The 42,906-nt window shown below is 51.5% G+C and carries 33 protein-coding genes (1 of these 33 running past the window's edge); 25 read left to right on the forward strand and 8 right to left on the reverse strand.

Annotation, left to right across the window (positions count from 1 at the left end; translation table 11 throughout):
* Window positions 1-883, forward strand: partial view of an FAD-dependent monooxygenase gene (locus KQX66_RS04785; protein ID WP_253956909.1) — the 3' portion only. Its footprint begins 290 nt before the window's first position; the window shows 883 of its 1,173 coding nt (coding positions 291-1,173); its start codon lies beyond the left edge, outside the window; its stop codon occupies window positions 881-883.
* A gap of 58 nt (window positions 884-941) precedes the next feature.
* Here KQX66_RS04785 and KQX66_RS04790 read toward each other — a convergent pair whose 3' ends face one another.
* Complete coding sequence (locus tag KQX66_RS04790) at window positions 942-2,534, reverse strand: sensor domain-containing diguanylate cyclase (protein WP_216790381.1); 1,593 nt, start codon at window positions 2,532-2,534, stop codon at window positions 942-944.
* Window positions 2,535-2,727: 193 nt separating this feature from the next.
* Here KQX66_RS04790 and KQX66_RS04795 point away from each other — a divergent pair, with 193 nt between their 5' ends.
* From KQX66_RS04795 to KQX66_RS04860, 14 genes are all read left to right on the forward strand, one after another.
* Complete coding sequence (locus KQX66_RS04795) at window positions 2,728-4,020, forward strand: sensor histidine kinase (RefSeq protein ID WP_216790384.1); 1,293 nt, start codon at window positions 2,728-2,730, stop codon at window positions 4,018-4,020.
* Between the two features lie 151 nt (window positions 4,021-4,171).
* A complete protein-coding gene (locus KQX66_RS04800) occupies window positions 4,172-5,143 on the forward strand; it encodes a glutaminase (protein WP_216790388.1) in 972 nt (323 codons plus the stop codon).
* Window positions 5,144-5,199: 56 nt separating this feature from the next.
* Window positions 5,200-6,129 carry a response regulator gene (locus tag KQX66_RS04805; protein ID WP_216790391.1) on the forward strand — a complete coding sequence of 310 codons (930 nt, stop codon included), beginning with the start codon at window positions 5,200-5,202 and terminating at the stop codon, window positions 6,127-6,129.
* Window positions 6,130-6,292: 163 nt separating this feature from the next.
* Window positions 6,293-7,771, forward strand: a complete 1,479-nt coding sequence (locus KQX66_RS04810) for a spore germination protein (RefSeq protein WP_216790393.1) — start codon at window positions 6,293-6,295, stop codon at window positions 7,769-7,771.
* 26 nt (window positions 7,772-7,797) lie between these two features.
* Window positions 7,798-8,892, forward strand: a complete 1,095-nt coding sequence (locus KQX66_RS04815) for a GerAB/ArcD/ProY family transporter (protein WP_216790395.1) — start codon at window positions 7,798-7,800, stop codon at window positions 8,890-8,892.
* A complete protein-coding gene (locus KQX66_RS04820) occupies window positions 8,879-10,078 on the forward strand; it encodes a Ger(x)C family spore germination protein (RefSeq protein ID WP_216790398.1) in 1,200 nt (399 codons plus the stop codon). The genes KQX66_RS04815 and KQX66_RS04820 overlap by 14 nt, the downstream gene beginning before the upstream one ends.
* A 182-nt stretch (window positions 10,079-10,260) precedes the next feature.
* Window positions 10,261-11,046 carry a DeoR/GlpR family DNA-binding transcription regulator gene (locus KQX66_RS04825; RefSeq protein WP_216790401.1) on the forward strand — a complete coding sequence of 262 codons (786 nt, stop codon included), beginning with the start codon at window positions 10,261-10,263 and terminating at the stop codon, window positions 11,044-11,046.
* On the forward strand, window positions 11,043-11,981 hold the full coding sequence (gene pfkB / locus KQX66_RS04830; protein ID WP_216790404.1) for a 1-phosphofructokinase: 939 nt from the start codon (window positions 11,043-11,045) through the stop codon (window positions 11,979-11,981). Before KQX66_RS04825 ends, pfkB begins: the two co-directional genes overlap by 4 nt.
* 36 nt (window positions 11,982-12,017) lie before the next feature.
* The gene (locus KQX66_RS04835) at window positions 12,018-13,391 is read left to right on the forward strand and encodes a PTS fructose transporter subunit IIC (RefSeq protein WP_216790407.1); all 1,374 of its coding nucleotides are present in this window, start codon (window positions 12,018-12,020) and stop codon (window positions 13,389-13,391) included.
* Window positions 13,392-13,403: 12 nt separating this feature from the next.
* Window positions 13,404-13,856 (forward strand): PTS sugar transporter subunit IIA, encoded by a 453-nt coding sequence (locus tag KQX66_RS04840; protein ID WP_216790409.1) that lies wholly within the window; start codon window positions 13,404-13,406, stop codon window positions 13,854-13,856.
* Between the two features lie 14 nt (window positions 13,857-13,870).
* Window positions 13,871-14,149 carry an HPr family phosphocarrier protein gene (locus tag KQX66_RS04845; protein ID WP_216790411.1) on the forward strand — a complete coding sequence of 93 codons (279 nt, stop codon included), beginning with the start codon at window positions 13,871-13,873 and terminating at the stop codon, window positions 14,147-14,149.
* Between the two features lie 39 nt (window positions 14,150-14,188).
* A complete protein-coding gene (gene ptsP / locus KQX66_RS04850) occupies window positions 14,189-15,928 on the forward strand; it encodes a phosphoenolpyruvate--protein phosphotransferase (protein ID WP_216790413.1) in 1,740 nt (579 codons plus the stop codon).
* Between the two features lie 172 nt (window positions 15,929-16,100).
* A complete protein-coding gene (locus KQX66_RS04855) occupies window positions 16,101-18,362 on the forward strand; it encodes a hypothetical protein (RefSeq protein WP_216790416.1) in 2,262 nt (753 codons plus the stop codon).
* Window positions 18,363-18,385: 23 nt separating this feature from the next.
* Entirely contained in the window at window positions 18,386-18,838 is a 453-nt protein-coding gene (locus KQX66_RS04860; RefSeq protein ID WP_216790418.1) for a hypothetical protein, read from the forward strand.
* A 150-nt stretch (window positions 18,839-18,988) separates the two neighbouring features.
* Here KQX66_RS04860 and KQX66_RS04865 read toward each other — a convergent pair whose 3' ends face one another.
* Window positions 18,989-20,077, reverse strand: coding sequence for a DUF418 domain-containing protein (locus KQX66_RS04865; RefSeq protein WP_216790420.1), 1,089 nt, complete (start codon window positions 20,075-20,077; stop codon window positions 18,989-18,991).
* Between the two features lie 73 nt (window positions 20,078-20,150).
* A complete protein-coding gene (locus KQX66_RS04870; RefSeq protein ID WP_216790422.1) occupies window positions 20,151-20,942 on the reverse strand; it encodes a MerR family transcriptional regulator in 792 nt (263 codons plus the stop codon).
* Window positions 20,943-21,108: 166 nt separating this feature from the next.
* On the opposite strand from KQX66_RS04870, the gene KQX66_RS04875 reads away from it, so the two are divergent.
* The gene (locus KQX66_RS04875) at window positions 21,109-22,284 is read left to right on the forward strand and encodes a DUF4272 domain-containing protein (protein ID WP_216790425.1); all 1,176 of its coding nucleotides are present in this window, start codon (window positions 21,109-21,111) and stop codon (window positions 22,282-22,284) included.
* A gap of 80 nt (window positions 22,285-22,364) precedes the next feature.
* Window positions 22,365-23,021 (forward strand): helix-turn-helix transcriptional regulator, encoded by a 657-nt coding sequence (locus KQX66_RS04880; protein WP_216790428.1) that lies wholly within the window; start codon window positions 22,365-22,367, stop codon window positions 23,019-23,021.
* Window positions 23,022-23,248: 227 nt separating this feature from the next.
* Here the strand turns inward: KQX66_RS04880 and KQX66_RS04885 are convergent, their stop codons facing one another.
* From KQX66_RS04885 to KQX66_RS04900, 4 genes are all read right to left on the reverse strand, one after another.
* Window positions 23,249-23,455, reverse strand: coding sequence for a hypothetical protein (locus KQX66_RS04885; RefSeq protein WP_216790430.1), 207 nt, complete (start codon window positions 23,453-23,455; stop codon window positions 23,249-23,251).
* A gap of 45 nt (window positions 23,456-23,500) precedes the next feature.
* Window positions 23,501-24,934, reverse strand: coding sequence for a DUF11 domain-containing protein (locus KQX66_RS04890; RefSeq protein WP_216790432.1), 1,434 nt, complete (start codon window positions 24,932-24,934; stop codon window positions 23,501-23,503).
* A complete protein-coding gene (locus KQX66_RS04895) occupies window positions 24,931-30,990 on the reverse strand; it encodes a CLIPPER-2 domain-containing protein (RefSeq protein WP_216790435.1) in 6,060 nt (2,019 codons plus the stop codon). Before KQX66_RS04895 ends, KQX66_RS04890 begins: the two co-directional genes overlap by 4 nt.
* 217 nt (window positions 30,991-31,207) lie before the next feature.
* Window positions 31,208-31,843 carry a methyltransferase domain-containing protein gene (locus KQX66_RS04900; protein ID WP_216790437.1) on the reverse strand — a complete coding sequence of 212 codons (636 nt, stop codon included), beginning with the start codon at window positions 31,841-31,843 and terminating at the stop codon, window positions 31,208-31,210.
* A 285-nt stretch (window positions 31,844-32,128) separates the two neighbouring features.
* On the opposite strand from KQX66_RS04900, the gene KQX66_RS04905 reads away from it, so the two are divergent.
* Complete coding sequence (locus KQX66_RS04905) at window positions 32,129-32,488, forward strand: MarR family winged helix-turn-helix transcriptional regulator (protein WP_253956910.1); 360 nt, start codon at window positions 32,129-32,131, stop codon at window positions 32,486-32,488.
* A 35-nt stretch (window positions 32,489-32,523) separates the two neighbouring features.
* Complete coding sequence (locus KQX66_RS04910; protein ID WP_308647115.1) at window positions 32,524-33,750, forward strand: epoxide hydrolase family protein; 1,227 nt, start codon at window positions 32,524-32,526, stop codon at window positions 33,748-33,750.
* Window positions 33,751-33,784: 34 nt separating this feature from the next.
* Here the strand turns inward: KQX66_RS04910 and KQX66_RS04915 are convergent, their stop codons facing one another.
* Window positions 33,785-34,693, reverse strand: coding sequence for a LysR family transcriptional regulator (locus KQX66_RS04915; protein WP_216790443.1), 909 nt, complete (start codon window positions 34,691-34,693; stop codon window positions 33,785-33,787).
* 208 nt (window positions 34,694-34,901) lie between these two features.
* On the opposite strand from KQX66_RS04915, the gene KQX66_RS04920 reads away from it, so the two are divergent.
* The 6 genes from KQX66_RS04920 (at window position 34,902) to KQX66_RS04945 (ending at window position 42,785) form a co-directional block, all read left to right on the forward strand.
* Window positions 34,902-38,084 carry a bifunctional cytochrome P450/NADPH--P450 reductase gene (locus KQX66_RS04920; RefSeq protein ID WP_216790445.1) on the forward strand — a complete coding sequence of 1,061 codons (3,183 nt, stop codon included), beginning with the start codon at window positions 34,902-34,904 and terminating at the stop codon, window positions 38,082-38,084.
* Window positions 38,085-38,214: 130 nt separating this feature from the next.
* Window positions 38,215-38,937, forward strand: a complete 723-nt coding sequence (locus tag KQX66_RS04925) for a YebC/PmpR family DNA-binding transcriptional regulator (protein ID WP_216790447.1) — start codon at window positions 38,215-38,217, stop codon at window positions 38,935-38,937.
* Between the two features lie 210 nt (window positions 38,938-39,147).
* Entirely contained in the window at window positions 39,148-39,921 is a 774-nt protein-coding gene (gene fabG, locus KQX66_RS04930; protein WP_216790449.1) for a 3-oxoacyl-ACP reductase FabG, read from the forward strand.
* A gap of 143 nt (window positions 39,922-40,064) precedes the next feature.
* Complete coding sequence (locus KQX66_RS04935) at window positions 40,065-40,889, forward strand: MerR family transcriptional regulator (protein ID WP_216790451.1); 825 nt, start codon at window positions 40,065-40,067, stop codon at window positions 40,887-40,889.
* A 13-nt stretch (window positions 40,890-40,902) separates the two neighbouring features.
* The gene (locus tag KQX66_RS04940) at window positions 40,903-41,925 is read left to right on the forward strand and encodes a serine hydrolase domain-containing protein (protein WP_216790453.1); all 1,023 of its coding nucleotides are present in this window, start codon (window positions 40,903-40,905) and stop codon (window positions 41,923-41,925) included.
* Window positions 41,926-42,020: 95 nt separating this feature from the next.
* The gene (locus tag KQX66_RS04945; RefSeq protein WP_216790456.1) at window positions 42,021-42,785 is read left to right on the forward strand and encodes an SDR family oxidoreductase; all 765 of its coding nucleotides are present in this window, start codon (window positions 42,021-42,023) and stop codon (window positions 42,783-42,785) included.
* Window positions 42,786-42,906 lie beyond the last annotated feature (121 nt).

Here is a 42,906-nt window from a genome sequence, read left to right on the forward strand (position 1 = left end):
GACTGACATGTTGTACAATCTCACCAAAGATACGGTGAACTATCTATGGAATGATTCGATCACCGCGATTCGCGAGACGGAAGAGGGGACGGAGGTGCAATTTACGAACGGCAAGCCGCAAACCTTCGATCTGGTGATCGGAGCGGACGGTCTGCATTCCAACGTTCGCAGGCTGATTTTTGGCGAGGAGGACCAGTTTAAACGTTCGCTGGGCTGCTATATTTCGATATATACGACCCGTAATTATCTTGGCCTCAACCATTGCCAACAATTCTATGCGGTTCCCGGCAAGACGGTAGGGATGTACAGCGCCCGCGACAACACCGAGGCTAAAGGCCTGTTCGTTTTTAAATCGGGACCCTTGCCATATGATCGGCACAATCCGGAAGCCCAGAAGCAGCTAGTGGCCGAGACTTTCGGCAGCGAAAACGGTTGGGAAACCCAGCGGCTGCTTCAGGCCATGCAGGCGGCGGAAGATTTTTATTTTGACGAGATATGCCAAATTCATATGCCTGCATGGTCGAGAGGCCGTATTGCGCTTGTCGGCGACGCAGCCTATGGCCCATCGCCGCTTTCCGGGCAGGGCAGCAGCCTGGCGCTTGTCGGCGCTTACGTGCTGGCCGGCGAGTTGAAACTCGCGCAAGGGGATCATGCACGGGCTTTTGCAGCGTACGAGCGAGAGATGAGAACGTTTGTGGAGAAAAACCAGAAAATCGGCCAGTCAGCGGCAGAGGGGATGGTCGCCAGCTCCAGCTTCAAAATCTTCCTGCAAAACTGGATGCTTCGCGTACCGTTCTTGATGAATGCCACGTTTCGAACGATTTCGAAGATGATCGCCAAAGCCGCGAACGGGATCGAGCTAAAACGATATGAGGAAACATAAACCGGCACAACGAACGGAGCGCCTCCACTATGCGAATCACGTGGAAACGCTCCGTTTTCTAGTCGGCCACGATGGTTCGGTTTTTCCCCGATTCCTTTGCCCGATATAAAGCGTGGTCGGCCCGTTGAAACAGCATGTCAGCCGACTCGGCGTGGGACGGATAGTGGGCGATGCCTGACGAGACCGTTATCGTGACTCCGAGAGGATTTTCCCACGTTGCAAAAGCGGTACGAATTCGCTCCGCCGTGGTCAGAGCATCTGGAACGCTCGCGAGCGGCAGAAGCACGACGAATTCCTCTCCGCCGTAGCGGCAGCATATGTCATGGGGACCTACGGACGAAGTGACGACGCGGGCCAGATGCTTCAATACTTCGTCGCCCGCCTGATGCCCGTAGGTATCGTTGATGGATTTGAACCGGTCGATATCCATGACAATCAGGGCGAAGGAGTACTGCTCTTCCGTCCATTGCGTCATGATGGATTCAAACGTCCTGCGGTTCGTTAACCCTGTTAAAGAATCGGTCATGGCGGCATGAGCCAACTGCTCGGTCTGCTTCTGCAAATCGCTTAACGCAAGCGTAATCGTCTGTGTCAACAAGTCGGCTTCCCGGTTCCAGTGATGCTTAACGTCCGGAAGAACGATTCTTTCGCCTTTACCCAATCGGCCGGCCAGATCGGCAAGAGACACGAACGGACGGGCCAAACGCCGGGCAAGCCAGATGGCGGCGATCATCAATATGACAAACGGTGCCAGAGCGTACAGCAGGATCGTGCGAATATTGCGGTTCAATTCGTCGTAAACGACATTGATGGGGGACTGGACGACGACTCCCCAGCCGTTTTCCAGAACGGGGGAATAGCCCGCAAGAAAGGTGATTCCTTGGGAATTGGTCACCTGTTCGTATCCGCTTTCGCCCCGAAGCGTCTTCTGAACGACTAGATTGGCATTGATATCGTCGCCGATCCGGGATTTGTCGGGATGAAACAATAAATGACCGTTGGAGCTGACGACGTAAAAGTACGAACCGTCGCTATTGAGATGATTATGCATCCCGAACATCATATTCAATATATTGTTTTCCTGCAAATAAAGACTGCCTCCGATAAAACCGCGATAGGTTCCGTCTTTGTCAAAAAGCGGCTCGCTCATAAAAACGATCAGCCGTCCGGTGGCCGAATAGTAGGGCTTGGATATATAGGATTTTTTTACTACGAGCGCTTCTTTGGCCGCTTCCGTTGCGATATGCAGTCCGGTCGTGCCGACGGAAGGCGGGTCCACACCGCGGACAAGACCCGTTTCGTCCACGACGGCAATGGAGTTGAAATAGTGGCTGCCTAAGCGCAGCGCTTCAAGCTGCCTCTGTATTTCTTGCGCATCCGATAGATCCCCGGCCGAAAGACGGGCGCCGGTATAGGCCAGACCGGCCCGCATCGATTGGAATAAGGAATCGATGGAATGGCTCATTTTGGTCGCTGCCGAATAGTTCAACGCAAAGGTCGTTTCGAATAGCGATTCCTTATTGGAATGATACGAGGCGAGAAGCAGAATCGTCAAAGTAAGCGCGACGGAAAGGGAAACCAGCCCGGTTAACAGGGTGGCAAGACTGATTTTATTTTTTTCGGCACAGCGAATCCCGAACGGTCCGGACATGGTATCCCCCTCCTTATTTTCCAAGTTAAGTTCCCCCTTCATTTTCGACATGATCCGCCATAATCCTTTATCGCTACCCGATTTTATTAAAAAAGCTCCCAAGCTACGTATAGACCTGGATTTGGAAGGTTGGCGGATGAATCTCCTTTCGTTTATACTCATTTTAAAAAATATCACCATAGGGGGAACACATGTGAGGAGGTTTCTCAAAAATGAAACGATGCAAATTCTGCTTATCGCCCTGACGACGGCTATTGGAGCGGAAATCAAAGTATATCCGTTTCATGGAGATTATTTTCGTATGGGGCTTGGCGCCAGCACGTTTTTGTTCTTCTTGCTGTTTATGCGCCACTTGCCTTATCTCAAGATCGGGATCATCACGGGAATATTCAGCGTATGCTTTCAGGGGACCGAATGGCTGACTCACTCGACCCCGCTTTCTTTCACCGCAAGCCTGCAGAATAATGTGGCCGCCGGTGTATATTATATCGTGTTTGCTCTCTGCATGGACAGACTTCGAACAACAATTCACGAATACAACCCTCTCAGGCTAGGCGGGCTTGTCTCGGGCATCGATCTGATCTCGAATGGGGCGGAGCTTTTCTTGCGGTGGCTGCTGCTCGGCGTGAATGTGATGGATTGGGACGACTGGCTTCTTTTATTGGTCCTTACCGTGGTGCGCAGTTATTTTGTCATCGGGCTGTACAGCAGCATCGTGATAGGTCAAATGCGCGTCCTTCATGCCGAGAAGGAAAAACGGATGGAGCAGATGCTGCATGTGGGTACGGGGCTGTACGGGGAAACGTTTTATTTGCAAAAATCGATGGGCACGATCGAAGCGATTACCGAGCAGAGCTACCTTCTTTATTCCAAATTGAAAGAAGAGAACCTGGAGCGTTACGGCCAAGAAGCCCTAAGCATCGCCCAGCAGATTCACGAAGTCAAGAAGGATTCCCAGCGCATTCTGGCCGGCCTGACCAAATTATACGACAGTGAAATCGTTGTCGATATGAGCTTGGCGGAAATGCTCGGCTTTGTCGTAAAAGCGAATCAAAAGTACAGTCGCATGTTCCAAAAGAAAATCAAGTTCACGACCGATCTGGATGCGGATTACCGGACCGCCGATTTCATTCCCCTGCTTACCATTGTGAATAACCTCGTCTCGAACGCGGTGGAAGCCATTCAAGAGCATGGGAGCATCGGTATACGCGTTTACGAAGATACGGCGGAGACGGTCTTCGTTGTTTCCGATACGGGCTGCGGCATTCGGGAATCGCACCGCGGCATTGTTTTTCAACCCGGATTTACGACGAAATATAACGAAAGCGGGGTAGCCGCAGCCGGGATCGGACTGTCGCATGTGCGCGATATCGTCCATTCGCTTGATGGGGAGATTGCCATCGGCTCTTCCGAAGAAGGCAGCGGCACAACATTTATCGTGCGTCTTCCGACCTTCAAAATAAGAAGTGCTTCAGCCGCCGTGTAGATTTTTATATTTTTTCGTAGTTGAGATGGTATGTTCAAAGTGTACTTGATCTATGAAAATAATGGATATTCGCCATTTCCGGCCGTGAGACTGAAAGCGTTGCCGAGGCAAACGAATGGTTGTGGCCGGAAGGGGACGGGGTTGGTTATCAATGGACATGACGAGCGTAAGCGATAGAACGATAGACTTGGGCGAATGGGTGGCCCGGTACCGGTCTTACTCCGCCCTTGGGAGCTGTGCCGATTACATTCCCGCGTTACGAAAGGCGGATCCGTCTCAATTGGGCATTTGCATGATTGGAACAGACGGAAAGATCGTAAAAGCCGGAGAGACCGAGTCGCCCTTTACCATCCAAAGTATTTCCAAAGTTATCGGATTTATGGCCGCTTGTTTAAGCTGCGGCATCGACACCGTGCTGGAATATGTAGATGTGGAGCCTACTGGAGACGCTTTCAATTCAATCGTTCGGTTGGAACTTCACAAGCCGGGCAGGCCCTTTAATCCCATGATTAATGCAGGAGCCATCACTATAGCTTCCATGCAGCCGGGAACGACCGCGGAATCCAAGCTTGAGGCTATCACGGCTTTATTGGAAGCCTTAACGGGAAAAAGCCCGACCTATAATCGAGAGGTGTTTCAGTCCGAGTGGCAGACGGCCCATCGCAATCGAGCGCTGGCGTATTGCTTGAAAGAAATGAATTGTCTGCAATCCGACGTGGAAGTCGCGCTGGAAGTTTATTTGAAGCAATGCTCGCTTGAAGTCACGGTGGAAGATTTGGCCGCGATCGGGATGATTCTTGGGTGCGACGGCTACGACCCGGTACGGAAGAAGCAAGTGGTATCCAAAGATATCGCTCGCATCACGAAAGCGTTGATGCTGACATGCGGAATGTATAACGCTTCGGGAAAATTCGCCGCTTTTGTGGGCGTACCGGCCAAAAGCGGGGTATCCGGAGGAATTATGGCTGCCGTTCCGCCTCGCGCGAAATCCAGAGAGCTTCCTTTTCCGGACGGATGCGGGATCGGCATATACGGCCCTGCCATCGATAAGTATGGCAACAGTACGGCGGGACATATGCTCTTGAAGCATATCGCCCAAGCGTGGGATTTAAGCGTCTGTTAACCGACAATAGGAGGCAGTGCATTCATGAGAAACACGGCCATTGGAGAGGCAAAGTCATGAGATTTTTTATTGTAGACGATGACCCTGCGGTCCGTCTCATGCTGGCGCAAATGATTGAAGATGAGGGTCTGGGCCAAGTCGTGGGAGAAGCGGAAGACGGAGCGAAGATCGATGCCCAATCGATCGTCATGAACCAGGTGGATATTCTTTTCGTTGACGTCCTCATGCCGAACCGTGACGGAATCGAGACCGTTCGTGCACTATTGCCCGTATTTTTGGGAAAGATCATTATGCTCTCCGAAGTCGGTTCGAAAGATATCGTCAGCCGTACTTACTCCCTAGGTATCGAATATTACATCCTTAAGCCTTTAAACCGGATCGAGCTCATAGCGATCGTTAAGAAAGTGATGGAAAGCATGCTGCTTGAAACGTCGATTCAAACCATCAAGCAATCGATCGATTTTCTTTCTCCGTATGATATAAGCGAAAATAAGACCCGGCGATCAGGAGATGCGTCCATCCTAACTTGCGGAAATTATTTGTTGTCGGAGCTGGGTATGGCGGGAGAAAGCGGGACCCAGGACTTGCTGGAGATGTTGGAGTACTTATTCCAAGATGAATCGGAGCGAGCGTTAAAGGATGAATTTCCGGCATTAAAAGACATATTTTGGCAAATCTCGTCGAAAAAACTTGGGGAATGCGTTGACTCCGAGCTCATTCAAAAAGAATTCAAGGCGGCTGAGCAGCGTGTCCGGAGAGCTATATCTCATGCGCTAAATCATCTCGCGTCGCTAGGCATAACGGATTATACCCATCCCAAGTTTGAAAATTACGCAGCGAAATTTTTCGATTTTATGGAAGTCCGGAGAAGAATGAACGAATTGGAAGAAGATCAAAGATCCAGCGTAAACCATAAAATCAATACAAAAAAATTCGTGCAAGTCCTGTATTTGGAAGCGAAGCAAATGATGGCGACATTGAACTGACTCCCAAAGCATACCCGATACCGAAACCCTGTTACTGGCGTAAGCAGCTTGCCGGTGCAGGTTTTTTTAGTGAACGAAACAAAGATATCATAAAATGTAATTGTTTGGAGATAATACAGGGTGAAAATTTATAAATAACCCATGGCTGGAGAAGGTGCATGACATGCCGGATGTTCCGTTCACAGACAATCTGTCCGCAAACCTTCGGATGATGAAGGATGCGATTGGGCATAGCCCTGACGTTATTTTCCGAGAGTTTCGAGTTGGACATTCCTCCTGGCAAGCGGCTGTCGTTTATATCGACGGTCTGGTGGATAAAACCGTTCTGAACGAGCAAGTGATCAAGCCTTTAATGCGGGAACGAGGTCTGTCCAGTGATTCCGCCATGAATAAAGAGCAGCTCAAAAGCACCATTTCCGATTCCGTCGTTTCGACAGCGGAGGTTCATGAGATGCGCTGCTTGAAGGATTGCGTTCGTAAAGTCCTTGACGGGAATACCGCGCTATTACTGGACGGCTTGACCGATGTTATCGTTCTAAGCACCGTCGGAGGAGAGAGCCGTTCCATTGAAGAACCGTTATCGGAAGCGGTTGTACGGGGACCGAGAGAAGGCTTTGTCGAGAAGCTTCATACCAATACGGCCATGCTTCGGCGCCGAATTAAAGACCCGGGCTTCACCATGATCCCTTACAAGCTTGGACGCCGGTCTCAAACGGACGTGTACCTGATTTATATCCAGGGATTAACGAACCAAGAGCTCGTGGAAGAAGCGAAGAGCCGAATCGAGCGGATCGATATTGATGAGATATCCGACTCCGGCTATATTGAGCAGCTCATCGAGGATCAGACTTACTCTCCGTTTCCGCAGATGCAAAACACGGAGCGGCCTGACCGGGTAGCAGGCGCTTTGTTGCAGGGTCGTATCGCCTTGTTGGTAGACGGGACTCCTTTCGCATTGATTATACCGGTCACTTTTTCCATGCTGATGACTTCTTCCGAAGACTATTTCGAACGGTGGATGCCCGCTTCCTTGATCCGCATCCTGCGATATGGGGCGGCATTCATCGCTCTGTTTCTTCCTGCACTTTATATTGCTTTGATTTCTTACAACCATGGATTAATTCCGACGAAACTCGTCATCTCCATTGCAGCGGGACGGGAAGGGGTTCCTTTTCCATCGATCATCGAAGCGCTCATTATGGAAGTGACGCTCGAACTTCTTCGGGAAGCGGGGCTGCGCCTGCCGAAACCGATCGGACAAGCGGTCGGCATTGTCGGCGGATTGGTGATCGGACAAGCCGCCGTCCAAGCGGCCATCGTGAGTCCTATCATGGTGATCGTCGTTGCGCTGACCGCCATTTCTTCCTTTGCCTTTCCTCAGTATTCTTCGGCGATTGCCATTCGCATGCTCCGGTTTGCGATGATGATGGCGGCGGCCATACTCGGGCTTTACGGTGTAATTCTGCTTTTCATCTTCATCATGGCCCATCTTGTGAAGCTCAAGAGCTTCGGGATCGATTATATGGCTCCTTTTGCGCCCATGCAGGCAAAAGATTGGAAAGACCTGATCGTAAGAGTGCCTCTCCAAATGATGAAGCGGCGTCCCGGACTAAGCAGAGCGCAAGACCGCACGCGCCAATAAAAAAGGTAAGGTGAGTCGTCACCATCATGAGTCGTAAAGATGAAATTACATCGTTGCAAGCTTCATTTATCGTATCGAAAAGCATGATTGGGACAGGGATTCTGTTTTTGCCGCAGATTATGGCGAAGGAGGTGGGGACGCCGGACGGATGGATTTCCGTTCTGATTGGCGGTTTCCTCGCTTTACTGGCCGGGTATGTCATCATCAAACTAAACCAGCGTTTTCCCAAACAAACGTTTTTCGAATTCAGCCAAACGGTGTTCGGCAAGGTGATAGGCGCGGTTCATATTGTCCTGCTGAGCGCTTATTTTACGATATCTGCCGGGTATTTGGCTCGTGTCATGGGCGAGGTGATCCGCATGTATTTGCTGGATAAAACCCCGATTTCGTTTATCATCATTGTCTTTATGATGGTTGGGGTTTATCTCGCCATAGGAGGAATTAACCCGATTGCGCGCTTGATCGAGCTATTTTTTCCCGTGATCTTAATCATCCTCGTTACGCTGATCGCGTTCAGCTTTAAGGAGTTCGAACTGGACAATATCAGGCCGGTGCTGGGGGAAGGATTTATGCCGGTATGGAAAGGAATAGCCTCTTCGACTTTCGCTTACAGCGGCTTCGAGATTATGCTGGTTTTAAGCGCGTTTATGAAGAAGCCCCGGGACGCCGTAAAATCCATGCTGACAGGCATCGGCATCGTGATTCCTCTGTATACGTTAACCGTTTTAATTTCAATCGGAACGCTCACGGTAGACGAAGTTAAGACGCTGACCTGGCCAACCATGTCGGTAGCCAAGGACATCGAATTGCCGGGAGGATTTTTCGAGCGGTTCGAGTCGTTGTTCTCCGTGCTTTGGGTCATCTCGATGTATGCGACTTTTGTTCCGTACTATTATGTGGCAAGCCTCGGGCTCGGGCATTTGTTCAGGAGGAATTTCCGGATCTTTATTTACCTCCTGTTCCCGGTGATTTATATCATTGCCATATTCCCGAAAAAATTAAACGACGTACTGAGCTTCGGCGGTTTTCTTAATAATTTTGCCTTGTTCATTATTGCGATCATGCCGATCTACTTCTGGATTTTCGTCAAGCTGAGGAGGAAAGGCCATGCGAACGGCTAGAAGCTTACGCGTGCTTTCGGCTAGTCTGTTTCTGTTGTCCATGACAGGCTGCTGGGACCGGGTAGAGATCGAGGACGTAGGGATCGTGCTTGGTATCGGCTTTGACATGCCCGCTCATGAAGCAACGAATCAAGAGAATGGGATGCCCAAAGGTAAACAAGGCAAGGTTGAGCGAATCGCCATGACGCATCATTTTGCCGTGCCAAAGCAATTTTCCGCAAAAGAGGGGGTTTCAGCACAAAAGGATTATATAAACATCTTTAGCGAAGGAAGGGTCGTATTTGACAACATTAACGGTTTATCAACGCGCTTGTCCCGCACTCCCAGTTATGAGCATCTGAGAGTTATTCTCATTAGCGAAGAGGTGGCACGCAGCTTTGATTTGAGAGATATCATCAACTTCTTGCTGCGAAACCCGGAGGCGAGACGGTCGATTCGTGTATTGGTATGCGAGGGAAAAACAAGAACCGTGTTAGAAAAGAAAGGCATCGTGGCGAACCCGGCTTTGAATATAAGGGGACTTGTAGAAGGCTTCCGCAAGACGCTGCGTATCCCTCCGATCATGAAGCTTGGAGATCTGTCCGAAAATTTAACGAAAAAAGAAAATTTCGTCATTCAATGGGTAACTGCAGCGCGAGAAGAAACGACGCTGTCCGGGGCCGCCGTGATCCGGGGAAAGGATGCCAGAATGGCCGGTTGGTTGGATGAGGAAGAGACGGTCGGCTTGAACTGGCTGAAGGGGGAGAGGAAGAGAACGGGAATTATCGAAGGAACGGACCCGATCAGCGGGGAAAAGATCGTCTATGAGGTCCGCAAGTTCACAAGAAGCATCAAGCCCAGGCACAAGGACGGGCGAATCTCCTTTCAGGTGGAGATTAAGACGGAAGGAAGGCTGCGGGAAGATTGGGTCGATTCGGACGATGCTTTTAACGAAGAATTTATCGCCAGGGCGGAGCGGGCGGCAGAAGCGTCGATCAAGTCTTCGCTTAAAAAAGTGCTGGTCAAAATGCAAAAGAAACTGAGGCTGGATGCCGCCGGGTTCGGGAAACGGCTGCAAGTCGAATATCCTCAGGTATGGAACAAAGTGAAAGAGAACTGGGATTCTACGTTTAGCGAAGCTTCGATCGAGGTTAAAGTGAATGCCCGAATCGTCGAATTTGGAACCAGAGGAAGCAAGGGGGGATGAAGGGAACGGCATTTTTGCTGCCTTTGCACATTGATGCTCATTTGCGACTGATAATTAATAATTTAGACAAAAGTAAGCGCTGTACAAATCATAAATAATCATATACAATCATAAATGAGAAACATCGATGAATTATCAGTCAAATATGAGCATGTGAAGGCAGCGTAGGGGGAGGGACACGAATGCTGTTTGAGGAAGAGCGTCAGCAGAAAATCGCCGATTATGTTCAAACGCGGGAACGGGCTTCGGTTCAGGAACTGGCACAGCAGTTTCAAGTATCCGAATCGACCGTCCGCAGGGATCTGAAGATTCTGGAGGAGAGCAGCCAGCTTCGCCGCACGCATGGGGGAGCAGTAGCGCTGGTAAACGATAATTCGGAGCCACCGTTCATCGAGAAGGAAGACAGCTACCGGGCACAGAAGGAGGCGATCGCCAAAGCCGCCGCGGCCATGATCCAGGAAGGGGATACGATTGTTCTGGATTCCGGCACGACAACTTATTATTTGGCCAAGGAACTAAAAGCTTTCAAGCAATTAACCGTGGTGACCAATTCGGTCATGGCCGCGCAAGAGCTGCTCACGCATCCGGGTGTGGATCTCGTGCTAACCGGCGGGTCGCTTCGTCATGAAACGCTCGCGATGGTCGGGCCGTTGACGGAGAAAGCTTTGAAAGCGGTCTATGTGGACAAAGCCTTTCTGGCAACAAACGGGCTGGACCCGGTGATCGGGCTGACGACGCCGAATATATTGGAAGCTTCGGCGAAGCAAAGTATTCTTCGCTCGGCCAAACAGGTGATTTTGCTTGCGGATCACAGCAAATTCGGGAAAGTATCGTTTGCCAAAGTGGCCGGACTTCCGGAGATTGACCACTGGATCACCGACGACGGATTGCCGGACAATGCGCGGGAGGAGCTGGAGGCGGCTGGCCTGTCGGTGACGATTGTCCATGTGGGGGGCGAGAGGGCATGAGCTCTAAAGTTCTTACCGTCACCCTCAATCCGGCTTTGGACAAAACCGTAACGATTGAAGAGTTCGTGAGCGGCGGATTAAATCGGATTAAAGCGTGGAGAACGGACGCCGGCGGCAAAGGAATCAACGTCGCCAAAGCGCTCAAGCATTTTTCCGTCGACGTGGCATCATGGGGGCTGACGGCCGGCCACCAGGGAAAGATCGTTACCGAACAGCTTACCGGTCTGGGCATCCCCAGCTATTTTATCGAGACGGAAGGCGAGACCAGAACCAATCTGAAAGTATACGTCGAATGCACCCAAGAAACGACCGAGCTTAACGAAGCGGGCTTTACGGTTGGCCGGAAAGCACTGCACGAGTTTATCGAGAGGTATACCGAAGCGGTCCGCAACGTTTCGATTGTCGTGTTGGGGGGCAGCTTGCCGCCCGGAGCGCCGGACGATACGTACAAGACGTTAATCGAGATTGCGAATTGCGCCGGAGCCCGGACAGTGCTGGATGCCGACGGAGAGCCGTTCGTGCACGGGATTGAAGCCGTTCCGTATGCGATCAAACCTAACATTCACGAGTTGGAAGCGCTTTTTAAAGAAACCTTCCGAAGCGACACGGAGATTGTTTCCGCTGCAAGAAGGCTCACAGGCAAAGGTATCGCTTATGTAGCTGTTTCTTTAGGAGCCGAAGGGTCGATTCTGGTCAGCGAAACGGAAGCGGTGCGCGCCAAGCCGTTTCCGATTGTGCCTCTGAGCACGGTCGGCGCCGGCGATTCCATGGTGGCCGCTTTGGTGTACTGCCTGCTGGAAGGGAAGTCGCTGGAGGAGATGGCCCGGTGGACATCGGCGGCGGGAACGGTGACCGCTTCCAAGCCGGGAACGGAAGTTTGTACGCTTGCCGAAGTGGAAGAGAAGGTAAGCAAGGTGACGATATGGCCCTTATAATTTCATTTGCGATCATGAGTTGAGGAGGCGCTCCACATGAAAAAGATTTTGGCTGTGACCGCTTGTCCGACGGGGGTAGCGCATACGTACATGGCTGCCGAATCCTTAGCCAAAGCGGCAAGAGAGAAGCAGGTTCCGATGAAGGTAGAGACGAGAGGAGCCGTCGGCGTCGAGAACGAGCTCTCCCCGGAGGAGATTGCCGAGGCGCATGCGATCATTGTAGCGGCTGACACGGACGTATTGGAATCCCGTTTTGCGGGCAAACCTGTTGTCAAAGTGCCGGTAGCCCAGGCTATTAAAGATCCGGCCGGGCTTATTGACGAAGCGTTGAACAAACAAGCCGCACCCGCCGCAGATTACCGGGAGCAGGTGGAGCAATCGAAGGCGCAGCGCAGCGCTTCCCGGACCGGGGCGTATAAGCATTTGATGACCGGCGTATCCAATATGCTTCCTTTGGTTGTGGCAGGCGGACTGCTGATTGCCCTTTCCTTTGTGTTCGGCATCGAGGCGTTTAAAGAGAAAGGCACACTGGCCGCCGCGTTAATGGATATCGGGGGCGGAGCGGCGTTCGCGCTCATGGTTCCGATATTGGCCGGATTCATTGCCTTCTCGATTGCGGAAAAGCCGGGTCTTGCTCCTGGTCTCGTAGGCGGCATGCTGGCCTCCAAAATCGGGGCAGGGTTCCTTGGCGGCATCATTGCCGGATTTTTGGCCGGTTATGTAGCGAAGTGGTTAAAGGACTATATCAAGCTGCCCAGAAATTTGGAAGGCTTAAAGCCGATTTTGCTTATTCCGCTTCTGGCGACCGGCATAACCGGACTTCTGATGATCTATGTCATCGGGGAGCCTGTGAAGACGATCATGGACGGCTTGACGGAATGGCTGAAATCGCTCGGATCGACCAACGCCGTCTTACTTGGCGGTTTGCTTGGACTCATGATGGCCTTCGATATGGGCGGACCGGTGAATAAAGCGGCGTATACGTTTTCCGTAGGTTTATTGGCCAGCGATGTATACGGGCCAATGGCCGCCGTCATGGCCGCCGGGATGACGCCTCCGCTCGGATTATGGTTGGCGACGCTGCTCGCTCCGAAGAAATATACCAAGGAAGAGCGGGATGCCGGCAAGGCAGCCTCCGTACTGGGAATTTCGTTCATTACCGAAGGTGCCATTCCGTTTGCGGCAAGTGATCCGTTCCGCGTCATTCCTTCGATTATGGTCGGCTCCGCTTTAACGGGCGCTCTATCAATGCTTTTCGGCGCGACGCTTCGTGCGCCTCACGGCGGCATCTTCGTCTTGCCGATTCCGAACGCGGTGAGCCACCTGGCCTTGTATGCCGCAGCGATCGTCGCAGGAACCATCGTTACGGCGATCGTATTGAATGTATTAAAAAAACCTGTTTTGAAATAGGAGGATGAACGTATGAATATTCAAGCACTTTTGCAGGAACAAAGCATTATGATTCCGCTGGAAGCATCCGACAAGGAAAGCTGTATCCGGGCGATGATTGACGGACTCGAAGCCGCGGGATGCCTCCGCGACAAGTCCGCTTATTTGGACGCTGTGATGAAGCGGGAAGAGACGGGATCGACAGGAATCGGTTTTGGCGTCGCCATTCCGCACGGAAAGTCTGGCGGCGTAAGCAAAGCCGGACTGGCTTTTGCCAAGCTGACGCAGCCGCTCGATTGGCAGTCTCTGGACGGAAATCCGGTATCGATCGTGTTTATGATCGCCGTTCCGGAGGAAGCGGCGGGCAATGAGCATTTGCAGATCTTGATCGCGCTTTCCCGGAAGCTAATTGACGAACAGTTCCGTCAAAGCTTGTTGAACGTGACAGAGCCACAGCAATTGATCGACCTATTGCAAACCATCTAGGAGGAGACAAGCGTATGATAACGAAAGAGGTTACGATCCGGAACGCATCCGGATTTCATATTCGGCCTGCCCAGCTCTTTACGGAGAAAGCGACGATATTTCAATCGAAAATTACCGTGAACTTCCACAAGGAATCCGGTACGGCGGAAGCGGATGGGAAAAGCATCCTGGGTCTGATGACCTTGGGATTGGAGAAAGGCTCGGTCGTTACCCTTGCGGCGGATGGACCGGATGAGCGGGAGGCGCTTGATTCGCTAGTCGAATTGGTAGAGAGTGGCTTTGGGGAAGGTTAACATCGCAGAACAAAGAGCCAGGGAATGGAGAGACAATCGATGGCGGAAAAAAAGCTGAAGGGACTTGGCGTATCGGCCGGGGTGAGAATCGGGAAAGCTTTCGTCTACTCGCCTGTCAGGCTGACGGATATCGAGAGCAGGAAAACCGATGATAGCGGCTTGGAATTGCAGCGGCTTCAACAAGCCAAAGCGAAATGCTCGGAGCAGCTTCAAGCGCTGATTGATCGCGCGCAAAGCACGCTAGGAGAAGATAAGGCGATGATCTTGAAGGGGCAGCTTAGCTTCTTGTCGGACCCGGTCTTTTATCCGCCGATGGAAGATCTGATCGCGCGGGAGCAATGGACGGCCGAGACGGCGGTTCACAAAGTCGTGACTCAGGTCGCGGGCTTATTCGAGAGTATGGCAAACGAGTACATGCGGGAAAGAGCGGCCGACGTTCGCGATGTGGGCAACCGGCTGTTCGCCCAATTGTCGGATCATCAAGGCACCCGGCTCTCGGACATTCGGGAGCAGGTCATTCTGGTCGCGGACGATCTGACCCCTTCGGATACGGTCCAATTGGATAAAAACCTGGTGCTCGGGTTTGTTACACGAATAGGGGGCAAGACGTCGCATACGGCGATTTTGGCCAACTCGCTAGGCATCTCGGCCGTCTTGGGGATCGGAGACGGGATGGAAGCCATCGATCACGGCGACGAGCTTATTATCGACGGCTCCGTGGGGGATTGCATCGTGAGCCCGTCTGCGGCAACGATCGAAACGTTTCGGGAGCAGCAGCAGCGGGAGGAATCGGAATGGGCCGATCTAAAGGCCTACGCGAATCGTGCGGCTGTCACGAAGGATGGCTTTCGAGTGGAGCTGGCTGCGAATATCGGAACGGTAGAGGAATCGTTGTCCTTGTTGGAGCACGGAGCCGAAGCGGTGGGGCTGTACCGGACGGAATTTTTGTTCATGGGACAATCTCAACTGCCCGATGAAGAAACCCAATATCAAGCGTATTCGGCCGTGGCCGAAGCGATGCGGGGCCGTCCCGTCGTCATTCGTACGCTGGATATCGGAGGAGATAAGGAGCTTCCTTACCTGGAGCTGCCGAAGGAGATGAACCCTTTTCTCGGCTATCGGGCGATCCGGATCGGCTTGGATAGAAGAGAGCTGCTTCTTACCCAGCTTAAAGCGATCGCCAGAGCCGGCGTTCATGGAACCGTCAAGATTATGTTTCCGATGATTTCGGGGCTGGAGGAATGGCGCGAGGCGAAAGCGATTTACGAGCAGGCATGCGAACAGCTTCGTCAGGAAGGCAAGCCGTTCGCCGATTCGGTAGAGCTTGGGATCATGATCGAAATTCCGTCCGCGGCTCTGATGGCCGACAGCTTTGCTAAGGAAGTTGATTTTTTCAGCATCGGAACGAACGATTTGGTGCAGTATACGGTTGCCGTCGATCGCATGAACGAAAAGGTCTCCCATTTGTACGACTACTTCCATCCGGCCGTCCTAAGATTGGTGAAACAGGTTATCGATGCGTCGGTCCGTCACGGCAAATGGACAGGGATGTGCGGAACGATGGCCGGCGACCCGCTTGCCGCCCCTCTATTGGTCGGTTTGGGTCTTCACGAATGGAGCATGTCCGCATCTTCGCTTTCCAAGGTGAAAAAGGTGATCGTCCATGTGAATCGAAGCGAGTGTGCCGCCTTGGCAGAGCGCGTATTGTCGCTGGATACGGCCGCCGAGGTAAGACAAGCGCTGGAAGCCTTCCATCGGCAGATCGAGGCAGGCGTGTGACTCGCTTAAATGAATGATATCCATTGGTAGACTGTTTCGGCAGTCTATTTTTTTTTGAATTTCGAAATAACTCTCCATCTGATAGTGGATGAACCTTCTCCGACAGGAAAATAAAGGGATTCGTCGAAATATGGCGAATTATGAGCATAACTACGTTCTGGAGGAGAAGTCCATGTGGCGGCTTATACATAAACAAGCGGGATCAAGCGCAGCCGGAGCAGTCCGTTCGGAGGTGCGGAATACGCACTCGCAGCCGTCAGCTCCCGTCTCGGCGGGCGCTCTGTTGCAGATGCAGAAGCAAGTGGGGAACCGGGCCGTGACCCGGCTGGTCCGTCAGTTCAAGTCGGCTGCCGTTGCTGTCGCACAGCGAAAATTTACCGATCCTGTCCTGAACATGAGCGCGGATAATGCTGCGGAATGGAAATCGTACTTGGACGCCAAGTTTGCGTCGGGAAATCATCAGTTTACCGTACAGAACGAATTGATCGTCATGAACAACTCCTTGACCATGCATTATTTGAAGCTGGAGGAGTTAGGAAATAAAGATCTCACTCTAGATCTGCTGCAAAAGCTTGTCGACTCCAGCAAGGAGGCGGAAGGCGATCCGGCAAAAATCGGCCATCAGCACGAACTGGTCAAATCCGGCGGCGAACGGCTGCGCTTTCAACATCATCTGATGACGGAGGTCGACGAACTGCTTGCGTTAATGAGCAATGGAACCAAAGTCAGCACCATGCTGTCCGGCTCGTCTACTCCGCTGGAGGACCGGATGCGCCTGTTCGATATCGTTAACGACAAAGAAAAGATGACCTTAAAAATAAAAGCGCTCGATTATGCAGCCGCCCGTCCGGACGTTACCGATGCCCGGCTGCTCGCCAACCATTACAGCTTCTACATCGCGAACAATCCGGATGGGACGCTGGCTGACCATGTCGTAGAACAGAACTATGCAGCGCGCGCAGGCGCTTTAAAGGATACGCAGTCCAAACAGAGCGTGCCTGGACTGGACCCGGAGAACAAGGGGGAAACGGAAAAAAAGCTCAAGGCGGCGGCAAGTGCGCTAAAATTCGAAAGCGATCCAGCCGCGCTGTCCCATGCCGAGAAGCACCCTTTCACCAATCCGGATATCGATACGTATTTGAAATGGGCCCGGCTGACCATTGAGAAAGGCTATGCCGACAAAATCGAACGGAATCAGTTCAATAGCGGCTATTCCGTCCATTTCACGTTTGATTCGCACGCGACCATTGTCCGCGTAGATCAAGCGGGGGAGGCGTTTATTTCCACGTATATCCCCAAGGAGGATACCCATTTGCCTCCTTTGGATGAAGCGGCGGAAAGTATAGCCGGGCACATGGCTCACCGGTTGAACAACGCGCCGGCGGTCGCACCAGGCGGAAGAAACGGAAGAGTGCCATCCAGCCCCCCAAAAACCATTGAAGCTTTATATGCAAGCGAGCAAGAAGTAAATGATAAAGTGCTTGAGGGTACGCCATGGGAGCTGAAAGCGGCGAAGACAACGAACAAGAAAAAAGCGGAGTTCGAAATCGTAAATAAAAATACAGCAACCACGAACAAATATTTGGTTACTTGCGAGATTGCCTCCGCCGATCATATCCAGATCACGCCAAATACATCAATCAGCATTACCTTTGATGCTGCGCAAATATTCAATAAGGAAGACTTCGTGAGTCGTTTTTGCATTGAATTGGAGGCCGGCTGCCGCCAGTTAAGCTTGTTGAAGACCAGCGATTTTTCCCCGGCATTATTCGAGCATATGGCGGTCATGGCTGACCGTGTCAGAGGACTGCAAAACCTGAAGGAGGGCGCTTATAAAAATTGGAACGACACGACAAAGAAGAGGGATCAGGCCCAGCAAAAAGAGCAATTTTTGAATGCGCTGGACCAAGCGGTTTCCGGCAACGCCGCCAATTGGAAGGTCTTGCTCGGCGAGGCGAAGCAGTTGTTCGGTTCCGAGCTGCAGATCAGCAATGATAAGCCGGTAAATCTGCCTGCGCTGGTAAGCAAATACCAGAAAGAGGCTGGCACCCAAGGGAAAAAGCTGACGAATCTAAACAAACAGCAGGTCGAAAAAAGCAACGAGTACGCCGGCGCGGTATACGATTTGCGCAGGGTGCTTCAGAAGCTGACCGTAGATCCGACAAATGTAGAAAGCTACATTACCGAGATGAAATCGTATGTGGACCAGAAGGTAACGGGCCTGCCGCCGCAGCAGGCATCTATGCTTCTCCGCCTGCGGGACGAGCTTGAATCGGCTGCACTTCTGTATAAGTATACTTCCGATCCGAAGGGCTTCCCCAAAATACAGCAAAAGCACAGCGGCGTAACAGATACGGACATTACGGCAGAGCTCATTCAGCACTTGATTTCCGTCCAAGCGCCCGATCCGAAAGCTTCGTTAACAGCGGAGTAAGCGGCGGGCATCTGGAAAGCGCCTTGAAGGAATTTGAGCAAAGAAATCCGACGTATCATTTTGAGCTTTATAAGGAAAAACAAATCAATTCGGATCTGACTCTTAAGGCTTACGAGCAATATAGATGGATCGATAAGTCCAAGAACGCTCCCGATCCGTCAGATTTGACGGACTTGGCAAATAAGCTAAAATGGGAGAAGTGCCAGGTTAAGAAAACGGTCGCGAACAATCTTATTGCGTATTTGCAGCAGGGAGAGGATACTTTCCATCGATGGAAAAAGGCCGGACACTTTGATCCGAAGGGAGCCTCATCTCAGCGCATCGGCCGAGAAATGTATGAAAACGCGCCGAACGGCACGATGGCGGCCGTGTCGGAAGAAAAGGTAGAATTCGGCGGCTTCATACAAAATGATCCCCGAAGAAGCAGATGGGTTCTGACAACCTTGGTTCCGCATATTGATACGATTTTGAATTGACATCGTTCTCCAACTTTTGTACTGTCCCCTAATAATGAATAAAAAATCCTCCTATCCCATAATGGGGTAAGGAGGATTTTTAGTATCGTAACGTTGTTAAAATCGAAATTCGATCCAAACAGTTCCAATCCATGATTCCTTGCGACCGCCTCAGCAAAATTTTCTCATGATCAGCTCAATAGGACCTCGATTCATCCATCTTCTCCACACCGTCGAAAAAACGATGGAGAGCATGAAATAAACGATCCCATATGTCATGGCGATAGAAAGTTTGCCATTTTCCAAATAACCTATGGTCTCAAGCAGACCTAATCCGATCACAATGTGCCCGATATAATGGGTTAACGATAATTGGCCGGTATGGATCACCGCCTGTGTCAGAAGGGAATTCTCAAATATTTCCACGATATAAACACAGATCGCAATAACGGCCAAAGCTGAACATATGCCGGATAATACATACAGCATGTTGGGCGGCATCGGTTTAGTCCCAAAAAGATAATAGGCCGCCTTACCGAATGCAGGCGTTTTCCATTGGACCAAAACAAAAGAAATCGTTTCAAAAACAATCGTTCCCGACAGCGAATAGAGCAGTACCTTCGATCGGTTTTGTTTATTCAGCCAACGCTTTCTGCCAATCCACAAGCCGATGAGGAAGAAGCTCAGCCAGGGAAAGACAGGATGGAATCCGTTAAATAACAGATTGCGGGTGAATCCTTCTATCGTCCAAAAGCCCATATATTGCTTAAAACTCGAGTCCCACCCTTGGGTGTAATCGAATACGACTAAAAATAACTGCGATGTTAACAGAATCATCAAGAACAGCCCGAGTATTTTATTGTCGGATACGGTGATCAAGACAGCAGCGACTAGCATGAACACGGCATAATAATGCAAAATGTCGGCGCTCCAGCCCATTAACAATAAAATCACGCCGGCTACAAACAGGAAAACGGCTCGCCGGTACAAGCTGTTCCGGGTTTGACGAATGAGCTCCTCGCTCATTGAATTTCGCGCTTTTGAGGTCATTAATGACACCCCGATGCCGGCCAGTACGACAAACAGTGCGGATGCTCTTCCTTCAAACAAACCCGCTATAGATTGCAGCCATGCCGGTCCGCCATTCTCCGTCTGCATCGCAAGCTTATAGTTCACGATAATCATTCCGAAGATCGCCAATGCTCTTGCAAAATCAAGGGCGGTTATCCGTTCTTTCGCTTGACTTATAGATTGACTCATACCGCATCATCTCCCTTTGACACTTTACGCTGATCCGTTTAAAGCTTCAGTTCAAGCGTTGTAGGTGCTGCCGTCATGTTCCATGCCTCCTTTCGGATTTTGCAGCCGGTTCGATCAAGGCTTGCAGCTCGTAGTGCAGCTTGCTTTGGCTAAATAGGGATAAATAAGATTTTTCAACAAGGATCAGAGGACCTGTGATGACATGAGATTGCGCAGCGGCATAGCCGTAAAACTGTTCGATCAACGGTTCAAGATCTTCTTCTTCATTCACAAGGCTCTGTATGGAAAGATAATCGCCCTCAGGTAACGACAAATCGCCAGGCGCCTGCGCTTCCAGGTATAAGGTAACGGTGCTCGAACCGTCGTATACATAATGAATGTCCGATTCGAACAAGTTCGGAACACGCTTCGTCTGTTCAGCCAACCGTGCGGCATGAAGCTTCGTGTGCGAATCCATTTCAATCCAACGTGCCAGATAAGTAGTATCACGCCGCTTGATTTGGTACGGATTGGGCTGCGAGCTGAAGCTCTGTTGTTCGTGCAAAATTTTTTTGATAAACTGTTGAAGCTCTTGGAGCCGCAGCAGCTCCGCATCGACTTCCCGCAGAGAATGATGAAGAAGCTGGCGATATTGATCCGCGGAATAGGAAGTCATGCAATCTTTGATGGACTGAACAGGTACTTGCAGCTTGCGGAGCAACAGAATATGCGCTAGCTGATAAATTTGATCCATGCCGTACATTCTGTACTGATTATGATCCGTATAAGCAGGTTGAAGGACGCCTTTCTCTTCAAAATAACGAATTTGATGAACAGACACGTTCATAAGCTTGGCCAATTCACTAATCGTAATTTCACTTTTCATCAAGTTCACTCCTAAGATGAGGCTTGGAATAGCTTAACGATACACCTTAGGTCAGACCTAAGGTCAAGTGTTTAAACTAAAATAATCGTTAATATCTATTGAACTCGACGCTCTTATAGAGTAAATTCAAACATAGGCAAAAGATGGATTTGGGGAGGAACACACCTTGAAACACTTCACGATATTCGCATCCAGGAACGACATTGATGATATCGAAACTACGATATCGGACGTATTTGCAAAAGGTTACGAAATCAAGAGAGACGAAAATGATTATTTTCTCAAGTCCAAAACGCTTTTCAGCAAACATAAAATAACAGTAAGAGTCGCGTCCGAGGATACGAATCCCGATTATTTCGCGAACAATATTCCCGGGATGATGGGGTTCTACGATCGCATTCCGTTTGAAGACGAAAACCTCAAAGGACTGGTCATGACGCAAATATCCGTCTTAAATACGATGCTTGCGATCGAAACGGAGAAGGACATGACCGACGGGCAGCAGCAATTATTCACGGGGCTGCTGTCGCGAATTGGAGGCATCGGCTTTTTGCCGAACGGAATTTTGCTTGATCAAGCGGGAGAGGTGATTGTGTATCCCGACGGTACGTCGGGCCCGTCTAACTTCAGGCCTCACGCCTGCACCAGAAAGGTACTTGGCCCTGAAATCACATCCGAGGAAGGCGAACAACGAAAAAACAAGACCATCGCCTACTTAAGCGAAAGAGAGATTCCGTTTATTCACGGACTTCCGCAGCTTCCGCCCTTGGGACAATGCCGGTTTAAAACAAAGGAAGACATCGCAAGAAGAGCGGTCTCCTTATTGATCGTCATCCAATTCGCTTGTGACGTGGCGCAAGGCGAAGATATTCACGGATCGAGAGACTTTTTCACCGGCATGCTGCAAAAATTCGGCGTGGAAGAGTACCTCACGGAGAACGAAAGAAAGCTATTGCAGGATGATGAGCCGGCAAGGGAAGAGGCGATTAATATTTCCTGGCAATACGAAGCGTACTGGGTGCTTATTTGGGCGCTAGGACTTGTGGAGACGCTTGATTTCCCCGATCAAGTGTGCGACTGTGACTATGCGATTGAGGTCGTCTCCAGCTGCGAAACGTTCGAACAATTCGTTCTCAAAACCGCAATGCGCAGCGAGGAAGAGGTTATGGATGAGGCTGACAAAATTTATCGGCTTCACTGGGCGTGCGTCAACAGCCGAATCCAAGGGGAGGAAGCTCCGGCCGGTATGAACGAAAGCGTCGTCTTGGAAAGACGCCGGGGATTGTTCTGGATCATAGGTCACCGCAATGAAGAATGGGATCATATTTCGATGGATACCTAGAATCAAAATGACGGTATAGGGGACTGCTCTTTTTTGGCAGATCACGTTCTGCTTTAGAGAGCAGATTAAAGGTGAATGGAATGGAAAAAGCGAATTCCCACGCAAAAGCAGGTGCCGAAAGAACACGAAGAGCCATTGTGAAATTGCTCAAACACAACGGCTCCATGGACGCTTTAAGCTTGGCCAGCCAGCTTGGGGTTACCGCGATGGCGGTACGGCAGCACTTATATGATCTGCAGGAGCAAAGGCTGGTCACCTTCAAGGAAGAATCGAGGACGATGGGGCGGCCTGCGAAGATGTGGACGCTTACTTCCGAGGCCAATCGGCTGTTTCCTGACGGGTACGCCGATCTTACAGTCAGTTTGATCGAATCGATGAATGAAGCGTTCGGAGACGAAGGCCTGGAGAAACTGCTGGAAATTCGTAACCGTAAACAACTGGAGGACTACCGGAACAAAGTGCCGGAGAGTCTGCCGCTCAAGGAAAAATTAAAGACTCTTGCGGAATCGCGAACGGCAGAAGGATATATGGCCGATCTGATCGAGAACTCCGACGGCTCCTTTTGCCTTGTAGAGAAGCATTGCCCGATTTGCGAGGCGGCGAAAGCATGCTCCGGACTTTGCAAGAAGGAATTGGACATGTTCCAACGCATCCTTGGCGAGGGGATTGAGATCACAAGAGGCGAGCATATCTTAAAAGGCGACAGCCGCTGTGTGTATTGGATTAAGCCGGAATAGAACCATTGTCCGCCAACCCTTCGACTGATCGGCGATCACCATGAACTGCTTGATCCAGGATTTATTGAGGAGAATGCCAAAGTCATTCAGCAAATCATTCAGGACATCATTGAACAAACGGCCATTCATTCCGGGCAGCTCCATGAGACAAATTAAATCGTTATTTCAAAACCTCCCATCCCGCTTGGCGAAAGCGAGACGGGAGGTTTTGTTGTTTTGGAAAAGCATTATTCATCCATCGGGTAAACAACGATCGTCACCCCATTGGAGCGCGCCTCGCCAGTATATAACCGGCCGTTCAATTCATACCGGTATTGGGCCACGATAACATGCTGAAGACGATGGTAACGATTATCCTCAATTACTCTAATTTTGTAAAATGCAGCAATCGAACTGCCGGGAGCAAGCGTTCCAAGCGAAATGCCTGCGTTCATTCCCGGAGAAACTTCCGTTGCGATTGCGACAGTCTTTCGCGGACTTCAGTCCACATAGAGCGCTCCTTGCGGAATGAGCTCCGTAAGTTTAATCTCGGCGGGCCAATTCCCTTTATTGGTGACCTCCACCCGACATTCCGCCGTATCCCCCATCTCGAGTTCGTTCGGATCTACACTGGCCTGCAGCTGAATTAAAGGGAAGACAAGCTCGGTTTCCGACGTATTGGAAACGGCTGTTTTCTGAACTAACCGTCCGTCCGGGAGCCGAAATGTAAAATGGACGTTAGCCGCGTATTGAATAATGGGTATGAACGTTGTCGTGATGTGGGGAATGCTTACTTCGAACGCTACCAACGCTTGCGAACCGGCTTTAATCACGCCGAGACGTATGCTGTCTGAAGGTTTTGCTCCCATGAGGTGTGTCCCGTTTACGTAAATGCTGTCCCAGACGAATAAAGTTTCCTTGGGGATCACTAAGGACAGCACGGCCTCCACGGCTAAGGTACCGTTATTGCTCACGATGATTTCATACTTTAACGTGTCACCGAGCGTTGCACGGTCATCATTGACTGAGCTGATGACGGATAAGCCCGGATCGAATACCTGTAGCTTGACGGTATTTGTTTGCGCGGTTAGGGATTGTTCGCCTACGGTATATTGAATATCGGCTTGACTGACAATCTGCGAATCGGATGGCATTTCTATGACATGCAGGCGGAACGAAATGTGCAGGAAAGCCCCTGGCGCAAGGGCGCCGATCGGAATGCCCGCTGTCGGATCCAATGAGGGAGCATGGATATCGTCAAGCACGACGCTTCCGGGAACCCACTGGGCTCCCGGAGGCAGCGGCATTCGAACCAGCAGGTCCTGGATCGTTTCATTGCCTTCGTTAATTAAAGTGATCCCGTATGTCACGTTATCCCCTATAAATGTGTACTCCGTACTTGCTCGGAGAAAAGAGGAGAGCAGATACGATTTGACCGGAATGGTTACATAATTGGACATCGCGCTGCCCGAAACTACTCTTCCTTCTTCCGTCAAAAAGGTATAGCGGGCTTCAGCTTGATTCCTTAGCTGCAAACCCGCGGGAATCGAAATAACGATGACTTGAAACACAATCTCGGCAAGCCTTTGGACCTGAACGGTACCGAGAGGAATGCCCGATACCGGGTCAATCCCCGGCATCGGCACACCGTCGAGCAGCACACTGTTAGCAATAAAGGAGGTTCCTGCGGGCAGAGCATCAACTAGCGTTACCTGAGCGGATTTATTGCCGGTATTGGTTAGCGTAATACGGTAGGTAATGATTTGCCCGAGCGAAGCTTCCGCAGCCAAGGCAGATTTATTCAGCGTCAAAATGGGGCCGACTAGCGGAGTGACAACCGTGTTGGAATAGGCCACTTGCTCCGCTCCCGCAGTATGAAAACGAACCAGCGATTGGTTTTGCAGCAGTCGGTTCGTTATCGTGTCGGGTGTCATATCGTGGTTACCTGTACATTGAAGGTGACGGTGGAGGAGGCGCCGTTAGCTATTGTTCCTATCGGTATTCCCGTATTAGGATGGGCTGCAGGCCGGGATACGCCGTCTACGACGACGCTGCCGTCGACGAAGACGGTACCTGCCGGAATAGGGTCGATCAGTACGACGTTATTGACCGGCTCTATGCCGTTGTTGGTCACGACAATCGTATAAGTAATCACATCTCCAACGACGGCATCGACGGCATTCGTGCTCTTGACAACCGATACATCCGGAGCGGAGACCGGGATGACGAGCACGTTGGAATTGACAGATCCCGTCAAGAGACGACCATCCGGCGGCGAATACGTGTAGGAAGCCGTTGCCTGGTTCACAAGCTGTTGAGGCGACGGCAATGAATCTACCGTAACCTCGAGCGTCACGGTCACGTTGACGGTAGCGCCGGCTGGTACGTTCCCAAGCGGAATGCCTGTGCTGGGATCGACTCCCGGCTGCGGAACGCCGTTAATCAGCAAGCTGTTGGGCACGATCGCCCATGTTCCGCTGGACGAACGTCCGTCCGGTATGGTGAAGGTATAGGTGCCCGAAGCCTGATTCGAAAGCTGCTGGCTTGGCGGCAAGGAATCGATGACGACGGAGAAGGTAACCGTCGCGCTGGCCGTAATGATACCCAGCGGTATGCCTGCCGAAGGATCGGCTCCGGGCACCGGACTTCCATTTAGAAGCACGCTGTTAGGAACTAATGTCGTACCGACCGGAATCGTGTCGCTCAGCGTGACGGAGGCTCCGATGTTGCCCGTATTGTTTAGCTGGATCGTATAAACGACGGTATCTCCGACCGTGGCATTCACCGTATTGGCGCTTTTGGCTGCATTGAAGATCGCTTGATAAACCGGTGTCGATACGGTGTTGGAGAAGGTGACCGCAGAGAAAGCACCTGATGTAAAGCTGACGGAAGATTGATTATTTAAAACGGCAGGCGTAGGCAGTGAAGTTACATTTGCGCTAAATGCGACGGTAACGGTAACTCCCGGCGCGATGGAGCCGATCGTGATTCCTGTGGCCGGATTGGCATCCGGACGGGCCACAGAGTCCACCGTAACCGACCCGGGGACTAAAGCCGTACCGGCAGGCAAGGGGTCCGTAAAGACGACATTATTTACCGTTTCAATGCCGGCGTTCGTGATCGCCGTGCTATAGACGAGAACGTCGCCCACATAAGTTGCCGTTGTCGGAGTGCTCTTGACGACGGTAACATTCGGGGCGGATAAAGGAATTGTGACCGTGTTGGAAAGAGCCGACCCGTTATGTACCGTCCCGTTCGGCAGTGTGAACGTATAGGCAGCAGATCCCTGGTTTACCAATTGCTGAGGTGTCGGCAAGGTGTCGATAACGACGGAAAACATCACGGTGGTCGTCGCTCCGCCTGCGATGCTGCCCGCATTGATGCCCACGGACGGATCGGCGCCGGCGGCAGAGGAGCCGTTGATAATGACGCTGTTGGGAACGAAAGTCGTACCGGCAGGGATCGTATCCGTCAATGTGATCTGGGCGGGATAATTTCCCGTGTTATTGACAATCAACGTATAGGTTACCGTATCGCCTAAGGTGGCGTTGCTTGTACTTGCGCTCTTGGCGACCGCAATGATGGGTTGAAATACTGGCGTTAAAGTCGTATTGGAGAAGGCAGTCCCCGAGAAGGCGCCGGATGTGAAGCTGACTGCCGCCTGATTGCTCAGTTGACCTGTTTCCGGGATGGCCGTGACCGTAATATTGAAGGTGACCGTGACGGAGGCGGAAGGTGCGATGGAGCCCAGAGCAATACCTGCATTGGGATCCAAGGATGAAGGAACCCCGTTAATCGTTACGCTCCCCGGGACGAACGCCGCGCCGGAAGGAACCTTATCGCTCAGCAGCACATTGCTGACCGCCTCAATCCCGCCGTTGCTTACCGTTACAGTGTACGTGATCGTATCGCCAACGGCGGCGGCTGTTGTCGGCGTGCTTTTGGCAACAGATACATTTGTGGCCGACACTGGAAACGTAACGATGTTGGATACGGCCGAGCCGGTTAGGGTACGTCCGTCAGGAGGCGTGTAAGTATACGTGGCGGACGCCTGATTGCTGATTTGCTGAGGTGCAGGCAAGGAAGTAACGACAAAAACGAATGTGACGATGACGCTGGCGCCGGGCGCCACCGTGCCTACATTAATGCCCGTAGCTGGCGAGCTTCCCGGCTGTGGAACACCGCCGACAATGACGCTGTTCGGGCTGAAGGTCGTTCCGTCAGGCACCGTGTCGGTTAAAGTGACGACAGCGGGCAAGTTGCCGGAGTTGCTGACATTCACGGTATACGTAATCGTATCGCCAATCGTTGCGTTGCTGGTGCTTGCGCTTTTCGCAAGAGTAATCTGCGGTTGAGTGACCGGTGTCACCGTTACGTTGGATGAAGAAGAGCCTGAAAACGTACCGGACGTAAAACTTACCTTCGATTGGTTGCTGATCTGCGAAGGAATCGGCATGGTAATCTTCACCTCGAATGTTATGGTAACCGCCGCGCCAGGAGCCAGGGTACCGATTGGGATGCCGGCGGACGGATCTGCGTTTGGCCTGGAGGAGCCATTCACAAATACGCTTCCGGTGATAAAGCTCGTATTCCCGGGAAGGGAATCGCTGAAAATGACGTTATTGACGTTGGTAATCCCGTTGTTCGTTACAATGGAAGTAAAGGTCAGCGTATCGCCGGTAACCACATTAGCGGCGCTTGCGCTCTTGGTTACACTGACGTTAGGCGAGGATACGGGGATGGTTACGCTATTGGAAGTTTTTGTGCCATTAAGTTGTCTCGTATCCGGCAAAGTGAACGAATAAGCCGCCGACGCCTGATTCACCAACTGCCGCGAAGCGGGCAGCGATGTGATCGTAACGACGAAGCTCACGGTTACCGTAGCTCCGGGAGCAACCGATCCGACAGGAATACCCGTCACCGGACTGACTCCTGGCAGCGGCGTATTGTCGATGAGCACACTGTTTGCGGCAAAGGCTGCGCCGTCCGGAATGTTGTCGGTCAAATTGACATTGGCGGCAATATTGCCTGAATTGCTGATCTGAATCGAATAATTAAACGTATCTCCGACCGTGGCATTGGAGGTGCTTGCGCTTTTCACGACCGTGAAGATCGGCTGATACACCGGGGTGACGACTGTGTTCGACAGCGAATTGCCCGACAAAGCGCCGGATGTAAACCCGACGCTGGCTCGATTGCTAAGCTGGGCCGGATCAGGAAGCGAAACGACCGCGACTTGGAAGGTGATGGTTACTGCACTACCCGCGTTCATTGTACCGATCGAGATGCCTGAAGCGGGATTGGCTGCCGTTGCAGGGGTCCCGTTAATCGTTACGCTGCCTGCTACAAAGACGGCTCCGGACGGGATGGGGTCCGATACGACTACATTATTGACGGCTTCAAAACCGTTGTTGGCCACGACAACCGTATAGGTCAGCAGATCATTGACGGCCGCGGCCGTAACGTTGACTGTCTTAGTGACGGCTACATTGGGTGCCGAGGCCGGAATGCTTATTGTATTGGAGCTGCTGGCGCCGGATAAGCTCCGTCCGCTCGGCATCCGATATGTATAGCTTCCCGACGCTGTATTCGTGACAAAAGCGGGGGAGGGGAGCGAATTTAAGAGAAACTGAAACGTTACCGTCACCGTGGCGCCTGCGGCAACCGTCCCCAAAGCGATGCCGCTGACAGGAGAAGCGCCGGGCTGTGCCGTGCCGTTCACGGTCACACTGTTGGGAACGAACGATGTTCCGGCCGGAACCGGATCGGTTAAAGTGACGGAAGCGCCAATATTGCCCGTGTTACTCACTACCGCCGTGTAGGTAATCGTATCGCCAACCGTCGCATGGTTCAAGTTGGCGCTTTTGCTGATCCCCAGGATCGGCACATAAACGGGAGTGGTTGTGATATTGGATAAAGACAATCCGGTAAAAGTACCCGAACTATACGATACGGACGATTGGTTCAGCAGTTGGGCAGGATTGGGAAGCGAGCTGACCGTCACTTGAAAGGTTACGGCCGAGGAGCTTCCTGCCGGTATCGTTCCTACCGCAATACCGCTGGCGGGATTGGCCGAAGACTTGCCGGCTCCGCCAACCGTTACGCTTCCTGCCACAAACGCAGTTCCCGAAGGTATGGCATCGGTCAGCACGACATTCGATATTGATTCGAGCCCGTTATTAGTAATAACGGAGGTGTAGGTCAGCGTATCGCCAACCGAAGCATCCGTATTGCCGACACTTTTCACGACGGTTGCGCTTGGCAGCCGGACAGGAATCGTGAGTGTATTGGATGACGCCGATCCGCTTACCGTGCGCCCGTCCGGCGGGCTGTAGGTATACGCGGCCGTCGCCTGATCAACAAGCTGTGGAGGAGATGGCAGCGAGTTCACCAGGACCTGAAAAGTAACGGTCGACGTTCCGCCCGCGGCAATGGTGCCGATAGCGACTCCCGTAGCCGGATTCGCCCCCGGCACGACGACGCCATTCACCCGGAAGCTTCCTGCAACGAACGAGCTGCCGGCAGGAATATTATCGGTAATGGTCGTTGCGGCTCCGATGTTCCCGGTATTGGCGATCTGCAAAGTATAGGTAACCGGATTTCCGACCGTCGCGTTGGCTGTGCTTCCTGTTTTGGTAATCGTCAGGATAGGAGAGTAGACGGTGATGGTTACCGAGTTGGACGGAATAACACCGCTGATGGTCGACCCGCCGGCTACGCTTTGGAATGTAAAAGCTGCATTGGCCGTGTTGACGAGCTGCTGGGTGCCGGGCAGCGAAGTGACTCGGGCCCGGTACGTCACGGTAATCGAGCTGCCGAAGTTCAACGAACCGAGCGGGGCGCCTGCCGTAATGTCATACGTGGACTGAGTCGCTCCACCCACCGTAACGCTCCCAGTAACGAAAGTCAGTCCCGTAGGAAGCGCATCGGACAAGACGACGCTCGCCGCGTTGGCAGTACCGGTATTGCTGATGACAGCCGTATACGTAATCGTATCTCCTACGATAGCTCCGGAGACGTTGGCGCTTTTGACGACATTGATTTTCGGCGCGTTGATATCGACTTGAATGGCATTGCCGTTGACGACGTAGGCGTCTCCTGAAGTCGTCAGGCTTAAGACGGCTGAAGACTGGTTGTTTACAAGTCTGGCGGAAATATCGACATTCGTAATATCCCAGCCTTGGCGCCCTCCGACAATATTGCTTCCCGGAGCTCCGTTCGTCTGATTCCGGGTACCGAACGTCCCTGTCGTATCCAACTGGCCGGAATCATTATTGATTTGCGAAGCGAAAAAGTTGTTGGCAAAGTTGTTAGGACCGGACAGGGCGGATAGAGAGGACGAAGCGGGCCCGAATAAGGCCTGATCGCCGCTGCGGTTAGCGTCGCCTTCTTGCGCGCTGAATAAAGCGCGGCCTCCGAGCGCTCCGGATATCGGCGTAGCAAATCCGGTTAACGTCGTTAGGACGGGGCCGGAAGAAGCTTGCACCAGAACGGCTCCGGCGCGAATGGACATATTGCGGAACGGAAGCGACGGATTCTGGTAAATAACACCCAATGTCCAACCGGCGTGGTTCGCTGTCGAATCTCCGGGAATTACGATGGTTCCGACGACGCCGCCGGTCGTATACGTGCCTGCTCCACCTTGCTGAACGAGCGTGGTGACATTAGAGGAGCGGACATAAGCAGACGCTCCGTTCCCCAGATCGACTTGGTTGCTTGTTGCGGAATCCGGAGTAACGCTGAAACTCCCGGCGGGTGTAATCAATGTGACCGGATTGTTGATGGCGGAAGTCAGATTTACGTTGCCGTTGATATATGTGCCGCCCCAAATCAGTTCTGCATACAGCACGGTACTGCCGGCAGGAAGGTTCAGTATAGCTGCCGAGCTGTTGCTCTGATAAGCGCTTGTCGTGCCGTTAGGGTAAGTTCCGTAGGCGACGGCCGTGTTCGTCGTAACAAATGCCCCGATACTGTCCTGAGTTCCCGGCACTCCAGCGACATCGGACCTGCTTAGCCCGAGCGTGTTACCGGTAAACGTTATAGCCCCGGTTGCATTGAATGTAGCGCGAACGATAAGAGGAATGGATGTCACCTCCTTACAAGAAGATTACGTGGAGTGATTCCGGCAAGCTGGTTGATCATCCATTTAAACCATCTTTAAAGATCTATGGTTCCTATTTCAATTATTGTTTGTCTACAAAAAAATTTCAAAAATTATGGTACTCTCGACGCAGATCCGCCGCATGATTCGGCTCGGGAAGGACTCCACGGCTCATCTGCTCCAACTCATCGTCCGATACAGGCTCTTTAATGACAACGAAATGGTACATGATCTCCTGCACAACATTGGCTTGCAGCGTTTTCAAGACTTCCAGCTCCTCGAGCTCATAGAGCGGCGGGACAAAAGGAATCTGGTAAAACAGCTCCATGCGCAGCAAACGAAAATCGTAGGGCGGAGGCGCTTCCGGCCCATAGGCGTACAACTCAGGGCAAATCGCTCCCTGGGAAGGCTGAAAGAAGGAAGCGGTAAGATAGCGCGGCGTATACTCATCAAATTTGTGCTTGAGCGACGGATTGGATACATGAGCGAAGCTGTGAGCGTAAGGAGCCAAAATACAGACAACGGCTTTATGAATGCACAATCGGTATAACTCTGTCATGAGAGCTTCGAAGTTATGAACATAGGGGAGGGAGCGGCTGGCCATGACGAATTCGACAGAATTATCGGGGAGGGGAAGGGGGGCATTCAAATCGCACACCATGTCGACTCCGGGAAGAATTCTATTATCGATTCCCCAAAAGCCCGGATGCTTGTTCAGGCCGCAGCCAATATCGATTTTCATCCAGATCACTCTCCGATCTGAGAACTTGTTGGAGGACGGCTCCAAATTTATAAGTGTAACGGATAGAACCTTATCCTATTGTACGTTTGCACTTCATGAGCCGCATGGATGATTATCATGAAGTGCAAGATTCATCTGTGAAAAAACAAAAAAATGGATTTACATTAGACATTTATATAAGTAACTGATATAATTTTGCCCATGGAACCTAAAACGAACTTAACTGATCTGAACGTGAGCGACTTCGCTATGGCGTTCGAAGAATTGACGAGGCTATTCATTCGAATGCCGTCCATTGAAAAGCTAAGCTTCACCACGCTATCCGTGTTACACACCCTATCTCTTAGAAGCCCGATGAGGCTGAGCGAGTTGATTGCGACGGAACAAGTAACGCAATCCGCAATTACACAGCTGGTAATTCGGCTCGAGCGCGATGGGCTGGTGGAGCGCCGTCCCGATCCGAGCGACGGTCGTGCGGTGCTCGTCCACATCACACCGCAAGGGGTAAGCGTCATCGATTCACGCCGGTCCGAACGCATAATGCGGATCGCCAAGCTTATTGAAGGGCTCTCTCCAGAGGAAAGAGGTGCCATCGCATCCGCACTGCCTGCATTGACACGCCTTGCCGAGCTTGGAAACGAATAGCCTAACTATCTACAATGGTCCAAGGAGGAGTACTCGTGACAGAATCTCTTTTCCCGCTTGAACCGACTCCTATCTACGTGCCGGACGATCTGCTGGCAGATTTGAGAGCCCGGCTGAAATTGACCAGATGGCCCCTCGATGCCGGAAATGACGACTGGTATTACGGCGTCAGCCGGCGCTACCTTGAGGAACTGGTCGACTACTGGATCAACGAATTCGACTGGCGCAAATCCGAGGCCGCGATCAACGTCTACGAACATTACAAAGTAAATGTTAACGGCGTTCCTGTGCATTTTATGCGCAAGCCCGGCGTAGGACCGAACCCGATTCCGCTGATTTTGACCCACGGCTGGCCGTGGACGTTCTGGCATTGGTCCAAGGTGATCGATCCGCTTGCCGACCCCGGCGCATTCGGGGGGGATCCTGCAGAGGCCTTCGACGTGATCGTGCCATCGCTTCCCGGCTTCGGGTTCTCAACGCCGCTGCCGAACAATCCGGATATGAACTTCTGGAAGGTCGCGGATCTATGGCACGTGCTCATGACGAAGGTTCTCGGTTATGATAAGTACGCCGCCGGGGGATGCGATATAGGCGCCCTTGTAACGGGCCAGCTCGGACATAAATATAGCAGCGAGCTCTACGCAATCCACATCGGGTCCGCACTAAAGCTGAGTTTTTTCAACGGCGATCGCGCCTGGGATTTCTCCGGAGGGCAGCCTATTCCTGACGATATCCCTGAAAGCATACGGAGTGAGATCTTGAAGTTCGATCGTCGTTTCGCGTCGCATCTCGCCGTACACGTGCTCGATCCGAGTACGCTCGCTTACGGGCTGAGCGATTCCCCGGTAGGCATGCTTGCATGGATTCTGGAGCGATGGGCCAAATGGAGCGACAATGGCGGAAACGTCGAGCGTGTCTTTTCGAAGGACGATTTGCTTACTCACGCGACGATCTTCTGGGTGAATAACGCCATCGAAACTTCCATTCGCTTCTACGCGAACGCCAACCGTTACCCGTGGGGACCGTCTCACGACCGGTGGCCGGTTGTAGAATCGCCTACCGGCATTACGTTCGTAGGCTATGAGAATCCGCCGGGCATTACGACCGAAAATCGGGTTCGGCACTTTCTGGACAGCGACCGCGCGTCCTGGTACAACCATGTCAATATCGCCGTTCACGACCGCGGCGGCCACTTTATCCCCTGGGAAATTCCGGACCAGTGGGTTGACGACTTGCGCCGTACCTTTCGGGGACGCAGATAAGCGAATATCTCGCATCCTACATGGACATCCGTTTTCAAAAGACGGGGTGTCCATTTTTTTCATCCCAAGTTCGCTGAATCGCGAAGCTGTAGAAGGTATGCGCGGCTGTCGGCAGATAACGGCCCATGATTCTCGATATGCCGGTCGTCATGGTGCAGTGGGGCTCGGTCAGGTTTAGAACATGAAGCCGATCCTTTAATAGCTCAGAGAATTTTTCCCAAAGGGGCTTCGGGATAAACGAGATGCCAAGACCGAGACTCACCATTTCTCCGATGACGACGGAATCGTTTCCCTCAAACGAGATTTTGGGGGCAAAGCCGGTTTGCCGACAAAGCTTTTCCAGCCAATTCGACGAATCGTAGCTCGTGTTGCTGCTAATAAATCGTTCGCCCGCGACTTCCATCAGCCGTATTTCTTGACGATGCACAAAGCGTTCCTCTCTTGGCACTAGCAACAATAACTCTTCCGAAAATAAAGGGTCCCATTGGACATCAGGGCCTTCTAATGGCTCGGAAGAAATGCACATGTCGACCTCGCCTTTTTCCAGCAATTGATACATATTGATGTCGCTTCGCAAATACTGACGTATCCGGATATCCGGGTATTGACGCAGAAAGGCCGACACCAGACTCGGAAATAAGCTGACGTTTGTGGTGGCAATGGAGACCGAGAGATTTTCGATCCGGGCCATGTCATTGATTTTCTTCTTGGCTTGATCCAGCTCCAGAAACGACTGCTCCAGATGGGCAAGAAAAATTTCGCCATATCGATTCAGCCGAATATGACGTCCCTTTCTTTCAAATAAGGGAACGCCGATATCTTCTTCCAATCGGGAGATCGTTCTGCTGAGCGCCGGCTGGGTAATGTTCAATTCCTCGGCCGCCTGTGTCATGTGCTCCAATCGGGCTACGGTTTGAAAATAACGAAGCTGCTGCAGTTCCATTGCCTTACTCCATTCATTGTTTCAATGTAATGAATTGATGTCCAATTATATATTGGATATTATGGATCGTCGCGGTTAAAATAAACCCATACTTTCGAATAAGTTTTCGAAGGGACAAAAAAATAACTTTTCTTCCGAATGCTCCTTTAGGGTAATTTTTGTTATCCATGTTGGGGAATATTAACTACAAAAAGAGGGAGGTTTCTTTATGGAAAATCTGATGCCGATCCCCCAGCCCAAAACCTATGGCGTTCTAGGAAATATTCCGTTAATCGATAAGGATTCGCCTACGTTATCTTTCTGTAAGCTTGCTGACGAGTACGGTCCTATTTTCCGATTCGAGGCATTGGGAAGATCCGTTTATATCATCTCCGGACCCGACTTGGTGGCCGATGTATGCGATGAATCGCGTTTTGACAAAGCGATAGGGCATCTGCTGAAAGTACGCGATTTTGCCGGAGACGGACTGTTCACCAGTCTGACGGAAGAGCCGAATTGGAAAAAGGCGCATGCGATTCTGATGCCTTCCTTTAGCCTTCAAGCCATGAAGGGCTACCATGACATGATGGTGGATATCGCTGTGCAGCTTGTCCAGAAATGGGCGCGCCTCAATCCGGACGAAAGCATCGACGTGCCGGACGATATGACACGGCTTACCCTGGATACTATTGGCTTATGCGGCTTTAACTATCGTTTCAACAGCTACTACCGGGAAACGCCAAATCCTTTTATTGTCAGTATGGTTCGGTCTCTGGACGAAGCGATGCATTACGGCAACAGGCTGCCGATTCAGAACATGCTGATGGTGAAAACCAAACGCCAGTACGAGCAAGATATTCAATCGATGTTCTCCTTGGTCGATAAAATCATCGCCGAGCGCAAGGCAAAAGGGGATCAGGGAGAAACCGATTTGCTCGCCCGAATGCTGACCGCCAAAGATCCCGAGACCGGTCAACAGCTGGACGATCAAAATATTCGTTACCAAATTATCACGTTCCTGATCGCCGGACATGAAACCACGAGCGGACTGTTGTCATTTACGATTTACTTTTTATTAAAGCATCCGGAAGTATTAAAAAAGGCTTACGCCGAAGTGGATGAAGTGCTAACAGACGCAACGCCAAAGTACGAGCAAGTTCTGAAGCTGAAATATATCCGAATGATTTTAAACGAGTCTTTGCGTCTATGGCCGACGGCTCCCCAATTTAGCCTGTTCGCCAAGGAAGACACCGTCATCGGAGGAAAGTATCCGATTAAGAAAGGCGAGGCCGTCTCCATTGTTTTGCCCAAGCTTCACCGGGATAAAGGGGTATGGGGGGACGATGCGGAACAATTCCGGCCGGAACGGTTTGAAGACCCTGCCAAAATACCGAACCATGCTTATAAACCGTTCGGGAACGGGCAACGAGCCTGTATCGGCATGCAGTTTGCGCTTCACGAAGCGACTTTGGTGCTCGGGATGATCCTCCAGCAATTTCAATTGCTCGATCCTTTGAACTACCAGTTGAAAGTCAAACAGACGCTGACGCTGAAGCCGGACGATTTCAAGATCCGTGTTCAATTGCGAGACAGGAAAATAGCCGCTGCGTATCCAAGCAAAACGGGAGAAGACCTTACCCAAGCTCCCAACCCTGAAAAACAAGCGCAGCAAGCTTCCGTCCTCGGAGTGAACAACCGACCGCTGCTCGTGCTTTACGGCTCCAATATGGGAACGGCGGAACGCCTCGCCAAAGAACTGGCGGACCTCGCCCGTTTGCACGGTATCCGAAGCGAAGCGGCGGCATTGAACGATCGGTTGGGCCATTTACCGAAGGAAGGCGCTTTAATCATCGTCACCTCTTCATATAACGGGAAACCGCCGGGCAATGCACGACAGTTCGTTCAATGGCTGGAGCAGGTCGAAGCGGGCGAGCTTAGCGGCGTGCATTATTCCGTATTTGGCTGCGGTGACCACAACTGGGCCTCGACGTATCAGGAGGTGCCGAGATTCATTGACGAACAGCTCGCTGCCAAAGGTGCGACAAGGTTCTCCCTTCGTGGGGAGGCTGATGCGAGCGGCGACTTCGAAAAGCAGTTTGAAGCGTGGAAAAGTCAAATGTGGACCGATGCGATGAAGACGTTCGATCTCAAACTGAACGAAAATGCGGAAAAAGAACGGAACACCCTGAACATTCAGTTTGTCAGCGGCTTTGCCGAGACGCCTCTCGCTCAATCGTACGATGCGGTTCACGCGACAGTCGCGGAAAACCGCGAGCTTCAGCAGCCTGGCAGCGGACGCAGCACGCGGCATATCGAGATCGAAATGCCGGAGGAGGTTACGTATCAAGAGGGCGATCACCTTGGCGTCTTTCCAAGCAACAGAAAAGAGAATGTCGGCCGTATCCTGCGGCGGTTCGGTTTGAGTGAGAAGGATCAAGTGATTTTGACGGCAAGCGGAGTCAGCGCATCCCATCTGCCTTTAGACCGGCCCGTATTGCTCTCGGACCTGCTTAGCCATAATGTGGAGCTGCAGGAGGCGGCAACCAGAGCCCAGATCCGTGAGGTCGCCGCTTTTACGGTTTGTCCTCCGCATAAGCGCGAACTGGAAGCTTTGTTGGAAGAGGGGACCTACGAAGAGCAGATATTGAAGAAACGGATCACAATGCTTGACCTGGTTGAAAAATACGAAGCCTGCGAAATTCCGTTTGCGAAGTTTTTGGAACTGCTGCCTCCGCTCAAACCCAGATATTATTCGATATCCAGTTCCCCTCGGATGAACGCGGGCCGGGCCAGCATTACGGTAGGCGTCGTCCGCAGTCCGGCTTGGAGCGGACAAGGGGAATATGTCGGAGTCGCCTCGAATTACTTGGCGGAGCGTCAGCCAGGAGAGGACGTTGTTATGTTTGTTCGTACGCCGGAATCCGGCTTCCAGCTCCCTGACGATCCGCAGACTCCCGTGATTATGGTAGGGCCGGGGACAGGGATAGCGCCATTCCGCGGATTCCTGCAGGCACGAGCGCAACTGAAGCGGGAAGGAAAGTCGCTGGGCGAAGCCCATCTGTATTTCGGCTGCAGGGACGAAGCGGATTATATTTACCGGGAAGAGCTTGATCAATACGAAAGAGACGGCGTGGTTACGCTTCATACGGCTTTTTCCCGCAAGGAAGGCGTACCCAAAACGTACGTACAGCATTTGATGGCGAACAATGCAGCGGAGTTAATCCGCATTCTTGATGCCGGCGGGCGGCTTTACGTATGTGGTGACGGCAGCAAAATGGCGCCCGATGTCGAAAACGAGCTGCAGAAAGCTTATCAGGCCGTCCATGGAGTTGAGCAGCAAGAAGCGGAAAAATGGCTGGAACGTCTTCAGTCGAACGGCAGCTATGCCAAAGATGTCTGGGCGGGGATCTAAATCTTATGATAAAAGTCGCATATTGCGGCTTTTTTTTAATTCCAAGATGCGCGAAACTTGTCCAAATACCGTTTTATTCAATATAATAGGGGAAGGACAAAAAAATAAGAAAGAGAAAGCGGGTACCAGTATGGGACGTAAGTGGAATAATATTAAAGAGAAAAAAGCATCGAAGGACGCCAGCACGAGTCGGGTCTATGCGAAGTTCGGAGTTGAGATTTATGTAGCGGCGAAGAAGGGCGAACCTGATCCGGAATCCAATCAAGCTTTAAAATTCGTGCTCGAACGAGCCAAAACATATAACGTACCGAAAGCGATCATCGACCGTGCGATTGAGAAGGCGAAAGGAAACTCGGAAGAGAGCTATACGGAGCTTCGCTATGAGGGATTCGGTCCGAGCGGCGCTATGGTCATCGTCGACACGCTCACCAATAACGTAAACCGTACTGCCGCGGACGTACGTTCGGCTTTCAATAAAAGCGGCGGAAGCATGGGAGTCAGCGGTTCCGTAACTTATATGTTCAGTCCAACGGCCGTCTTTGGGGTCGAGGGGAAGACATCCGACGAAGTTTTGGAGCTATTGATGGAGGCAGATGTAGACGTTCGGGATATTGCAGAGGAAGAGGAGTCGGTTATCGTCTATGCCGAGCCGGATCAGTTTCATGCCGTCCAATCCGCGTTCAAGCAGGCGGGCATTACGGAATTTATCGTTGCCGAACAGACGATGCTGGCGCAAAATTATGTGACTCTTTCGGGAGACGCTCTGGTGCAGTTCGAGAAATTGGTCGATGCTCTCGAAGATCTGGAGGATGTTCAACAAGTTTATCACAATGTGGATCTGCCTGAGGAATAAGCTTTGTATGCATTTTCCTTTCAGTGTAAGAACTGGATTTCATGAAAGACCGCGTAATTTGCGGTCTTTTTGTGTTATGGAAAAAGTTGCTCGTCCAGTTAGAGCGATTCCATCTATTGCCACCGCATTTGGAATTGTAGTACGATCATAGGGAACCAAGTAATGGAAAAAATAGCAGCTCATACTTCAAGAGAACAGGAGTGTTATTGCATGCTGACGCCACTGAAGAATAAGACGGTCGTCGTGACCGGAGCCAGCAAAGGAATCGGCAAAGGAATTGCCAAAACCTTCGCAGAGAAGGGGGCGAAGGTCGCCGTCGTCGCACGCAGCCTGACGAAAGCGGAGGAAACCGTGGTGGAAATCCGGGAGAACGGAGGCGTTGCTCATGCCTTCGAAGGCAATGTCGCCGATTTGGAATCGATGAAGCGCGTTGCGAACGAGACGGCCGGTATGTTCGGAGGGATCGACGTGCTGTGCGCCAATGCGGGTATTTTTCCGAATGCGCCGATTGAGGAAATGACCGGCGAGCAGTGGGATGAGGTGATGAACACGAATGCGCGCGGGACGCTGTTTTCCCTTCAGGCTTGCCTGCCTTTCCTGAAGCAAGCGGAATATGGCCGCATCATCGTTACCTCTTCGATTACAGGGCCGGTTACCGGCTATGCCGGATGGTCGCACTACGGCGCGAGCAAAGCTGCGCAGCTTGGATTCATGCGCAGTGCGGCGCTCGAGCTTGCGCGTTACAACATTACGATTAACGCCGTGATGCCCGGCAACATTATAACGGAAGGGCTGGAAGGCCTTGGAGATAATTATTTGCAGGCGATGACGGCTTCCATTCCGCTCAAGCGGCTCGGAAGCGTCGAAGATATCGCTTACGCCGCTGTCTTTTTAGCTTCGAAGGAGGCCGGCTTTATTACAGGCCAAACGATCGTCGTCGATGGCGGGCAGATACTTCCGGAAAGTCTGGAAGCGATGGGCTGAACTCATGTATATCACGACCGTTTATCGGTATTCCACCGGGAAACGGTCGTTTTATTTTTTGCCGTTGACTTTGCCCTTAGGGTAAGCTGTACAGTGAAATGGAACGAAGTTCGTATCAAAACGGAAAGAATGGAGGTGACCTCTTGCTATCGATTGGAGAATTCTCGAAAATATGCGAAGTATCTACCAAAACGCTTCGGTATTATGAGGAAATCGGATTAATTCGTCCCGATGAAATCAATCCTGAAAACGGCTATCGGTATTATTCCATCGGGCAGCTGCAAAAGATGCTCTTTATTAACCGCCTGAAATCTTATCATTTTTCTCTGGAAGAAATCAGAGCCGTTCTGGAATTGGAAGAGGATCAATCCGAAGAGAAGCTTTATTCTGCCCTTCATCGCAAGAGAAGGGAGCTTCAGGAGAGGCTGCACACTTTGGAGTATACCCTGACCCAAATGAGCAATGACCTTTTAAACCTGGAGAAGGGCATCCCCATGATGTCATACCTGGACAAGATCGAAGTACAGCTTGTGGAAACCCGGTCCATGAATATCCTTTATATGCGCGAGATGTTGAGTCGCGACGACTATGCGGCAGGATATGGGAATTATTTTGGCAGACTCTATGAAAAGATTGCTGCGGAAAAACTCACCTTGCTCGGTACGCCAATGACAATTTATCACAGCCCTGAATACAATCCTGCCGGCAATGATACCGAGTTTGCCATCCCGATCAAGGAGCCTGTAAAAGGAACAAGGGATTTGCCCGGAGGCCTTTGTGCGAAAGCTGTGTTAAAGGGTTCCTACCCGGAATTGACATCGCTGTATGCCAAGCTGAGGGAATGGGTGGAAAACGAAGGGTATGCCCTGGTGAAATCCCCCTATGAAGTGTATGTAACCGACCCCAATCAAGCCTCCGGTCCTGAGGAAATGGTGACCGAGGTATATTTTCCCGTAAAGAAAAAATAGAGAGGTGCCTATCATGCAAAGAAACTACTGGCCAACGACACAATGGAAAGCCTTAGAGCCGGCAGCCTTGGGTATGGACTCAAATAAGCTTTCAGCGCTTGAACCAACGATAAAATCCGAGTACAGCAACATCAACGGTATGGTTGTGGTGAGGAATGGATACATCGCTTATGAAAGCTATTATAACGGCTATGGCCCGGACGATCCGCACCATGTAGCGTCTGTAACGAAAAGCATACTATCCGCCCTCATCGGTATTGCCATCGATACAGGATATATTAAGAGTGTAGACCAGAAGGTGCTGGATTTTTTTCCTGAATATGTTCCCGATGCTGCCGATCGGCAGAAACGCGAAATTACCATACGCCATCTTCTCACGATGACGGCTCCTTATCCATTCGAGGACTGGAACGAACCGCTGGACAAGATGTGCATGCAGGCCGACTGGGTAAAATATACGCTGGATATGCTGGGCCAGCAAGGAAGTATTGGGGCTTTTAAGTATTCCACCGCAGGGGCGCATCTACTTTCGGCCATCCTCACCCGCAGCACGGGAACAAGTGCCCGCGCGTTTGCCAACGAGCGTTTGTTTAAACCGATCGGCATGGAAGAAATCCCGGATTACGAAATGAAATCATTCGGATTTGAGGATTTATTCGGGAAACAAGTGAGAGGGTGGGTCAACGACCCGAACGGCAACTCCACAGGCGGATGGGGACTTACGCTAACTCCCCGCGATATGGCACGTTTCGGTTTTCTATGCCTGAACCGTGGCCATTGGGACCATCATCCGATTGTTTCCGACGCGTGGATTGACGAATCAACGGCGATGACCCCCCATAACTACGGTTATTTATGGTGGTTACGCGAAGAGGACGGCATTTCTGCATACTCAGCGCTAGGCGATGGCGGTCATGTCATCTGCTGCATTCCGGAAAAAGACCTGGTCGTAGCCATCGCATCGGAATTCCTCATTCATCCCCGTGACAGGTGGACGCTGATTAAGGAATGGATTGTCCCGGCTGTAATGGACTAAAAATAGCCTTCCCCTTGGAACCGAATAGGAGAGCAACATTTCAAATGATGTGTTGTGATATAACTATACTTGAATTCGGACAAGGAGATGAAGACATGAAGAAGTTGGAGGGCAAAGTCGCTTTAGTCACCGGGGCGAGCAGGGGAATTGGCCGCAGCATCGCATGGCGTCTGGCACAGGAGGGAGCTTTTGTCGCCGTGCATTATGGAAAAAGACGAAATGAAGCGGAGGCCGTCGTTCGGCAGATCGAACAAAGCGGAGGGCGCGCTTGCGCGATTGGCGCTGACCTGAACACGCTTGACGGCGTTCATGAATTATTCGCGGCACTGGATGATGCCCTTAAGAAGCACACGGGCGGCAGCGAATTCGATATTCTTGTCAACAATGCCGGAATCGGCCAAATTGTCAGTCTGGATGAGGCAACGGAGCAATCTTTTGACGAGGTGATGAAAATCAACGTCAAAGCGCCGCTTTTCGTCACCCAGCAAGCACTACCGCGTCTGAAAAACGGAGGAAGCATTATTAATATTTCATCCTTTGTGACGCGCGTAGCCTCCCCAAGCGTGTTCGCCTACAGCATGTCAAAAGGAGCTATCGACACCTTTACCCGCCTTCTGGCTAAACAGCTTGGAGGCCGTAATATTACGGTTAACGCCATTCAGCCCGGAATTATTAATACAGAGATGAATGCCGGGACGCTGCAAAATCCCGATGGGCAGCGATATGCCGCGGGACTTTCAACCTTCAACCGATGGGGAGAACCTGAGGATGTGGCGGATGTTGCCGCCTTTCTCGCTTCGACGGACAGCCGCTGGGTAACCGGTCAATTGCTCGATGTAAGCGGCGGATCTCACCTGTAAAATCTCATTTTATGATGAAAAAAATCACCAATGTTCCTTTAGTGTGAACTGTAACCTCATTTATGGACAGTGTTGAAAAACGGTATTGAAGCCTTAAGCAGCTAGGAGATGACTTCTGAAT

This window comes from Paenibacillus oleatilyticus, assembly GCF_018998565.1.
Taxonomy (GTDB): Bacteria; Bacillota; Bacilli; order Paenibacillales; family NBRC-103111; genus Paenibacillus_G; species Paenibacillus_G oleatilyticus.

Coding starts and splice junctions, on each gene's coding strand:
- KQX66_RS04790 (WP_216790381.1), bottom strand. CDS start 2,534: ATGTCCGGACCGTTCGGGATTCGCTGTGCCGAAAAAAATAAAATCAGT.
- KQX66_RS04800 (WP_216790388.1), top strand. CDS start 4,172: ATGGACATGACGAGCGTAAGCGATAGAACGATAGACTTGGGCGAATGG.
- KQX66_RS04805 (WP_216790391.1), top strand. CDS start 5,200: ATGAGATTTTTTATTGTAGACGATGACCCTGCGGTCCGTCTCATGCTG.
- KQX66_RS04810 (WP_216790393.1), top strand. CDS start 6,293: ATGCCGGATGTTCCGTTCACAGACAATCTGTCCGCAAACCTTCGGATG.
- KQX66_RS04815 (WP_216790395.1), top strand. CDS start 7,798: ATGAGTCGTAAAGATGAAATTACATCGTTGCAAGCTTCATTTATCGTA.
- KQX66_RS04820 (WP_216790398.1), top strand. CDS start 8,879: ATGCGAACGGCTAGAAGCTTACGCGTGCTTTCGGCTAGTCTGTTTCTG.
- KQX66_RS04825 (WP_216790401.1), top strand. CDS start 10,261: ATGCTGTTTGAGGAAGAGCGTCAGCAGAAAATCGCCGATTATGTTCAA.
- pfkB (WP_216790404.1), top strand. CDS start 11,043: ATGAGCTCTAAAGTTCTTACCGTCACCCTCAATCCGGCTTTGGACAAA.
- KQX66_RS04835 (WP_216790407.1), top strand. CDS start 12,018: ATGAAAAAGATTTTGGCTGTGACCGCTTGTCCGACGGGGGTAGCGCAT.
- KQX66_RS04840 (WP_216790409.1), top strand. CDS start 13,404: ATGAATATTCAAGCACTTTTGCAGGAACAAAGCATTATGATTCCGCTG.
- KQX66_RS04845 (WP_216790411.1), top strand. CDS start 13,871: ATGATAACGAAAGAGGTTACGATCCGGAACGCATCCGGATTTCATATT.
- ptsP (WP_216790413.1), top strand. CDS start 14,189: ATGGCGGAAAAAAAGCTGAAGGGACTTGGCGTATCGGCCGGGGTGAGA.
- KQX66_RS04855 (WP_216790416.1), top strand. CDS start 16,101: ATGTGGCGGCTTATACATAAACAAGCGGGATCAAGCGCAGCCGGAGCA.
- KQX66_RS04865 (WP_216790420.1), bottom strand. CDS start 20,077: ATGAGTCAATCTATAAGTCAAGCGAAAGAACGGATAACCGCCCTTGAT.
- KQX66_RS04870 (WP_216790422.1), bottom strand. CDS start 20,942: ATGAAAAGTGAAATTACGATTAGTGAATTGGCCAAGCTTATGAACGTG.
- KQX66_RS04880 (WP_216790428.1), top strand. CDS start 22,365: ATGGAAAAAGCGAATTCCCACGCAAAAGCAGGTGCCGAAAGAACACGA.
- KQX66_RS04885 (WP_216790430.1), bottom strand. CDS start 23,455: ATGAACGCAGGCATTTCGCTTGGAACGCTTGCTCCCGGCAGTTCGATT.
- KQX66_RS04890 (WP_216790432.1), bottom strand. CDS start 24,934: ATGACACCCGACACGATAACGAACCGACTGCTGCAAAACCAATCGCTG.
- KQX66_RS04900 (WP_216790437.1), bottom strand. CDS start 31,843: ATGAAAATCGATATTGGCTGCGGCCTGAACAAGCATCCGGGCTTTTGG.
- KQX66_RS04905 (WP_253956910.1), top strand. CDS start 32,129: ATGCCGTCCATTGAAAAGCTAAGCTTCACCACGCTATCCGTGTTACAC.
- KQX66_RS04915 (WP_216790443.1), bottom strand. CDS start 34,693: ATGGAACTGCAGCAGCTTCGTTATTTTCAAACCGTAGCCCGATTGGAG.
- KQX66_RS04920 (WP_216790445.1), top strand. CDS start 34,902: ATGGAAAATCTGATGCCGATCCCCCAGCCCAAAACCTATGGCGTTCTA.
- KQX66_RS04925 (WP_216790447.1), top strand. CDS start 38,215: ATGGGACGTAAGTGGAATAATATTAAAGAGAAAAAAGCATCGAAGGAC.
- fabG (WP_216790449.1), top strand. CDS start 39,148: ATGCTGACGCCACTGAAGAATAAGACGGTCGTCGTGACCGGAGCCAGC.
- KQX66_RS04940 (WP_216790453.1), top strand. CDS start 40,903: ATGCAAAGAAACTACTGGCCAACGACACAATGGAAAGCCTTAGAGCCG.
- KQX66_RS04945 (WP_216790456.1), top strand. CDS start 42,021: ATGAAGAAGTTGGAGGGCAAAGTCGCTTTAGTCACCGGGGCGAGCAGG.